General features: G+C 69.7%; 49 protein-coding genes (2 of these 49 cut by a window edge). 20 read left to right on the forward strand and 29 right to left on the reverse strand.

Going from position 1 to position 57,671, the window contains the following annotated elements:
- The 8 genes from BSP109_RS09490 to BSP109_RS09525 all read right to left on the reverse strand — a co-directional run.
- Positions 1–419 carry the beginning of an ABC transporter permease gene (locus BSP109_RS09490; RefSeq protein ID WP_101600231.1) on the reverse strand. Its footprint begins 517 nt before the window's first position, so 419 of the gene's 936 nt are visible here — the first part of the coding sequence; it begins with the start codon at positions 417–419; its stop codon lies beyond the left edge, outside the window.
- A gap of 8 nt (positions 420–427) precedes the next feature.
- Entirely contained in the window at positions 428–1,951 is a 1,524-nt protein-coding gene (locus BSP109_RS09495; RefSeq protein WP_101600233.1) for an ABC transporter substrate-binding protein, read from the reverse strand.
- Positions 1,948–10,128, reverse strand: coding sequence for a type I polyketide synthase (locus tag BSP109_RS09500; protein ID WP_101600234.1), 8,181 nt, complete (start codon positions 10,126–10,128; stop codon positions 1,948–1,950). The genes BSP109_RS09495 and BSP109_RS09500 overlap by 4 nt, the downstream gene beginning before the upstream one ends.
- Positions 10,125–11,183 carry a class I SAM-dependent methyltransferase gene (locus BSP109_RS09505; protein WP_180959683.1) on the reverse strand — a complete coding sequence of 353 codons (1,059 nt, stop codon included), beginning with the start codon at positions 11,181–11,183 and terminating at the stop codon, positions 10,125–10,127. The genes BSP109_RS09500 and BSP109_RS09505 overlap by 4 nt, the downstream gene beginning before the upstream one ends.
- A gap of 196 nt (positions 11,184–11,379) precedes the next feature.
- Positions 11,380–12,018 (reverse strand): 4'-phosphopantetheinyl transferase superfamily protein, encoded by a 639-nt coding sequence (locus BSP109_RS09510; protein ID WP_101600238.1) that lies wholly within the window; start codon positions 12,016–12,018, stop codon positions 11,380–11,382.
- A gap of 74 nt (positions 12,019–12,092) precedes the next feature.
- Positions 12,093–13,856: a urocanate hydratase gene (hutU, locus tag BSP109_RS09515; protein WP_101600239.1), complete on the reverse strand. Its 1,764-nt coding sequence runs from the start codon at positions 13,854–13,856 to the stop codon at positions 12,093–12,095.
- 134 nt (positions 13,857–13,990) lie between these two features.
- Entirely contained in the window at positions 13,991–15,442 is a 1,452-nt protein-coding gene (locus BSP109_RS09520) for a sodium:solute symporter (RefSeq protein WP_101600241.1), read from the reverse strand.
- Positions 15,443–15,591: 149 nt separating this feature from the next.
- Positions 15,592–16,326: a helix-turn-helix transcriptional regulator gene (locus tag BSP109_RS09525; RefSeq protein WP_101600243.1), complete on the reverse strand. Its 735-nt coding sequence runs from the start codon at positions 16,324–16,326 to the stop codon at positions 15,592–15,594.
- 63 nt (positions 16,327–16,389) lie between these two features.
- On the opposite strand from BSP109_RS09525, the gene BSP109_RS09530 reads away from it, so the two are divergent.
- Positions 16,390–16,851, forward strand: a complete 462-nt coding sequence (locus BSP109_RS09530) for an OsmC family protein (protein WP_101600245.1) — start codon at positions 16,390–16,392, stop codon at positions 16,849–16,851.
- A gap of 4 nt (positions 16,852–16,855) precedes the next feature.
- A complete protein-coding gene (locus BSP109_RS09535; protein WP_257944633.1) occupies positions 16,856–17,362 on the forward strand; it encodes a hypothetical protein in 507 nt (168 codons plus the stop codon).
- Between the two features lie 105 nt (positions 17,363–17,467).
- On the opposite strand, the gene BSP109_RS09540 is transcribed toward BSP109_RS09535, so the two are convergent.
- The 4 genes from BSP109_RS09540 to BSP109_RS09555 form a co-directional block, all read right to left on the reverse strand.
- Positions 17,468–18,310 carry a crotonase/enoyl-CoA hydratase family protein gene (locus BSP109_RS09540; RefSeq protein WP_087003333.1) on the reverse strand — a complete coding sequence of 281 codons (843 nt, stop codon included), beginning with the start codon at positions 18,308–18,310 and terminating at the stop codon, positions 17,468–17,470.
- Between the two features lie 69 nt (positions 18,311–18,379).
- Positions 18,380–19,624, reverse strand: coding sequence for a CaiB/BaiF CoA-transferase family protein (locus BSP109_RS09545; protein WP_101600308.1), 1,245 nt, complete (start codon positions 19,622–19,624; stop codon positions 18,380–18,382).
- Positions 19,621–20,703 carry an acyl-CoA dehydrogenase family protein gene (locus tag BSP109_RS09550; protein WP_101600247.1) on the reverse strand — a complete coding sequence of 361 codons (1,083 nt, stop codon included), beginning with the start codon at positions 20,701–20,703 and terminating at the stop codon, positions 19,621–19,623. The genes BSP109_RS09545 and BSP109_RS09550 overlap by 4 nt, the downstream gene beginning before the upstream one ends.
- 14 nt (positions 20,704–20,717) lie before the next feature.
- Positions 20,718–22,016, reverse strand: coding sequence for an acyl-CoA dehydrogenase family protein (locus BSP109_RS09555; protein ID WP_101600248.1), 1,299 nt, complete (start codon positions 22,014–22,016; stop codon positions 20,718–20,720).
- Between the two features lie 159 nt (positions 22,017–22,175).
- Here BSP109_RS09555 and BSP109_RS09560 point away from each other — a divergent pair, with 159 nt between their 5' ends.
- Both BSP109_RS09560 and BSP109_RS09565 read left to right on the forward strand, forming a co-directional pair.
- Positions 22,176–22,928 carry an IclR family transcriptional regulator gene (locus BSP109_RS09560; RefSeq protein ID WP_101600250.1) on the forward strand — a complete coding sequence of 251 codons (753 nt, stop codon included), beginning with the start codon at positions 22,176–22,178 and terminating at the stop codon, positions 22,926–22,928.
- An 85-nt stretch (positions 22,929–23,013) separates the two neighbouring features.
- Complete coding sequence (locus BSP109_RS09565) at positions 23,014–23,787, forward strand: hypothetical protein (protein ID WP_101600252.1); 774 nt, start codon at positions 23,014–23,016, stop codon at positions 23,785–23,787.
- 17 nt (positions 23,788–23,804) lie between these two features.
- On the opposite strand, the gene BSP109_RS09570 is transcribed toward BSP109_RS09565, so the two are convergent.
- A complete protein-coding gene (locus BSP109_RS09570; protein ID WP_257944640.1) occupies positions 23,805–24,434 on the reverse strand; it encodes a class I SAM-dependent methyltransferase in 630 nt (209 codons plus the stop codon).
- 12 nt (positions 24,435–24,446) lie between these two features.
- Complete coding sequence (locus BSP109_RS09575) at positions 24,447–24,773, reverse strand: hypothetical protein (protein WP_101600254.1); 327 nt, start codon at positions 24,771–24,773, stop codon at positions 24,447–24,449.
- 177 nt (positions 24,774–24,950) lie between these two features.
- Between BSP109_RS09575 and BSP109_RS09580 the strand changes: the two genes are divergently transcribed.
- From BSP109_RS09580 to BSP109_RS09600, 5 genes are all read left to right on the forward strand, one after another.
- Entirely contained in the window at positions 24,951–26,399 is a 1,449-nt protein-coding gene (locus tag BSP109_RS09580; RefSeq protein WP_101600256.1) for a TM2 domain-containing protein, read from the forward strand.
- Between the two features lie 301 nt (positions 26,400–26,700).
- On the forward strand, positions 26,701–27,246 hold the full coding sequence (locus BSP109_RS09585) for a MaoC family dehydratase (RefSeq protein WP_101600311.1): 546 nt from the start codon (positions 26,701–26,703) through the stop codon (positions 27,244–27,246).
- A gap of 197 nt (positions 27,247–27,443) precedes the next feature.
- Positions 27,444–28,442, forward strand: a complete 999-nt coding sequence (locus BSP109_RS09590; protein ID WP_101600257.1) for a tripartite tricarboxylate transporter substrate binding protein — start codon at positions 27,444–27,446, stop codon at positions 28,440–28,442.
- Positions 28,439–29,026: a tripartite tricarboxylate transporter TctB family protein gene (locus BSP109_RS09595; protein ID WP_101600259.1), complete on the forward strand. Its 588-nt coding sequence runs from the start codon at positions 28,439–28,441 to the stop codon at positions 29,024–29,026. Before BSP109_RS09590 ends, BSP109_RS09595 begins: the two co-directional genes overlap by 4 nt.
- Before the next feature lies 1 nt (position 29,027).
- The gene (locus BSP109_RS09600; protein ID WP_101600261.1) at positions 29,028–30,557 is read left to right on the forward strand and encodes a tripartite tricarboxylate transporter permease; all 1,530 of its coding nucleotides are present in this window, start codon (positions 29,028–29,030) and stop codon (positions 30,555–30,557) included.
- A 71-nt stretch (positions 30,558–30,628) separates the two neighbouring features.
- Here BSP109_RS09600 and BSP109_RS09605 read toward each other — a convergent pair whose 3' ends face one another.
- From BSP109_RS09605 to BSP109_RS09620, 4 genes are all read right to left on the reverse strand, one after another.
- Positions 30,629–31,432, reverse strand: coding sequence for an anti-sigma factor domain-containing protein (locus BSP109_RS09605; RefSeq protein ID WP_101600263.1), 804 nt, complete (start codon positions 31,430–31,432; stop codon positions 30,629–30,631).
- Positions 31,429–32,121 carry a sigma-70 family RNA polymerase sigma factor gene (locus tag BSP109_RS09610; RefSeq protein ID WP_257944634.1) on the reverse strand — a complete coding sequence of 231 codons (693 nt, stop codon included), beginning with the start codon at positions 32,119–32,121 and terminating at the stop codon, positions 31,429–31,431. Before BSP109_RS09610 ends, BSP109_RS09605 begins: the two co-directional genes overlap by 4 nt.
- Positions 32,122–32,312: 191 nt before the next feature.
- Positions 32,313–33,029, reverse strand: a complete 717-nt coding sequence (locus BSP109_RS09615) for a fasciclin domain-containing protein (protein ID WP_101600265.1) — start codon at positions 33,027–33,029, stop codon at positions 32,313–32,315.
- A gap of 179 nt (positions 33,030–33,208) precedes the next feature.
- On the reverse strand, positions 33,209–34,789 hold the full coding sequence (locus tag BSP109_RS09620; RefSeq protein WP_257944635.1) for a molybdopterin-dependent oxidoreductase: 1,581 nt from the start codon (positions 34,787–34,789) through the stop codon (positions 33,209–33,211).
- Between the two features lie 259 nt (positions 34,790–35,048).
- On the opposite strand from BSP109_RS09620, the gene BSP109_RS09625 reads away from it, so the two are divergent.
- Complete coding sequence (locus tag BSP109_RS09625; RefSeq protein ID WP_101600267.1) at positions 35,049–36,497, forward strand: lipase family protein; 1,449 nt, start codon at positions 35,049–35,051, stop codon at positions 36,495–36,497.
- A 123-nt stretch (positions 36,498–36,620) separates the two neighbouring features.
- Positions 36,621–38,249, forward strand: coding sequence for a nuclease-related domain-containing DEAD/DEAH box helicase (locus BSP109_RS09630; protein ID WP_087004235.1), 1,629 nt, complete (start codon positions 36,621–36,623; stop codon positions 38,247–38,249).
- Positions 38,250–38,372: 123 nt separating this feature from the next.
- Here the strand turns inward: BSP109_RS09630 and BSP109_RS09635 are convergent, their stop codons facing one another.
- Positions 38,373–40,280: a gamma-glutamyltransferase family protein gene (locus tag BSP109_RS09635; RefSeq protein ID WP_101600269.1), complete on the reverse strand. Its 1,908-nt coding sequence runs from the start codon at positions 40,278–40,280 to the stop codon at positions 38,373–38,375.
- A gap of 186 nt (positions 40,281–40,466) precedes the next feature.
- Here BSP109_RS09635 and BSP109_RS09640 point away from each other — a divergent pair, with 186 nt between their 5' ends.
- Positions 40,467–41,165: a DNA alkylation repair protein gene (locus tag BSP109_RS09640; RefSeq protein WP_101600271.1), complete on the forward strand. Its 699-nt coding sequence runs from the start codon at positions 40,467–40,469 to the stop codon at positions 41,163–41,165.
- Between the two features lie 62 nt (positions 41,166–41,227).
- Here BSP109_RS09640 and BSP109_RS09645 read toward each other — a convergent pair whose 3' ends face one another.
- The 3 genes from BSP109_RS09645 to BSP109_RS09655 all read right to left on the reverse strand — a co-directional run bounded on the left by BSP109_RS09645 (position 41,228) and on the right by BSP109_RS09655 (position 44,032).
- A complete protein-coding gene (locus BSP109_RS09645) occupies positions 41,228–41,680 on the reverse strand; it encodes a DUF2871 domain-containing protein (protein WP_087003372.1) in 453 nt (150 codons plus the stop codon).
- Between the two features lie 256 nt (positions 41,681–41,936).
- Entirely contained in the window at positions 41,937–42,839 is a 903-nt protein-coding gene (locus BSP109_RS09650; protein WP_101600273.1) for a hydroxymethylglutaryl-CoA lyase, read from the reverse strand.
- The gene (locus BSP109_RS09655) at positions 42,836–44,032 is read right to left on the reverse strand and encodes a CaiB/BaiF CoA-transferase family protein (protein ID WP_180959684.1); all 1,197 of its coding nucleotides are present in this window, start codon (positions 44,030–44,032) and stop codon (positions 42,836–42,838) included. The genes BSP109_RS09650 and BSP109_RS09655 overlap by 4 nt, the downstream gene beginning before the upstream one ends.
- A 263-nt stretch (positions 44,033–44,295) precedes the next feature.
- Here BSP109_RS09655 and BSP109_RS09660 point away from each other — a divergent pair, with 263 nt between their 5' ends.
- Entirely contained in the window at positions 44,296–44,616 is a 321-nt protein-coding gene (locus BSP109_RS09660; RefSeq protein WP_101600276.1) for a putative quinol monooxygenase, read from the forward strand.
- 51 nt (positions 44,617–44,667) lie between these two features.
- On the opposite strand, the gene BSP109_RS09665 is transcribed toward BSP109_RS09660, so the two are convergent.
- The 6 genes from BSP109_RS09665 to BSP109_RS09690 form a co-directional block, all read right to left on the reverse strand.
- Complete coding sequence (locus tag BSP109_RS09665) at positions 44,668–45,387, reverse strand: VOC family protein (RefSeq protein ID WP_101600278.1); 720 nt, start codon at positions 45,385–45,387, stop codon at positions 44,668–44,670.
- A 1-nt stretch (position 45,388) separates the two neighbouring features.
- Positions 45,389–46,051 (reverse strand): VOC family protein, encoded by a 663-nt coding sequence (locus BSP109_RS09670; protein WP_101600279.1) that lies wholly within the window; start codon positions 46,049–46,051, stop codon positions 45,389–45,391.
- Positions 46,052–46,113: 62 nt separating this feature from the next.
- Positions 46,114–46,359, reverse strand: a complete 246-nt coding sequence (locus tag BSP109_RS09675; RefSeq protein ID WP_101600281.1) for a hypothetical protein — start codon at positions 46,357–46,359, stop codon at positions 46,114–46,116.
- Entirely contained in the window at positions 46,325–47,716 is a 1,392-nt protein-coding gene (locus BSP109_RS09680) for a peptidoglycan recognition protein (RefSeq protein ID WP_101600283.1), read from the reverse strand. Before BSP109_RS09680 ends, BSP109_RS09675 begins: the two co-directional genes overlap by 35 nt.
- A 185-nt stretch (positions 47,717–47,901) precedes the next feature.
- Positions 47,902–48,354: a hypothetical protein gene (locus BSP109_RS09685; RefSeq protein WP_146001116.1), complete on the reverse strand. Its 453-nt coding sequence runs from the start codon at positions 48,352–48,354 to the stop codon at positions 47,902–47,904.
- Between the two features lie 136 nt (positions 48,355–48,490).
- Complete coding sequence (locus BSP109_RS09690; protein ID WP_101600286.1) at positions 48,491–48,982, reverse strand: hypothetical protein; 492 nt, start codon at positions 48,980–48,982, stop codon at positions 48,491–48,493.
- A 323-nt stretch (positions 48,983–49,305) separates the two neighbouring features.
- On the opposite strand from BSP109_RS09690, the gene BSP109_RS09695 reads away from it, so the two are divergent.
- The 4 genes from BSP109_RS09695 to BSP109_RS09710 are packed head-to-tail and all read left to right on the forward strand — an operon-like array spanning position 49,306 to position 55,326.
- Positions 49,306–51,162 (forward strand): TIGR04028 family ABC transporter substrate-binding protein, encoded by a 1,857-nt coding sequence (locus BSP109_RS09695; protein ID WP_257944636.1) that lies wholly within the window; start codon positions 49,306–49,308, stop codon positions 51,160–51,162.
- Between the two features lie 2 nt (positions 51,163–51,164).
- A complete protein-coding gene (locus tag BSP109_RS09700; RefSeq protein ID WP_257944637.1) occupies positions 51,165–52,349 on the forward strand; it encodes an ABC transporter permease in 1,185 nt (394 codons plus the stop codon).
- A complete protein-coding gene (locus BSP109_RS09705) occupies positions 52,346–53,233 on the forward strand; it encodes an ABC transporter permease (RefSeq protein ID WP_087003431.1) in 888 nt (295 codons plus the stop codon). Before BSP109_RS09700 ends, BSP109_RS09705 begins: the two co-directional genes overlap by 4 nt.
- Positions 53,230–55,326, forward strand: coding sequence for an ABC transporter ATP-binding protein (locus tag BSP109_RS09710; RefSeq protein ID WP_101600288.1), 2,097 nt, complete (start codon positions 53,230–53,232; stop codon positions 55,324–55,326). Before BSP109_RS09705 ends, BSP109_RS09710 begins: the two co-directional genes overlap by 4 nt.
- A 111-nt stretch (positions 55,327–55,437) precedes the next feature.
- Here the strand turns inward: BSP109_RS09710 and BSP109_RS09715 are convergent, their stop codons facing one another.
- A complete protein-coding gene (locus tag BSP109_RS09715) occupies positions 55,438–55,860 on the reverse strand; it encodes an organic hydroperoxide resistance protein (RefSeq protein ID WP_087003441.1) in 423 nt (140 codons plus the stop codon).
- A 168-nt stretch (positions 55,861–56,028) separates the two neighbouring features.
- Here BSP109_RS09715 and BSP109_RS09720 point away from each other — a divergent pair, with 168 nt between their 5' ends.
- From BSP109_RS09720 to BSP109_RS09730, 3 genes are all read left to right on the forward strand, one after another.
- Positions 56,029–56,874 carry an SDR family NAD(P)-dependent oxidoreductase gene (locus BSP109_RS09720; RefSeq protein ID WP_101600289.1) on the forward strand — a complete coding sequence of 282 codons (846 nt, stop codon included), beginning with the start codon at positions 56,029–56,031 and terminating at the stop codon, positions 56,872–56,874.
- Positions 56,875–56,939: 65 nt separating this feature from the next.
- A complete protein-coding gene (locus tag BSP109_RS09725) occupies positions 56,940–57,248 on the forward strand; it encodes a YrhK family protein (RefSeq protein ID WP_101600291.1) in 309 nt (102 codons plus the stop codon).
- A gap of 266 nt (positions 57,249–57,514) precedes the next feature.
- Positions 57,515–57,671: the start of a MetQ/NlpA family ABC transporter substrate-binding protein gene (locus tag BSP109_RS09730; RefSeq protein ID WP_101600293.1), read on the forward strand. 767 nt of this gene lie beyond the right edge of the window; 157 of the gene's 924 nt are visible here — the first part of the coding sequence; the start codon lies at positions 57,515–57,517; its stop codon lies beyond the right edge, outside the window.

Consider the following 57,671-nt stretch of genomic DNA (forward strand, 5'->3'; position numbering starts at 1 on the left):
TCGGGGATCCCGCAGACTGCCACGGTCACGGCAGACACCCACCGGGGCCGGCCGAGAGCGGCGATCCCTGCGATCCATGTCCCGACGACGACGGAGATCACCCAGGCCGGCAGTGCGATGAGGAAGGAGTTGGCCACTCGTGCACTCAGCGTGTCGATGACGGGACGACCGGTCATCAGCGACGTGCCGAGGTCTCCGACCAGCGCGCTGCTCGCCCATTCCCACCATGCGACTGGCGCGGGCCGGTCCAGGCCCATCTGCGCGCGCAGGTCGTCCACCGCTTCGGGGTCCGCCGCGGGTCCGGCGATCACCGATGCCGCATCTCCGGGCAGCAGCGCCACCAGGACGTGCACCAGCAGGGAGACGGCCACGAGACCGCCGACGACGCGGCCCAGGACCCGCATCGCAGTGCGGATCATGGGCACACTCAGCGCGTCACCCCGACCAGCCGCACGCGCGCCATCCCTGCCGCGTCGGAGACGCCCTCCACTCCGTCGCGCACGATCGACAGTCCGTCTCCGTGGCCCCATGCCACAAGACCGCCCTCCTCTGCGAACCGTGTCTGCAGCTCACCCAGGATCTCGTTGCGCTCGGCCTCGTCGACCGTCGCCAGCGCACGGGCGAAGTCCTCATCGAACAGCTCGTCCTGCCAGCCGGTCTCGTTGAATGCCGACGTGCTCAGGGCCGTCTGCCTGGCCCACACGGGGTAGGGCATGTATGCGTTGTAGCCGATGCTGAACGGAACCTGCGTGTAGGTCTCCGACCAGTACGTCTGCGGATCGTGCTCGACCACCTCGACGGAGAGGCCGATCTCGCCGAGCTGCTCGGCGATCGCCTCCGCGGCGACAGGCATCGACGGGTAGGCGGACGTCGTGTGCAGATCGACGGTGGTGTCCTCGTCCACGCCCGCCCCCGCGAGCAGGTCCCGGGCCCTGTCCACGTCGCGCTCGGGGGCCTGGAGATCGGGCGCGGAGGGATCGGCTGGCTGCGGCAGGTCCGCCCCCACCGTGCCGTAGCCCAGGTGCACCGTCTCCACGAGCTCCTCGCGGTCCAGCCCGATCTTCACGGCCTCACGGACCTCAGGTGAGTCGAAGGGCTCCTCGTCGAGGCGCATGAGCAGCGGGGTGGTCGTCTCGTTCTCCCTCTGCACGACGGTGAACTCCTCCGCCGCAGCCGCGGCGGTCGTCGGATCCACGCCCATGGCGATGTCGATCTCCGCGGATTCGATCGCAGAGCTCATCGCCTGGGGGCTCTCGAACCCACGGATCTCCAGGGCATCGACGCGCTCCTCGGAGCCCCACCATTCGCCGTTCCGCTCGAGCTCCGCGCCCTGATCGGCCCTCGCCGTCAGATTGAAGGGACCGGAGCCGATCGGATCGGAGAAGTCCTCGGTGCCGTCGGGGACGATGAAGGCGGATCCCGCGAGGGTGCGCGGCAGGTCGGCGTCGGGCATCGTCGTGGACAGGACGACGGTGTGGTCATCCGGAGCGGAGCTCTCCCCGACGGACACAGTGCCCAGACGCTGTCCGTTCTCCGCCGACAGAGCATCCATCCGCTCGAGGGAGTGCATGACATCCGCGGAGGTCACAGGGACGCCGTCGGAGAACACCGCATCGTCGCGCAGAGTGAGAGTCCAGGTCGTGGCGTCGTCCGAAGCCGTCCACTCCTCTGCGATTCCGGGTGCGGGGTCACCGGCCGTGTCCACCCCGATGAGCGTGTCGTACAGTGCGCTGAGGCGCAGCCAGTCGGACTCGTTGAAGAGCGAGCCGTGGGGGTCGTCGACTGTCTGACCCGCAGCTTCGACCGCACCGACGCGGAGCGGTTCGCCGGTGTCGGAGCCGTGCGCTGCTGCGCCGCCCTCCCCGTCGACGGCGCATCCGGTGGTCAGCAGTGCCAGAGCCGTCGCGATGCCGGTCAGCGGCATCGCCCTCGAGGTGCTCGTCCTGTTCATCGGTGTGTCCCTTCATCGGTGAGAAAACTGCTGAGCGCATCTGCGATGCGCACTGCGGAACGTCCGCGCAGGACGCTGTAGTGGTGGCCGGGGATCCGCTCGACCGTGACCGGCCCGTCGATGTACGGCTCCCAGCCGAGCAGCGGCTGCTCGGCGCCGTCGTCGACGCCCATGCCCTCTCCGCTGTTGACCGGCGCCCGGTCGTCGGCGATGAGCAGGAGCACCGGCACGGACGAATCGAGACGCGCCGCCCGGTGTTCGGACAGCCCGTTCAAGTGGCGGTCGAACACCGCGCAGCGATCCTCGAAGGACTCCCGGGACTCGAAGGCTCCAGCCTCGACGAACCTGTCGCGCAGCTGCGAGACGTCCTCGCAGTCACGGCTCAGCCCCAGGTCCAGGAAGCTGTCGACCGTCAGCGCGAATCGACGGCGCGGGTCTGCCTCACCGACGGTCCCCGGGCGCACGTCGATCAGTTCCGGGCAGGTCGAATCGATCATCGCGAGGCCGTCGATGCTCCGTCCCCATGAGCGGAGCTGTCGGGCGACCTCGTGGGCGAGGGTTCCGCCCATCGACCATCCGCCGATGCGGACCGGGCCGTCGGGAAAGCGTCTGTCGATCTCCGCCGCGTACCGTGCGCACACCTCCCGCAGGTCCTGCGGCCAGTGATGGCCGAGGATCCCGGGATCGGAGATCGACACGATCGGACCGGTCGACCGCAGGTGCCGGACGATCTCCGCGCACGCCAGACCATCTCCCCCCGACGGGTGGATGAGGACCAGCGGCGTACCCGCACCGCGCCGCAGCGTGTGCACCGATTCCGCTGGCACTCCGATGGGAGCGGCGGGGTGCACCTCCCAGCCGCTGCCGGTCCTCAGCGCGTGCACCGTGGTGAGGAAGTGCGCCATGAGCGCGTCGAGATCCGACTCGTCCAGCACTCCGGCGACCGCGCTCAGGTCAGCTCGGAGCGACCCCTCCACCTCGTAGACCCGCATCTCGCACTCCACATGGGGCGTGCGCACGTCCTGGCGGTGGCTCTCCACCTCGACGACGCCCAGCGGACCCGCTGCAGCGGGCCGGCTCGCGCCCATCCCGAGCGTCGACTGGAAGACGAACGGCGAGGGATTGGTGTGATCGCTGTGGCCGCCCACGGCGCGCGCCACGTCGGCCGCGCTGACGCCCGGGTGCTCCGCGGCTCCGGACAGCCGACGGCCAGTCTCCTCCGCAGTGCGCAGGAGAGACCGTCCCGCTGGCGCGGCCATCGGGATGAGGGCCGTGGTCGAGAGGGACCCGACAACGGTCTCTGCGCCCGGGACGGATCCTGGGCGCCCCGCCAGCAGGACGGTGAGGAGCACCTCGTCCTGCCCCGTGCGGCTGCAGATCGAGTGCGCCCACGTCGCCAGCAGCGCTGCGCTGGGGGTGATCCCGCGAGCGGCGCACTCGCGCTTGAGTGCGCGCGCTCCCTCCGGATCGAGGGCCGCGGTTCGGCGCAGCACGCGCGTGATGCTCCTGGGTGTGGGCCCCTTCCGGAGAGCAGGGGGGTCGGGCAGACGAGTGATCTCCTCGCGCCACCACTCCGCATCCGCTGCGGCGCGCTCGTCGCGGGCGGCGAGCACGCCCGCAGGGGTCGCGGTGACGGGGGGCAGATCCGCTGCCGGGTCGGCCAGGAGCTGCAGCAGCTCCCATTCGACGATCCCGATCGACCACCCGTCCACGGCCAGCAGGGAGAAGGCGGTGATGAGCGTGCCCCGTCCTTCCGGCTGGAGGCACAGGCGCAGCTTCCAGGGCCTGCCTCGGGCCGCGTCAGCGCCCTGCAGCAGCATCTCCCGATGAGCGGCCTCGGCCTCCCGCTCGGCCTCGAGGGATGTGAGCGAGCGGAGGTCGACGACGTCGACCGGTTCCCCGCCTGCGGCAGGGGTCGGATCGATGTGGGGTGCCCCATCGTCGTCCACCCTCAGCCTCAGCATGGGGTGGCGCCTGCACAGCGCGAGGACCGCGGAGCGCAGCTGCTGCTCCGGGTCGTCGGAGCGTCTGCGGAGCGGGACTGATGTGACGACCTGCGCAGCATCCACGGATAAGTCCCACACGCCCTGCTGGCCGACGAAGTACGACCGTTGGAGAGCGGTCAGCTCGCCCGCAGCGACGTGCTGCTCCGCTTCCGGACCAGTGCTGGACGCGGTGGTCGGGTCCTCGCCGTCGGAAGCCGGCGCGTCCGCAGGCTCGTCATCCGCCTGCTGCAGCAGCATCTGGATGTCCTCGACTGTCATGTCGGCGCGGATCGCGCCCAGCGGGACCGTACGTCCGAACGCGTCTCGCAGCAGTGCCGCCGTGCGGACTGCCAGCAGCGAATCGCCGCCCAGCTCGACGAACCGCACGCCGGGCTCGATTCGCTCGACCGGGACGGAGAGCACCTGCGACCAGACCGCCCTGATGCCGTCGGCCGGCACCTCTGGTGACGAATCCGCGGCCCGTGACCGGGCCTCGGCATCGCCGAATGCCAGGATTGCGCGCTGCTCGGCCTCGAACGCCGCGCGGGCGTCCTCGAGATCGACGACGGTCGTGTTCACGTCCCACTGCAGGATGAGGTCATCACGGTGCTCGAAGGCCTGATGATCGAGCCAGACCTGCGGCGTCTGGCTCACTCCGCCCACGACGGGGCCCAGCCATGCATGGTCGTGGCGGCTCCCGTCGGAGCGCTGGTCGAGTCCGAACATGCTGGTGAACACCACAGGGATGCCGCCGAAGTCCGTCCCGACCCCACGGCGCGACGCGATCTCCAGCGCGGAGACGGTCCGATGGTCGTAGTCCTCGAGGAGCCGGCGGTGCATGGACCGGGCACGATGCGCGGCTGTCGGCCCCGGACCCTCGCGCTCGGTGAGGAGCAGCGTGGAGAACTCACCCACCACCTCGGCGACATCGGGGAGGTCCGGACGGTCGAATACCGTCGTGGTCACGCAGAAGCGCTCCTCGCCCGACCACTGCGCGAGCGCATCGGTGTAGGAGGCGAGCACGGCCGCCGTGGAGGTGATCCGCTCCTGCGCCGCAGCCCTGCGCACCTGCTGCCAGCGGGCTGCGGGGATGCGCGCGGAGAGCCGCACGAATCGTGACGGACCGCTCGGCTCCTCCGCTGCGATGGGTGGGGGGCCCGGGAGGTTCGGGAGCCGGCCCTCCCAGTACGCGAGGTCCTCGGCTCGGACGTCCGCGTCCGCGGACTGCTCCAGCATCGCGACGCAGTCGCGGAACGTGCTGCCCGGCAGGGCCAGATCCACGTCCGGGTCCTCGTAGAAGCGGGAGATCTCGCGGTCGACGATCATCCAGCTCGCGGAATCGCAGACGAGCACGTCGACCGAGATCAGCAGCCGTGAGCCGCCGTCCGGCAGGAGCACCGCCACAGGCTGCACCATCGGCCCGGTGTGGGGGTCGACGATGCGTGCGGACAGCGCCGAGCGCAGTTCCTCCAGTCGCAGCTCGGCCTCGGCCGCCGGCAGCCCGCGCACGTCCTCGACGACGAGCTCAGGGCCTCGTCCCACGGGCAGCGGGAGGTTCCGGCCCACGTCGTCGATGACCGTCCGCAGCATCGCGTGGCGCGCCACCACGCGCCGGAACGCCTGCGCATAGCGATCGACGTCGAGATCCTCCGGCTCGATCTCCAGGAAGAAGTGGCACGCCACGCCGCCCAACGGGTATTCCGGTCGACGTCCCAGGAGGTACGCGTTCTGCACACGTGTGAGGGGGAATGCTCCGTCCGATCGCGTGTTCGAGGCGGGTGGTCGAGGTGCGGGCGGACTGGACTCGGATCGGGCGGCCGACGGCGCTGTGGCGGGCGTGGACTCCTCGGCGTCGACGGTCGAGTCAGTACGTGACCCGCTGGCGCGGCGAGCGGACAGCTCCGCCGCCAGCCCTCCCACAGTGGGGGCGTTGAGCAGAGTGCGGAGCCGCAGCCTCACACCCGTGTGCTCGGCCAGCAGGGCGAGCACACGGGTCGCCAGCAGAGAATGACCGCCCAATGCGAAGAAGTCATCGTCGGCGCTCTCCACAGGAAGCCCCAGCACGTCCGACCAGCTGCGCGCGACAGTGCGCTCGTCCTCGGACCCGAGGTCGGAGCCGCCGAGGTCCCCGCTCCTGCCCCGCGATCGGGTCTCGAGTTCGATCGAACGGGCCTCGAGCGAGCCTGGAGAGACTGCGACCTGGGGAAGCAGAGTGCCCCCGTGGTCGATGAGCCGGTCCAGCGCCGCCAGCGCGTCATCGATGTCCATCGCGTAGCGCATCGTGAGTTCGGAGACCGCGTCCGCCTCCGCCTGCGTGCCCAAGCGGAAGCGGTCCCAGTCCACGCTCACCCAGCCCGGCAGCCTCCGCGCACACGCGTCGAGGTAGCGGCTGGCGACCACGTAGGAGAGGAGGCCGAACCCGCCGATGGTCCCTGCCGCCGACGACATGAGGACGACGCGACGCGGGCGGGCGCCCTCATCCAACCTCTCGCAGGCCCGGGCCAGGGCATCCGTCCCGGCGACCTTGGCGCGGAGGCTCTTCGCGATCGCTCCTTCCTCGAGCTCGTGGAGAGGCGCGAGGTCCAGGTCCACGGGAGCGTGGACGACGAGGTCGAGCGGTCCGTGGAGAGCGGCGAGGTCACCGATCAGGTCGCCGACCGCGGCCTCGTCCGCCACATCCAGGCCCCGCACCTCGACAGCCTGACCCATCGCCCTCACGGCATCGCGGACCTCGGGCGGCAGGGAATCGGGGTCGCTGCCGCTGCGCGAGGCGAGCACGACGCGGGCTCCACGGGCGGAGATCCAGTGAGCGGCCGCCGCACGCCCCACAGCGCCCAACCCGCCCGTGATGAGAATCGTCGGACGACGACCGGAGGCGCCGCCTGGTTCTCCCGCGCGCTCGGGCCGATGCACAGGGGCCGGCGTCCAGTGCCGCCACCGGCGGACTGTCCGCACGCCTGGACCCAGTCGCATCTCCCATGCAGTGCGCCCTGTCCGGACGAGGTCGGCGAGCTCGTCCGCGATCAGTCGCGGGGCATCGGCGGAGTCGTCGACCTCCGCCAGTCGCCACACGAGTCCCGGGACTTCCTGGGCGAGGACCCGCACGGCTCCGGTCAGCGCCTCCCGGGCCGGGTCGTCACGATCTCTCGTCAGCACCGCCAGCACTGCCAGAGGTGCGTCATCGGTGCGCTCTGGGGAGCCGCCGGAGGAGTGGGCGCGCAGCACGTCCGATGCATCCCGCAGAGACAGGAGCGCCTGGGTGATCCGTTCGGTCGAGCTTCCGGCGTCCGGCGGGTCGATGCACAGCACGCAGCCCGTCAGCAGTCCGTCGGGCGCACGTCCATCGGGCGCACGTCCATCGGGACCGATTCCCTTCGCAGCGGCCGTGAAGTCGGGGCATCCGATGCCGCGCAGGCGCCGAGCGATCCGCCCTGCACCGAGCACTGGAGCGAGGATCGAGCCCGCTGGGTCCGGCGGAGGAAGCTCCTCCCACAGCGGGAGCTGGAAGGGCTCCCTCCGCGTGATGTCATGGGTCCGACCAGCCCCGGACCTCTCCGCCGGCGGCGCGCTGAGCTCGCGCCGCTCATAGGGGTAGCCGGGCAGGGGGACCCTCCGCGGGGGTCGGGCGTTCGGCTCCTCATCCACGGAGCCGGACGGGCCCTGAGGACGGATCGGCAGCAGCGGATCGATGCCGAGCCCCGTGCAGAACAGCCGGGCGAGCGCTTCACCGAATGCGGGGTCCTGCTCCTCTGCCCCGGCGTGCGTGGGGACGGTGAGCGCGAGCCGCGCCGAGCCGACGGCACGCGCCGTGTACTCGGGCGTTGACCCCGGTCCGCACACGACCAGCGCAGAAGGGCCGTCGCCCAGCGCGGCGTCCACCGCCTCGTCGAACCTCACGGTGCTGCGGAGGTGGCGGACCCAGTGCTGAGGATCCGTGATCTCCGCGTCCGTCACCCGCCGTCCGTGCAGGGTGGAGAACATCGGTGTCTGCGGGGGGCCGGGCCGCAGGATCGCACACCGCCGCGTGAGGATCGGCGCCACGGAGTCGACCATCCGGGAATGGGCCGCGACATCGACGGCGACGCGCGAGCAGCGCACACCGGAGTCGGTGAGCAGAGCGACGAGCTGAGCGCACGCATCGCTCGGGCCCGCGATCACATGCGACCGCGGACCGTTGACGACAGCGAGATCGAGGTCGGGATGGCTGACCAGCAGGTCCTCGACACCGTCCCGGTCGAGGTCGACGACGAGCATCGAGCCGCTCTCCGTCCTGCTCATCGCCTCCGACCGAGCGACCACCAGGGCGGCGGCTTCGTCCACCGTGAGCACGCCGGACATCACCGCGGCAGCGTATTCTCCGGCGCTGTGGCCCACGGTGGCGTCGGGTGCGAGGCCCAGTTCCACCAGGCGCAGCGCCGTCGCCAGAGAGCAGGCGAAGAGGGCCGGCAGTCCGACGGCCGGGTCCTCCACGTCCTGCCCGCAGTCCGCATCGAGCAGGACGTCGGTGAGAGCGGGGCCTCCGGCTGCGGCGACCGAGTCGATGACGCGGGTGAGATGGGGCTTCATCCCTGGGTCGGTCGCGAGCGCATCCGCGGCCATCCCGCAATGCTGGGCGCCGGCGCCCGGGAAGGCCAGGACGGTGCGAAGCTCCTGTCGGCGCGCAAGGGCCCGGCCGTGCGCAATCCCATCCTGGTCGATCAGCACAGCGGCGCGCACAGGCCCGTCAGCCCGACCGCTCAGCGCGGTGTGGACGATGTCCTCGAGGGCAGCGACCGGTGCGACACGCGATCCGTTCCGCTCCGCGCGCGGATCGAGCACCGACAGATAGGAGTCGAGCAGCGTCTCTGCGGCAGCCTCGCTGTGTGCTGCGGCGGCGAGCAGCCGAGGAGTGCGTCCGTGTGCGGGAGAGCTGCTCTTCGGAGTCGGGGGGGTCGAATCCTGTTCGTGGTCTGGTGAGGATGCCAGCACGACGTGGGCATTGGTGCCGCCGATGCCGAACGAGCTCACTCCGGCTCTGCGCACAGAGTCGCTCCATGAGCGGGCCCGGGTCGGGAGATTGAACGGGGAGGAATCGAGGTCGTCCACGGGGTCGGCGTGCAGTGAGGGCACGAGGATCCCGTCGCGCACGCACAGAACGGCCTTGAGGAACCCGGCGATGCCGGCTGCGGACCCGGTATGGCCGATGTTCGTCTTCACCGATCCGAGAGCGATGCCCTCCCCTGTCCGCTGGTCTCCGAAGATCCGCTTGAGGGCCGCGATCTCGATCCGGTCGCCCAGCGCAGTGGCAGTGCCGTGCCCCTCGATCATCCCCAGATCGCTGGGACTGCAGTCTGCCATCGCGAGCGCCTGGGCGATCGTCGCGGCCTGCCCTGACTCGCTGGGAGCAGTGAAGCCGATCCGGTCGGCACCGTCGTTGGAGACGGCGCTGCCGAGCACGACGGCGTGGATCGTGTCGCCCGCGGCGACCGCGTCGTCCAGGCGCCTGAGCACGGCGACCCCGGCGCCGTCGGTGAACACAGTCCCGTCGCCGCGCTGCGAGTACGCGCGGGTGACACCGTCCGAGCTGAATGGTCCGTCGGGGACACTCACATAGCCGTGGGACTCCGGGATGGTGACGGTGACTCCCCCGGCGACAGCGGTATCGCACTCTCCGGCCAGCAGCGACTGAACCGCCTGGTGCACAGCGACGAGCGACGTGGCGCAGGTTGCGCCGATCGATACGGCGGGGCCGTCGAGGTCGAGTGCGTGCGCGGCTCTCAGAGGCATGTACTCCGCGACGTTCGCGGAGTGCAGCGCCAGATTGGAAACAGGGTCGTCACCTCCGGTCGGGTCGAAGCGATCCCCGAAACGGCTGGTGAGGTAGCTGGAGAGGCCTGTACCCGCGTACACGCCGACCGCTCCCCGTGCGCCCGGACGCCCGTGCCCGGCGTGATCGAGGCCGTCCGCGACGCACTCCAGGAAGATCCGGTGCTGGGGATCGAGCATGCGTGCTTCTGCGTCGCCCAGGCCGAAGGGTGCGGGGTCGAATGCGAGCGCGCTGTCGAGAGTGCCGACGACACCCACCCGGCCGGGCGCCGTCTCGACGGTGCGCAGGCCGGAGCGGCCGTCGCGCAGCAGCGAGAAGTAGGAGTCTGCGTCTGCGGCTCCCGGGAATCGGCAGGCGAAGCCGACGACTGCGATCTCATCATTCATGTGATGTCATCCTTCCGATGGCCACGGCGCGCAACGAGGACGAACTGCGCCGAGGGACTGAGCGAGTGATCGTCGCCGGGAGCGCGAGCGAGAACCTGTGCGCCTGCTCGTTCGAACGCGCGCTCCCATTCGTCCGCACGGAGGAGCATCCTCGCGTCGTGGCGACGCTGGTCCCGGATCCGGGACTCCGGCTGTTCGACGGACTGCGACATGAGGAACGCCATCGACAGCAGCAGGGGGCGGTGCTCGCGCCCGGTCTCGATCATGACGATGTGACCGCCGTCCTCCACGAGGTCCACGCACGCGGCTGCAGCGTCGTCGATGTCCCACGCATTGTGGAGGACGTTCCCGGCCACCACTGCCTGGTACGGGGGAAGCTGCTCCGATCGATTGATGTCCATGAGGCGAGTGCGTACCTCGACGCGATCGGACAGCTGTGCAGCGCTGTCGAAGAAATAGGGGGTCACATCCGTGAAGAGGTACTCCGCCCCGTCCGGCAGGGCGTTCAGGATCGATCGGGTCGTGGCTCCGGTGCCGGCGCCCACCTCGATCACTCGAGTAGGAGCGATCTGCTGGATGGCCGCTGCCGCGGCGGCATTGGTCCCCCGGGAGACGGCGTTCGTCCGATAGATCCCGTCGAGCACGTCCTCCCGCTGGAACAGCAGCGGCTGGACGGTCAGCTCGTCGCGCATCAGCTCCGGCAGCCGGTCGGCGCAGTCTCGATAGAAGTCCCACAGCGAGTCGCCGCAGATGGGGCCGGGATGCACGGAGCGCTCCAGCTGATCCGACGGCGGGAGCGGCGTACCCACTCCCCATGTCCGCGCGTCGGGATCGAAGAGGAGAGCTCCGCGGGCGGTGAGGACGTCCAGCCACCTCCGCAGCAACCATCGGTGGCGCGGGTGGGCGGACAGTGCCTGAGCGAATTCTTCGAGGCTCCACCGACTGGGAGAGGAGAAGGACGCTTCGATGCGGAGCGTGTGGAAGAGGACGGATTCCGCCCATTCATCGAGGGCATCGAGGTCCTTGCGAATACGTCGATGGTCGTCGTTTCCCACTTCCCTTTCCAGGGCATTCAACACACCATCCAGCATTCTCTTCCCGACCCTTCCGTGGCGCCGTATTCGGCATGGAAAGACTAGGAGAGTTCGCGCACAGAATATAATGATCGATTGCGCATATCTATATATCCGCATATGCATTTTCCGGGGCGCCGCACCACTGCCCCGCCCCTCTGCGATGTCCGGCGAGGGATCAGCTGTACGCCACGGCTCCGACCAGCCCTCCTGGCCACTGCAGATCGCGAACGGTCAAGCCGCCGTAGGGGTGAGCCGGAGACTCAGGCCAGTCGAGAGCCGCGGCGAGCGCGGAGTCGAGGTCCATCGCGCCGACTTTGACGAGAGCCTCCGCCCGGACGAAGTGGCGACCGGTGACCGTCGACCCGACGGCGATCGGCATCCACGGTTCCAGGTGATCGATGTCCACACCGACTCGATCACCGCGGTGGGCCGCCGCCACCACCCAGCCACGGGCGTGCGCCCAGGACACCGACAGGCGCATGCCCGGGACCTCGGGCCGGCCGTGTGCGCCTCCGCATTCATCGCAGCGCTGCCGGAAGTGCAGCGGCGTCCTCAGCGCGTCCGCCTCGGGGCACAGCCGTCGCACGACGGAGTCCGCGGCGATCCGCGCCGCGAGGAAGTCGTCCCGGTCCTGGGCGCGCAGCAGACGCGACCACCGCACGTACTGGTCACGATCCAGCCAGCGCTCGGCCATCGTCCGGTCTGCGCCGCCAGCGCCGTCAGCAGCGCCGGCGTCAGGGGGTGCCGGGACGTCCGCGGCGGCAAGGAGATCGACGCTGGCAGCTGCGAGTACGACGGGTTCCTCGACGGTCACCGTTCCGAGTGTGCCATGCGCGGGACCGCGATGATCAGGGGAGCGTCTTGAACGGACGCAGCAGGGATGCCGCGTCAGGGCCGGAGCTGATCCAGCGTCGGGTCGCTCGGCACCCAGGCGCCGCGCTCCTGTGCGACCTCGCGCGCCCGGTCGTAGCCCGCGTCCACATGCCGCAGCACGCCCATGCCGGGATCGTTCGTCAGCAGGCGCTCCAGCTTCCGCGCGGCCAGATCCGTCCCGTCGGCCACGGAGACCTGTCCCGCGTGGATGGACCTGCCCATGCCGACTCCGCCGCCGTGGTGCAGCGACACCCACGTCGCCCCCGATGAGGTGTTGACCAGCGCATTGAGCAGCGGCCAGTCCGCCACCGCGTCGCTGCCGTCGGCCATCTCCTCCGTCTCCCGGTAAGGCGAGGCCACGGATCCGGAGTCCAGGTGGTCGCGCCCGATGACGATGGGTGCGGACACCTTCCCCTCGGCCACCAGGCGGTTGAAGAGGAGACCCGCCTGGTGGCGCTCTTTGTAGCCCAGCCAGCAGATGCGGGCCGGCAGCCCCTCGAACTCGACGAACTCGTTCGCCGCATCGAGCCACGTGTGCAGGTGCTCGTTGTCCGGGAACAGATCCTTGAGGGCCGCGTCCGTCACGGCGATGTCCTGCGGGTCCCCGGACAGCGCCACCCAGCGGAAGGGGCCCATCCCCTCGCAGAACAGCGGGCGGATGTAGGCGGGAACGAAGCCGGGGAACGCGAACGCACGGTCGTAGCCGGCGGTGCGGGCCTCGTCGCGGATCGAGTTCCCGTAGTCGAACACCTCTGCACCGCGGTCCTGGAACTCGACCATCGCACGGACGTGACCCGCCATGGATTCCTGCGCCCGCAGGGTGAACTTCTCCGAATCCTGTGCGGCTTCCTCGTGCCAGTCGTCCAGGCTCACACCCACCGGCAGGTAGGACAGGGGGTCGTGCGCGGACGTCTGGTCGGTGACGATGTCCACCTGCGCGGACTCGGGACGGTCCAGCAGGGCGGGCAGGACCTCGGCGGCGTTGCCCACGAGTCCCACGGACAGCGGACGCCTCTCCGCCTTCGCAGCCAGCACCTTCGCGAGTGCCGCGTCCAGGTCCGTCTCGACCTCATCGAGGTAGCGCTTGGACCGGCGGCGGCGCAGGCACGACTCGTTCACATCGATGATGAGGCAGGCGCCGCCGTTGAGTGTGACGGACAGCGGCTGCGCGCCGCCCATCCCGCCGCAGCCGGCGGTGACGGTCAGAGTGCCGGCGAGCGTCCCGCCGAAGCGCTTGTCCGCGACCGCGCCGAACGTCTCGTACGTGCCCTGCAGGATCCCCTGCGTCGCGATGTAGATCCAGGACCCGGCGGTCATCTGGCCGTACATCATGAGGCCCTCCGCCTCGAGCTCGCGGAAGTGTTCCCAGTTCGCCCAGTCGCCCACGAGGTTCGAGTTGGCCAGCAGGACGCGCGGGGCCCACTCGTGGGTGCGCAGGACGCCGACGGGCTTGCCGGACTGGACGAGCAGAGTCTCGTCGTCCTCGAGCTCGTCGAGGGTGCGGACGATCGCGTCGTACGCCTCCCACGACCGAGCGGCCCGGCCCGTGCCGCCGTAGACGACGAGGTCTTCGGGGCGCTCCGCGACCTCGGGGTCGAGGTTGTTCATGAGCATCCGCTTGGGCGCCTCGGTCTGCCAGGACTTGGCGGTGATCGTCGTGCCGCGTGGGGCGCGGATCGTGCGGGAGGGGTCGTGGGTGGTGCGGGTGGGAGTGGTGCTGGTGGTGCGGGGGCGGGGCGCAGAGTTGGTCGGCTGCGCAGAGTTGGTCGGCTGTGACATGGGAACTCCTCCGGTGCGGACGGCGGCGAACACGATCGGATGCGTTGTTCACCATCGTGAGGCCCGCAGCCTCGGCGGAGAAGGGGTCAGCACGCTCCCGCTGTCCGAGATCTCGGACTCGGAGGAGCGGAGCCTCAGGCCTCGGTGGCCCTCTTCTGGCGTCCGTCCGCATGCTCCGCGGCAGTGTCGGGTCTCGTGAGCAGGGAGAACACGACGAAGGCGATGAGCGATGCCACGCCCCCGACCACGACCTCGGGGACGGCGCCGTAGTCGAACAGGCCGAACACCCCCGCGAGTCCGCCAACGGACCCGGCGATGATCGCTGCGAGGGCTCCGGCGCGGGTTGCACGCCGCCAGAGCAGACCGCCGATCACGGGCACGAAGACACCGGAGGCGTACATCGTGTAGGCGAGGGAGAGGACGGTGATGATCCCCGGCACGCTGAGTGCGAACACCAGCGCACCGACCCCCAGGATGAGGGTCCAGACGCGAGCGACGGCGAGCGTCCGCGGGCTGTCGTCCTCCGGATCGCGCCCCATGATCTCGCGGTAGAAGTCGTTCGTGATGTGCGTGCTGCCGGCGATCAGCAGCGAATCCGCGGTGGACATGACGGCCGCGAGGATCGCGGCGACGATGACGGCGGCGACGCCGATGGGAAGTACCTCGGAGATGAGGGTCGGCAGGGCCGACGACGAGTGCTCCAGGTCTCCGAACAGCGCACGCGCGCTCATGCCGCCGATGACCGGGAAGATCGCGAAGACCAGGAGGAGCAGGCCGGCGGAGATCGCGGAGATCCGCGCGACGGCCGCACTGCGCGCGGAGAAGAGGCGCTGGTAGAAGTCCTGACCGATGAGGTCGTACATGATCACCGGAGTGATGATGCCGAGCATCGCCATGACGCCCATGCCGACCGGGGAGAAGTAGTCGGCGCTCACGATGTCTCCGCTGGTCTCCGCGAACGTCCGCAGCCCGTCGAGTCCGCCTGCCGCACGCAGACCGGCGATCGCGGCGATGGGCACTCCGATGACGACGATGATGACCTGCACGGCGTCAGTGAGCGCCACGCCCCACATTCCCGCGAAGACCGTGTAGGCGATGAACAGCAGCACTGCGACGATGGCGCCGATCGTCGGATCGATGCCCAGGATGGCCAAGGCTCCGCCGGCGGCGTTGACCTGGGCGGCCACGATGCCGGTCACGGCGATGATGGAGAGGCCCGAGGCCAGACCGCGCACCATCTTCGAGTTGTAGCGAAGCGCGAGGTAGTCGGTGATGGTCCGCAGGGAGAGACTCCGCAGCCTCTCCGCTGACAGCACGCCCAGCAGGATGAGGCCCAGTGCGGTGCCGACGCTGTACGCGACGCCGCTGACGCCGTAGACGTAGCTGTCCTCGCTCACCCCCATGACCGCGCCGCCGCCGATGTGGGTGGCGGTCAGGCCCGCGATCACCATGAAGGGACCGAGCTTGCGGCCCGCCAGCATGAAGTCGTCCGAGCCCTTGATGAGCTTGGTCCCTGCGAGTCCGATCACCGCGACGATCACCAGGTACGCGATGATGATGAGGGTCATGATCGTCGTATCAGTCATTCCCGTTCCCCGTTCCGCAGGCATGGACCGACAGCAGGGAGATGAGACCTCTCCGTGGTGCCTCTCAGAGAGTACTGGGCCGCACGGAGCGAAGATCCACCGGGTGGGAAGCGCGATCCGGCCTCATCCCGTGCACGCAGAGGGCGATGCTATGCGGAGAGGCCGACGCCCCACTGGCGGCGGAAGACTGCCGCTCCCGTATCGGTCACCCGGACACCTCGACTGCCGGGTCGCCGCACGACCCACTCCGACTCGACGCACAGTGCGGCGACGGCGGCGCCGAGTGCCCCTGCCAGATGCGGCCGTCGCTCGGTCCAGTCCAGGCAGGCCCGCGTGGTGGGTCGACGCAGCGCGTCGAGACCGATGACGTCCACACCCAGATCGGCGAACCCGTCGCGTCCGGCTGAGGTGAGCTGCAGGTGGTCGGGGTCGTCGAGCCACCCGGCGGCGACCCACCCCCTGGTGAGCCCGACTCCGAGGCGGCCGGCCAGATGGTCGTAGCAGAAGCGACCCGAGGCCAGTCTCTCAGCGGCACGCACCCCCGTGTATCCGGTGGCGGGCGCAGCGGGCGCGATGTGCCCCAGCGTCTCGAGTGCGTGAGCCACCTCTGGGCCCCTCAGCCGGTAGTAGCGGCCTCGGCCCCGTGCCGTGCACGTGACGAGCCTGGCGTCGACGAGGACGGAGAGATGTTCGGATGCCGTCGAGGCGGACACCCCGGCTGCCCGCGCCAGTTCCCCGGCGGGTCTCACCGTGCCGTCCATGAGGAGCGACAGCATGACGGAGCGAGTGGGTGAGGCCAAGGCCTTCCCGAGCCCGGAGAAATCGCGATCCCGCCGGCGGGATCCGGACTCCGTGGTGCTCGGGTCCAGACTGCGGCTGTCCATGGTCCCAGGCTACGCCCAGATACTTCGGCCATCGCCGAACGATCGCCCGCGCACACTGGGACCATGGCTTCGCACTCGTATGAGACACACACCCGATGGAGCGGTACCACTGCTGGAGGCATCCGCTCCTACTCACGCAACCATGTCATCGCGTCGCCGCCGGCCGCGGTGGACCTCGACCTCAGCGCCGATCCGTCGTTCCGCGGCGACCCCGCCAGATGGAACCCCGAACAGCTCATCGTGGCGGCCGCCGCCTCGTGCCAGATGCTCTCCTTCCTCGGGGCTGCGGCCCGGGCCGGGGTGACGATCCTCGGGTACGAGGACACAGCGGCTTCGCGTCTGCTGCTCGAGGCAGAGCCGGCTCGACTCGACACCGTGTCGCTCGACGTCATCGTCACAGTCCCCGCTGGGACGGATCACGGGGAGATCGAGCAGCTCGCGCATACCGCCCATGAGCACTGCTACGTCGCGAACTCACTGGCAGTTCCCGTCGAGGTGACGACCACCGTCGTCGACGAGGAGTGACGGCATGCAGGAGGAGACGGTCGGTCTGCGAGAACGGCCGGGTTCAGCACAGGAGCGGCTGATTCCGACGCTGAAGGATCGGGCCGCTGCCGATGACGCCTCGCCGACGCCTCAGGACCTCGAGGTCCAGGTTCCGAGCACCCCTCACGCACTCGCGGATCTGGCCCGAGCGATCGGGGACGCAGGTGTGAGTCTCGAAGGAGGCGGGATGTTCGCTCCTGGCACGGCGCACTACCTTGTCTCGGTGCCCGACGCTTCTGCAAGCGCTTCAGTCATCGACGCCGTCCGCCGTGCGGGGGCGCGATCGGTGCGGATGAACCGCGTGGTCCTCGCGCCCCTGGATCAGGAGACGCCGGGACAGCTGGGGGCCCTCCTCACACGCCTTGCCGATGCGGGAGTGTGGGTGCGCACGCAGTACAGCGACCATGCAGGTGCTCTCGTGCTCGTCGTCGATGCCGCGGACTTCGATGCGGCGCACTCGATCGTGGCGTCGTGGGAGTCGCTGCGCTGACGGGCCACCCCTCACCGTCGTCGAGTGAGTGCAACCTGGTCCAGGAATCGTCGCGAAGGACCAGGTTGCACTCACTCGATGACAGGGAAAGAGGGTGAGCTCGCCTCACTCCCCCGTGAAGGTCGCGTCCCGCTTGTCGAGGAACGCCCCGATCGCCTCTGCGTGGTCCGGTGCGCTGTGGGCCAGCGGCTGCATCGCGGCGGACAGCTCCAGCAGCGACGACAGGTTCGACCCGTCCGACTCCTTCAGCAGCTTCTTCGCCATACGCACGGCGTGCGGCGGGTTGACCGCGACGCGATCGGCCAGCGCACGCGCCTCCGACATGAGGTCCTCCGGCGCCACGACGCGGCTGACCAGACCCCACTCCAGCGCCGTCTTCGCGTCGACCCGGTCACCGGTGAGCGTCATCTCCGCAGCGCGCGCCGGCCCCACGAGGCGGGGCAGGAACCATGCGCCGCCGTCGCCGGGGATGATGCCGAGCTTCACGAAGGACTCTGCGAACCACGCCGTCTCCGACGCGATGCGCATGTCCGCCATCGCGGTGAGATCGCAGCCGGCGCCCACTGCCGGCCCGTTGACCGCGGCGATGAGCGGCACGTCGAGGCGCTGCAGCGCCAGCGGGATCTGCTGGATGCCGTAGCGGTAGCCGTTGCGCATCTGGTGCGGGTGCCCGCCGAACATGCCGGACTGGTCCCGCATCTTCTTCACGTCGCCGCCGGCGGAGAACGCCTTGCCCGCACCGGTGAGGATGACGACGCGGACCTCGGGGTTCGCATTCGCGGCATCGACCGCGTCGACAATCGCCGCGACCATGTCGTCGTCGGAGATCGGGTTGCGGCTGTCGGGGCGGTTCAGCGTCCACGTCTCCACGTGCCCGTCCAGCTCGACCAGCAGCGCGACGTCGTTCCCGCCGTCCTGCGGTGTCGTATCCTGCGATGTCTCTGTCATGGTGTGCTCCTCATTCGTCAGTGTGCTGCGTCGTGTGCGGACATCAGGTCCGGATACGAACCGGATCAGTCAGCGGGCGTCGGCACCCGCGGGCTCCCCCGCCGTGACGACGGTGCCGTCGGCCTCGAACCCGGCGATCCGCTGGTCGTCGAAGCCGTGCCGCTCGAGGACCGCACGCGTGTCGGCTCCCTTCGCCCGAGGTGCCCACCGGTACCCGGCAGGCGTCCGTCCCAGCTTCACCGGGTTGGCGATCCCGCGGTAGTCACCGTCCTCGAGCACCATGCCGCGGTGGCGAACCTGCGGATCGGCGAGAGCCTGCGACATCGTGTGGACCGGCCCACCGGGGACTCCGCGTGCCAGCAGGGACGCTCCGAGTGCCTCGCGCGCGAACCCTGCCAGGGCCTCGGCGAGTACGGCGCGCAGCTGAGGATAGTTCGTCACCCGGTCGCCGTTCGTGGCGAACCGGGGGTCGTCGACGAGCTCAGGCAGGCCGATCACCTCAGCGAACGAGCGGAACTGCCGGTCATTGCCGACGGCCAGGAAGAACTGCCCGTCGGCGACGTCGAACACGTCGTAGGGGGCGACGTTGCTGTGAGCGGATCCCATGCGCACCGGCTCGTCCCCGCCGTTGAGCAGGTTCGCCGAATGGGGGTGGAGCATCGCGATCGCGGAATCCAGCAGAGCAGCATCGACCAGCTGGCCGCGCCCCGACGCGTCGCGCTCCCGCAGCGCCAGCAGGATCCCGGAGAACGACAGGTAGCCCGTCATCATGTCCACGATCGGCACGCCGACCCGGGTGGGCGGCCCGCCGGCCTCGCCGTTGATGCTCATCACAGCGCCATAGGCCTGCAGCACCGCGTCGTACCCGGGCGCTCCGCCCATCGGTCCGTCGGTTCCGAAGCCGGTGATCCGGCAGTGGATCAGCCGCGGATAGCGCTGCGCGATCGTATCGTCCGACAGTCCCCACTTCTCCAGGGTGCCTGCCTTGAAGTTCTCGATGACGACGTCCGCGTCCGCGAGCAGGCGGTCGAGCACCTCCATCCCGGCCTCGGTACGGAGGTCCAGCGCGATGTTGTGCTTGTTCCGGTTGAGCCCGGTGAAGTACGCACCGGTGCCGTCGGGCAGGAACGGCGGGCCCCAGGTGCGCGTGTCGTCGCCCGCGGGCGGCTCCACCTTGATGACCTCGGCACCGTGGTCCGCGAGCATCTGCCCGCACAGCGGTCCCGCGAGCACGCGCGACAGATCGACGACCGTCACTCCGTCCAAGGGGCGCGCCGCACCCTCGACCCCGTTCGGGTGGTCGGCCCCGCTCATGCCGTCACCAGCTCCCACAGGTCCGCGTCACCGTCGAGGACCAGCTCCTCGATCCGCGTCTCCCATTCCGCCGTGGAGCCGAACTCGCGGCGCCACCCCATGACGGGGCGCGTGCGCCGCTGCAGAGAGTGCTCGAGCGTCGTGCCGATCGCCCCGTGGATCTGGTGGGCGTTGCGCACGATCGTCTCCGCCGCTCCCCCGGCGCACGCCTTCGCGGCGGCGACGAAGAAGCGGGACCGGGCGTCCTGCATGCCGTGCTCCGCGACGGTCAGCACCGCGCGATCCACGATGGTCCGCGTGAGTGCCGCCTCGCTCGCGACGTCCGTGACCAGCTGCTGCACGGCCTGGAACTTCCCGATCGGTCGGCCGAACTGCACGCGGGTCGTCACGTGCTCCACGCACAGCTGGGAGATCGCCTCGCCGGCTCCCGCCATCTGCACCGCGCGGCCCAGCGCCCCGCGGTACCGGAACTCGTCGGCGACCTCCGCGGAGACCTCGACCGCGCCGGCGACTCCCGTCGGCAGCACGACGACGGCCTGCGGCTCGCCGCTCACGGAGGTGCGCTCGTCGAACACGAGGTCGCTCGCCGCGATCTCGTAGACCTGCGGACGCTCGCCGCTCGAGTCGAGCACCACGACCGAGGCCGCAGCCGGCAGCCACGGCACCGTCACCGGACGGCCGGTCGCCACTGCCTCGGCGGCGGTGGAGATGGCCGGAGTGCTCCCGGCGGCATCGGCCGGCGAACCGGTCGGGGCCTCGGCAGAAGCGGGCGGCCCAGCCGCATCGCGCAGCCAGCCGGCCAGCAGATCGTGCTCGAGCAGGGGCAGCGGCACGCCCGCGGAGGCGGCCTCGCCGAGCACGGCGGCGGCCTCGAGCCAGCCGGCATCGCTGCCGCCGGAGTCCTCGGAGCCGGTGAGGCGGGCGAGCCCGGTCTCCTCGAGCGTCGCCCACACCTGGGCGTCGAGGGTGCGGGCGACGGTGTCCGCGAGTCGGTCCGCCGCGTCCGTGAAGATGTCGGCGGCGACTGTGCGGAGTTCGGCTGCGACCTCGGCCGCGTCGGTGAGCTGTTCGTTCGTCATCGTGTGTTCCTCTCTCACCGCAGGCCCAGGCTGCGCGCGACCACGCCGCGGAGCACTTCGTTCGTCCCGCCGCGCAGGGTGAAGCCGGGACGCTGCGCGATCGCGGCGTCGACCAGGTCCTGCAGGCGGGGTTTGTCTGCGGCGACGTCGCCGACCAGCCGATCGACGGTCTCCGCGATGTCGCCTTCCTCAGTGGTGCCGAGCACCTTGACCAGCGCGGCGGCGGTGTCCGCGTTCTCGCCGGCCTGCAGGCTGGAGGCGACCGACAGCGACATGTGGTGCAGCGCGGTCACGCGCGCGACGTGGCGGCCCAGCGCTCCGCCGGTGGCGGGGCTGCCGCTCCCGGGAACGGCTGGCGCCGCGGCCGAGGCGGTGGTCGCGGTCGAGGACAGCGATCCGACCGAGGCCGACCGGGCTGGAGGCTGCGGGCCGCCGCTGGCGGTGCCGCCGGCCTCGGGCGCGGTCTCGAGGGGTGCCTGTGTGCGAGTCGCGCGCAGGTGACCGAAGGCCTCCTCGAGCAGGGCGAAGGTCGACAGGAAGCGCTCCGGGCCGCTGCGCTCGAAGGCGAGTTCGGATGTGACCTGGTGCCACCCCTCCCCCGGCTCGCCGAGCACGCGGTCGTCCGGGATGAAGACGTCGTCGAGGGTGACCTCGTTGAAGTGGTGGCCGCCGTTCATCGAGACGATCGGGTCGATGCTCACGCCGTCGGCGCGCAGATCGACGATGAACTGCGAGAGCCCCGCGTGGCGGTGGGCGGGGTCGAGCGGCTCCGTGCGGACGAGCGCGAAGAAGCCGTCCGCCACATGACCGCCGGACGTCCACGTCTTGCGGCCGGTGATGCGCCAGCCGCCCTCGACGCGGCGTCCCTTCGTCTGGACGCTCGCGAGGTCGGAGCCGGATTCGGGTTCGGACATGCCGATGCCGAAGCACAGGTCCCCGGAGGCGATCTTGGGCAGGAAGGCCTGCTTCTGCTCCTCCGTGCCGAACCGCAGCAGCGACGGGGCGATCTGGCGGTCCGCCACCCACTGCGCGGCGACGGGGGCGCCCATGGCTAGCAGCTCCTCCGTCACCGCGAAGCGCTCGAGGAACGTCCGCCCGTGTCCGCCGTACTCCGTGGGGATCGTCATGCCGACCCAGCCGCGGGCGGCGAGCTTCCTCGTGAAGTCGTTGTCCCAGCGGGTCAGCCACGTGTCGACCCACGGGGTGAAGGTGCCGGCTGCGGCCTCCCGGCGGAGGAAGCTGCGGACCTCCAGTCTCAGTGCGCGGGTCTGCTCGTCCTCTGTGACGAGCTGCGGGACGAGTTGTCCGCCCATCCGGGTGTCACCTCAATCGTCGTCGGAGCCGCGGGACTGTCTGTGCACCGCGACTGACCTCACACATTAATACGTGATCCTGTACTTGTCTACTTAATTGCGGTGGACGATGGGACGAATCTACACTGTGGCGAAGACCGCTGACCCTCTGGAGACCCCGTGCACACTCCCCCCTCGCCCGACGGGGCGAAGCCGCGACCGCGCCACCGGATGATCGACCGGGTCGCGGAGATCCTCGACCTCGTGGCCAGGCGCCCTCATGGGGCGAGCCTCACGGAGCTGGCGCGGATCCTCGACGCGCCGCTGAGCTCTGTCCAGGGGCTGGCGAACGGTCTGGTCGCGACCGGGTACCTGGAGGAGCGCGACAGGCTCTACACCCTGGGACCGGCTCCCCACTTCCTCACGCGGCTGGCCGGCACGCCGGATTCGGACGTCGTGACGCATGAGGACCTCGAGGAGATCTACGAGCAGACCGGCATGACGACCGTGCTGGGGATCATCGTGGGATCCGATCTCTACTACGTCGACCACGCCTCGACCAGCCCGACGTACGGCTATCTGGCGGAGAACTACGTGAAGCGATCGCTGCTGCGGTGCTCGAGCGGCTGGGTGCTGCTCGCAGGCATGGAGCGGCGCGACCTGTGGGCTCGGCTCAGCACAGCGCGAGAGCAGGACCAGCCCTTGGTCGAGCGCTTCCTCCAAGAGCTGCCCGCCATCGAGCGCGACGGGTTCGTGGTGACACCGGACGTGTCCGAGGTGGAGATCGAGGGGATCGCGACCGCTGTGACGGTGGACGAACGGACCGTCGCGGCAGTCGCCTGCATCGGCGACCATGCCGAGGTGACCACGCGCGCGGACGCCATCGTCGACTTCCTGCGGGGCAAGCGGGAGAGGTGGGGCGCGGGACGGTGAGGGGGCCGCGGGGCCGGATCACCGTCGGTTGCGATGCGGAGCAGTGGCAGAATAGCGGGGCACGTTCGCCCGATCGAAGGAATCCATGTCCTCCACGTACCGCTCCCGTCTCCTCACCGCGATCCGCACCTCCGCCGCCGTCGGTGCGACCGCCTCACTCCTCGTCGTGGCGGGCTGCTCGAGCTCGACGGATGCCGGGACGAGTGACGGCGACGCGTCGCGCGACGACGGAGCGAGCGGTGCGGGCGAGGACGAGCAGGCGGGAAGCGGCACCGAGGACGACGCCGCGGACACCGCGGCCGGCGATTCCGCGACCAGCGCCGAATGGGCCGCCGCGGAGTACGGCGAGTTCGAGACGTTCACCGCCTCCGGCAGCGGGGAGGAGGTCGTCGACGTGCCGGAGGGGATCGACTCCGGCATCATCACGGTCTCTCAGACGGAGATGATCCCGGCCTCCCCCGACGTCCTGGACGGCGCCGGGGAATCGATCTACGCGATCGACGTGGACCACCAGTCAGGGGACATGGAGCACGTCGCCGTCTACATGACCGACGGCGACGATTCGCGCGTCGCGTCGATCGAGATGTCCGACGACGCAGGCTGGACGGTGACGATCGAGCCGGTGTCAGCCCTGCCGGAGCTGCCCGAGGCGAACGAGACGGCGGGTGCGTTCTTCTTCGACGGACCCGCGGGCGACTACACGTTCGACGGCGACATGGACGTACTCTCCGTCAGGCAGACGGTGCCCGGGGACACCCTGGTGGTGTCCGACGAACCCGGCGTCCCCGGCCCGCTGGCGGACGGCCCGTCGATCGTCCGGGTGGTCGCGGATGCACCGTGGACGGCATCCCCGGCCTGAGCCGACCGGATCAGCCGTCAGCGACGGGAGAGGACCGCCACCACGAAGTCGTCCGACGCCGGCTTCATATCCCACGTGCCCAGTCGCAGGTCGAGGGTGAGCCCCGCGGCCTCGGCGTCTGCGAAGAACTCGTCGAACGAGTACCCGCGACCTGCTCCGAAACCGCAGACGAAGCGGCTGTCCGGGTACATGTGGTCGGCGATGCGCTCGAGCACCAGGCGGCGTTCGTCCGACGCGACGAACGTCATGACGTTGCCCGCCATGACGACCAGGTCGAACCGGATGCGGTCGCCGTACGGCTGGCGCAGATCCATCTGCCCCAGATCAGCAGCGTGCCATTCGGCGTCCGGATGATCGGTCTGCGCGACCTCGATCAGATAGGGGTCCAGGTCGACCCCGACCACGGTGTGTCCGCGCTGGGCGAGCCAGCCTCCCAGCCTGCCGGTGCCGCAGCCCGCGTCGAGGATCCGCGCGCCCCGCTCCGCCATCGCGTCGATGAGTCGGGCTTCGCCGTAGACGTCCTGGCCGGACGCCTCGATGCGCCGCCAGCGCTCCGCGTAGTTCTTCGAGTGCTCCGGATTGCGTTCGAGCGCTTCGGTCCACAGGTTCCCGCGGCGCTCAGGCTGCGCGGCACCGCCGATGGTCAGTCCTGCCACGCTTCAGTCCCGATCGACCAGCAGGTACGAGGCACCCGCTGCGACAGCCGTGACCGACAGGACCGCCGGCCACGGGCCGATCTTCTTGGCAAGCGGATGGGAGAGCCCGAAGCCCAGGAGGTATGCGGCGGACAGTCCGACGGTCGTCCCCGCTCCCCGCTTCTTCAGCCAGGTGCGTCCCGCATACGCTCCCGCAGCGGCCAGCACAGCGCCGCCCAGAGGACGGATCATCGTCTCCCGTGCTGTGAGGTAGCCGCCCAGCAGACCCAGTGCGACAACGGGTGCGGTCGAGACCTCGTGCGCGTCCTTGAAGATCGGTTCGTTGCTCATGTCTCGGAGTCTACGCACGGGCGCTGACACGCGCGCATGGCGATCCTGTTACACGGCGGATCCGCCGGAGGAGCGCGGACGTGTCAGACTTGTCACGACCCCACCTCGGGCGGGCCGCGCGGCATGCCGCGCGCATCCATGCATCGGTCCGCCCCCGCAGTCGAAGAGGAAGACCCCATGTCGCAACCGCCCTACGGAGCCTCCGGTTCCGGTTCCGCCGACAACGGCGAGCCCCAGTACAACCCGAACACGGGCCTGCCCCTGTCGTCCTACGGATCCCAAGACGACTACCGCGGCGACCAGAGCCAGTTCGCCGGTCAGTACGGCGGCGGACAGGACGGTGGCGGACAGTACGCTTCGCAGCCCGGCCACTACGGCGAGGACGCCGGACAGTACGGCGGCGCAGCACCCTACGGCGCCCAGCCCGACCAGTACGGCGGGCACTACGGCTCCCCTCCCGGTCAGTACGGCGCGGCTCCCGACCAGTTCTCGTCCGGACAGTACGGATCCGACCAGTACAGCAGCGGTCAGTACGGCACCGACCAGTACGGGTCGGAGCAGTCGGCCTTCGGCGGCTACGGAGCAGGCCCGGCACAGGGCGAATCGGACAAGTCCTTCGTCGTCACGTGGCTGCTGGGCTGGTTGTTGGGCGGCCTCGGTGCCGACCGCTTCTACCTGGGCAAGATCGGCACCGCGATCGCGAAGCTCGTGACCGCCGGCGGCTTCGGCATCTGGGCCCTCATCGACCTCATCATGCACCTGGTGGGCGCGTCCCGGGACAAGGAGGGGCGCCGCCTGGCCGGCTACGACCAGCACAAGAAGAAGGCGTGGATCATCACGATCGGCGTCTGGCTGCTCCAGCTGGTCATCGGCATCATCATCGCGGTCATCATCGCCTTCACCGGCGGCTTCTCCGTCAGCGGCGGCGTGTCGACCGGATCCGGGCAGCAGCCCACCGATTCGTCGTCGCAGCCCGGTGACGACACTGGCGATAACCAGGGCGGCGACACCGGTGGCGACACGGGCGACCAGGGTGGCGACACCGGCCAGCAGGCCTCCGGCGACGCCAGGGCCTGGGCCGAGTCCACCTTCGGCACGTTCGACCCGGTCACCGTCCACGGCAACGGCGACGAGATCGTCCCGATGCCCGACGGCGTCGATGCCGCGTGGGTCACCCTCCAGGTGGTGGGCGATCGCGCACGCGCCACCCCGGTCGACGACGCGGGGGAGCTCGCGGGCAGCATGTACCTCTCGGGGCAGAGCAGTGACGTTCTGCAGGGCGATGTCGGCATCGACGACTACAAGGAGACCGCCGGGATCGACGTCTCGGGCTCGGGCAACTGGATGCTCACGTTCGCACCGATCTCGTCTGCTCCGCCCTTGCGGGAGTCCGACAGTGACTCGCGCATCCTCCTGTACGACGGAGACGGCGGACCCGTCACCTTCGACTACGTCGGCGATTCGAACTTCATCGTCCACCAGCTGGGCGACGGCGGCACCGTTCTCCTGGCCAACGAGATCGGCAGCTGGTCCGGTGATGCGGAGATGGTGCCCGGCCCCTCGATCGTCCGCGTCCAGGCATCCGGCAACTGGACGATCACGCCCGCTGATCGCGGCCTCGGCTGACGGCCGGCGGGCTGGCAGCCGGCGCTGGCAATCACCCGGCTGACGGCCTCGGCGGGTGATCGCACGAGGTGACCACGGCCCGGGGCGGCAGAATCACGATGATTCCGCCGCCCCGGGCCGTTGCTGTTCCCGCCCGCGCTGCCACACTGGTTCCCGCCCGCGCTCCCTCACGCCGACCGGTTCACCGTGCGGACCGTCGTCTGCCATACGGGCCTCAGCGCCTCCAGCACTCCGTCCTCCGTACGATGGTCCCGATCACATCGCGCACCGTGTGCGCACCCCCGCGACGAAGGAACTGATCATGACGACGCACTTCGGATGGAACGGCCGCTACTTCGAGGACTTCGTCGTGGGCGACCGCTTCGAGCACCCGCTGGGCCGCACTGTGACCACCACGGACAACTCCTGGTTCACACTGCTGACCCAGAACACCGCACCGCTGCACTTCGACCACGAGTACGCCGCGAACACGGAGTTCGGCCAGCCGCTCGTGAACTCCACGTTCACGCTGGCGCTGGTGACCGGCCAGACCGTCACGGACATCTCGCAGAACGTGTTCGCGAACCTCGCGTGGGAGAACATCAGCCTCCCGAAGCCCGTGTTCGAGGGCGACACGATCCGCTCCCGCTCCGAGGTCCTGGGCGTCCGCGAGTCGAAGTCGCGCCCCACGATGGGCATGGTGACCGTCCGCACGGAGGGCTACAACCAGCGCGATGAGGTCGTCTGCTCCTTCGAGCGCACGGCGATGGTCTACAAGACGGGCCACGGCCCCAACGCGGAGCGCATCGCGAAGCTCGAGGAGAAGTACGCGGCGAAGGACGCCGAGGCCGCCGGCACCGAGGGCTGACACCTCCCCGTCCCGCTTCGGCAGGCCCGGGCCCCTGAGGGGCTCGGGCCTGCCTCGTCTTCTTGAACAGGGGATCGTCCGCTGCCTCACCGATCACGCTGAAGTGATCCGAGCTCACAGCCGCACGCAGCCATCGCAGTGCGCTGGCGTGGCCGATCGGTCAGAAGAATTTCCGCAAGGTAGAGGAAAAACCCCCTATGAAGACGTCATCAGGCGTCCGGCGCACCGTGCTCGCCGTCTACGCGATCATCACTGATGTGGTGGTCGTGGCGGCGATGACGGTCTCCGTCAAGAAGGCGACGGCAGCGCCGGACATCACCGCCAACCTCACACTCATCGCACCGGCAGGCCCCGGCGGCGGGTGGGACGGGTTCGTCCGCGAACAGCAGCAGGCCATGCGCTCCGCCGGACTCGTCGGCAACGCCCAGGTCGTGAATATCCCCGGCGCCGGCGGCACGATCGGTCTGGGCCGCTTCACGACGATGGGCGACAGGTCCGACACCCTGCTCGCGACCGGCTCCGCGATGACCGGCGGCATCCTCATCAATGACTCCCCCGTGGGCTACGAGGACGTGCGGCCCATCGCGAAGATCGCAGAGGACTACGACGTCGTCATCGTTCCCGCGGATTCGCCCGTCGAATCGATCGACGACCTGCTCGCGGAATGGTCTGAGGATCCGAAGGGCCACCCGTGGACAGGCGGCTCCGCGGGATCGCTCGACCACCTCGTCGTGGCGGAGCTCGCGCTGGCGGGCGGCCTGGATGCCAGCGAGATCACCTTCATCCCCAAGTCGGGCGGTGGCGAAGCCATCCAGGCGCTCCTCAACGGCACCGCGGACTACGCTGCGACCGGCTACAACGAGGTCTCCGACCAGATCGAGGCCGGTCGCGTCCGTGCGGTCGGCGTGACGGGGCCGGAGCGGATCGAGGGCACCGACATCCCGACGATCATCGAGCAGGGGCACGACGTCGAGCTCTCGAACTGGCGCGGCATGCTCGCCACGGGAGACGTGCCTGAGGAGGAGTTCCAGCAGCAGCTCGACCTCCTCACCCAGATGCGGGAGACCCCCGAATGGCAGGACGCACTGGAGCGCAATGCGTGGGCCGATGCATGGGAGACGGGTGACGATCTGGACCGGTTCCTCGATGAGGACCGGGAGCAGACGGAGATGCTGCTCGAGGAGCTGGGACTGTGAACGAGGAACTGCAGGAAGTCGCCCCGGGTCAGTCGATCGACCCGGAGGTCGTCGGCACCGAACAGGTGAAGGAGCGCGGCTGGTGGACCGGCCGCGCGGGTCTCGCGATCCCGCTGCTCATGGTGGGCATCGCGACGTACATGCTCATCAACCAGTTCACGATGGAGGTCGCCCCGGATGCGGAGGGCCCCGGCCCCCGGTTCTTCCCCGGCGTCCTCATCGTCGCGCTGTTCGTCATCGCGATCGCACTGGCCGTGGACATCATCCGCAAGCCGCAGCCGCCGGAGATGGCAGTGCTCACCGACCCGGACAAGGTGGGCACGGTCCACGCCTGGTACACCGACTGGCCCCGGCTCGCCTGGGCGGTGGGCGGGATGGTCGTGTTCATCGCGCTGCTGCTGCCGCTGGGCTGGATCATCTCCGCCGCCGTGCTCTTCTGGTGCGTCGCCCGCTCGATGGGGTCGAAGCGCCCCGTCTTCGACATCTCCCTGGCGCTGCTGTTCGCGAGCGCCATCTATCTGATCTTCGGAGTTGCGCTGTCAGTCGATCTGCCCAGCGGTCTCATCTTCGGGGGAGGACGCTGATATGGATTCCCTGCTCTCACTGATGGACGGGTTCGGCTCTGCGCTGACCCCCATGAACATGCTGTGGGTCCTGGTCGGCTGCCTCCTGGGCACCGCCGTCGGCGTCCTGCCGGGCCTCGGCTCCTCGATGGCCGTGGCGCTGCTGCTGCCCATGACGTTCGCCCTCGACCCCACCGGCGCGTTCATCATGTTCGCCGGCGTCTACTTCGGCGGTCTGTTCGGCGATTCGACGATGGCGATCCTCATGAACACCCCTGGCCAGGGGTCCGCGATCGCGTCCACATTCGAAGGCCACAAGATGGCCCGTGCCGGACGAGCGCCCCAGGCCCTCGCTACTGCGGCGATCGGCGCGTTCACCGGTGGCATGATCTCCTCGATCGTCGTCGTCTTCCTGGCACCTGCCCTCGCCTCGCTGTCTGCAGTGTTCGGTCCCGCCGAGTACTTCGCGCTGGCCCTCTTCGCGTTCGTCGCGACGTCGTCCGTCGTCTCCGACTCCGTCCTCAAGGGCCTGGCATCGCTGGTGCTGGGCCTCGCCATCGCGGTCGTCGGCATCGACTCCGTCACCGGCACGGAGCGCTTCACCTCCGGTGTGCCGGAGCTGTTCGACGGCATCTCGCTGGTCACCGTCACGGTCGCGGTCCTCGCCCTGGGCGAGGTCTTCCGGGTCGCGTCGCGCCTGCGCCGGGATCCCGAGGCCATGGTCATGGTCTCGTCCGGCCGCCCCTTCCTGTCCGGCAGGGAGTTCCGCGAGGCGATCCCCGCATGGCTGCGCGGCGCCGGCATCGGTCTGCCGTTCGGCGTCGTCCCCGTAGGCGGCTCCGAGGTGCCCACGTTCATGGCCTACGGCCTGGAGCGCCGCCTCGACAAGCGGAGCGGTCGCAACAAGTTCGGCAAGGGCGCCATCCGCGGCCTCGCCGCACCGGAGGCCGCGGGCAACGCCACGACCGGCACCGCCATGGCGTCCCTGCTGGCACTGGGACTGCCGGTGTCCGCGACCGCGGCGATCATGCTGGCGGCCTTCCAGCAGTACGGTCTGCAGCCGGGACCTCTGCTGTTCGACCGCGCACCGGATCTGGTGTGGGGTCTGCTGGCCAGCTTCTTCATCGCGATGGTCGTGCTGCTGATCCTCAACCTGCCGTTCGCGCCGCTGTGGGCGAAGCTGCTGCTCATCCCCAAGCCGTACCTGTACGCGGGCATCACGGTGTTCTGTGCGCTGGGCATCTACGCCACGTCGAACAACATCTTCGACCTGGGGATGCTGCTGGGGATCGGGATCGTCGGCTTCATGATGCGCCGCTTCGACATCCCGCTGGCGCCGCTCATGATCGGCATGGTCCTGGGTCCGCTCGCGGAATCGAGCCTGCGCGATGCTCTGCTGAGCTCCAACGGGGACTACTCCATCCTGGTCAGCAGCTGGATCACGTCGATCCTCTACGTCGTGCTCGCAGGCGTCGTCTTCCTGTCGCTGTACGGGAAGCTCGCGCAGCGTCGCAAGGACCGCGGCAGCGCGATGACCGACGTCGACAGCTGAGGTCTCCCGACGCGGGGCCCTCCGGGCCCCGCGCAGCCGGGGGCGCTGTCACCGCGCGAGGATGTTCCCTGTCAGAGTTCGACGACCCCCAGCGGGTCCGAGGTCGGCTGCTCCGACCCTCCGGCCGGCTCCTCGGTCACGCCCACCAGCGCACCGTCAGCGAACTCGGACCCGTCGACCGTCACCGCACCATCGGCGAGGAAGCCGACGCTATGGGCTCCGGTATCATCGATGAGCCACAGCTGCATGACGCGGTCATCGGGCACCTCCGGTGTGCCGTGCGCACGGACCTGGAACACCTGCTCGGACATCGACGACACCACGGTCATACCTGCGTCGTCGCCCATGTCCACGGTGTCCGTGCGGACGTCCGGAGCAGCCAGCAGCTGCTCGGCGCGGTCCAGCTGCTCCTGGGACTGCGCGAGCGATTCGTCGAGCTCCCGCTGCTCCCCCGTCACGTGGAGAAGGGCGCCGCCGAGGCCCGCCACTGCCACGATGACCGCGGCGGCTGCCGCTCCCGCGACCACCCGCCACGTCCTCCGGGACGCGCGAAGATCACTCAGGGACACGGGCTCTTCCACAGGAGCCTCTGATCGAGAGCCGCTCGAGGAATCAGGGGCAGGCGCAGTGGCCGCAGCCGGCGCGTCGTCCGCACGCGGGATGGCGAGGATCGCGGCCTCCGCCTCGGCGCTCGGTGTGAGCGGCTCATCGGTCTCCGCCAGGCCCGCGAGCGAATCCTCGTACTCGGCGACCTCGCGGCGGAAGGACAGATCGGTCTCGAGGAGGCCGGACGCGACGGCGAGATCATCGTCGGAGAGGCCGCCCAGCGCATAGCCTGCGGCCAGGTAGTCGCGGTCGTCGCGGTCCATGCTCATCGCCCTCCCTCCATCATCGTCCTCAACCTCGTCATACCATCCCTGATGCGGGATTTCACGGTTCCCAGCGGGACGTCCATCTGCTGGGAGATCTGCGCGTGCGACATGTCCTGGAAGTAGGCGAGCGCGATGGTCGACGCGTGCGGCTCGCCCAGGTCCCGCAGTGCGGTCACCGTCCTCAGCGCTTCGTCCCGGGCCACCGCGGTGTCCTCCGCAGGCTCCCCGACGGCGGTCAGCTGGCCCACCCCCTGAGTCCAGTCCCTGTCACGCTGCGCCTGCACGGCCCGCACCCGGTCGATGGCCCGCCGCCTGCACAGCGTGATGACCCAGCCTCGCCCCGTTCCGCGGGACACGTCGAACGACGATGCCCGCCTCCAGATCTCCGTGAAGCAGTCCTGGAGGATCTCCTCCCCCAGCGACCGGTCCCTCACGATCCGGACGATCGCTGCGAGCATCACCGCGCCGTACTCACGGAAGAGGAGTTCGAAGGCCGCCTCGTCCGCCGTGCTGATGCGCCCCAGCAGACCGGCGCAGCGATCGCCGTCTCCGTCCCGCCCCGGCAGCGCCCCTCCGCGCACGGAGGCGGACCCGTTCTCGGAGGTACCGGGGACCTCGGGCGTGGCGGGCGTCATCCGCCCAGCTTCGCACGGGTGCTCCTCCCCCGCGTCCGTGACGCGCGGGCCGTCCATCTCCGGCGAACCTGCCCGTCCAAGTGCGGTTGCCGAGCCAGACGGACCGGCCCCTCCGGCGAAGTCGGGCAGATCGGGCTTACCTGCCAACCCTGGCGGGACTGCGCTGGCGCGACCGCGGGGCGGCCCGACCGAATCGTCGTCGGCCGGACCGCCCCGGGATCGTGCAGATGGGGAGGAGCGCTCCATCGTCACATCTGCGGCATGAGCACGCTGTCGACCATGTAGACCGTCGCGTTGGACGTCGTCACGCCACCGCACACCAGGCCGGCGTCGTCGAACATCATGTCCTCGCCCTCACCCTCGATGGTGACGGTGTCGCCCTGCACCGTCTCGTGCTCACCGACGATCTCGTCCGGGCTCAGCTGGCCGGGGATCACGTGGTAGGTCAGGACGTCCGTGAGCATGTCGGAATCTTCCGCCAGCGCACTGAGATCCTCCTCCGGCACTGCCTCGAACGCATCGTCGACCGGTGCGATCACCGTGAACTCGTCGCCGTTGAGCGTGTCGACCAGGTCCACGTCGGGGTTGAGCTCGCCGGACACGGCCGAGGTCAGCGTCGTGAGCATCGGGTTGTTCGACGCGGCCGTGGCGACCGGGTCCTGCGCCATGCCCTCGACGGAGCCGTCACCCTCCGGCACCTGCTCCGCGTAGGCCTCGCAGCCCGCGCCCACCAGGTCCATCGAGCCTCCCGATGAGCCTTCCTCCATGCCTTCTTCCGATGAGCCCTCGTCCATGGCCTCTTCGGACGAGCCGCCCTCTTCCATGCCGCCTGCCTCCTGCGACTGCTCGGCGCCGGATCCTTCGGACCCCTCGTCCATGGAGCCGCCGCATGCGCTCAGTCCCAGCAGACCGATCGCCGCAATGCCGACTGCGGCTGATGCCCTTGTTGCGATTGACGTCTTCATCGTCGTTCTCCTTCACGTCGTCCAGCGGGCGGGCGATGCACTGCACCGTGTGGTGGGCCACCGTCTCGCGGTCTGCGATGTCCCGCTGTGTACCCCTGGTTCGGAGCGGATCTGTCAGTGGATGGGTCGGATCGAAAGTTTTTCTGACGGATGCTCCCGCGGTCTTCGCACCGCGCGCTTCATTCCGCCCGGAACTCGACGCGGTGGTGGCCGGTCGCCGCATTGGGGATCGGATCGCGGCGCTCCTCCGTCTGCACCGTGCCGTCATGATCGACCGCCCGCACGGTGACCGAGTGGCGGCCCGCCTCCACATCCGGCAGCGCCGCCCTCCACTGCCGCCACGTGTCTGCGTTGGCCTCGGTCCCCAGGTCCGCGTCGATCCACTCCCCGTCGTCCAGCCTGACCTGCACCGCCGCGACGCCGGCCTGCTGGGCCCAGGCGGATCCGGCGACCACGACCTCGCCGGCGGGCACGGAGTCGAGCCCCCGCGGCACATCGATCCGCGAGGCGACGAGAATGGGCGCCTCCGCGTCCCACCCGCGCTGCGTCCAGTAGGCCTCCGCCTGGTCGAACCGTGTGACCTCGATGCGGGTCACCCATTTCGTCGCGGAGACGAAGCCGTAGAGCCCCGGAACGATGAGGCGCACCGGGTACCCGTGCTCCGGGGTGAGCGGCTCGCCGTTCATGCCGACGGCGACCAGCGACGCACGCTCGTCCGTCATCGCCTCCAGCGGCGTCGACGCGGTGAACCCGTCGATGGAGTGAGACAGGACCATGTCCGCCTCGGGCAGCGGTTTCGCCCGGGCCAGCAGCGTGCGCACGGGTACGCCGGTCCAGGTGCCGGTGCCCAGCAGGTCTCCGCCCACCGGGTTGGACACGCAGGTGAGTGTGATGCGGTGCTCCTCGAGCCGCATCGCCAGCAGCTCGTCGAACGTCAGTGTGAACGGCTCCTCCACGAGGCCGTCCACGCGCAGCTCCCACGCATCCGGGTCGACCGAGGGCGGCACCAGCGCCGTGTCGATCCGGTAGAGGTCCGCCTGCGCCGTGGTGAAGGGGGCGACTCCGTCGACTCCCACCTCGGCGCCCTCCGGGACGGCAGGTGCGCGCACGGCAGGGGTCGGGAGCACGAACCGGCGAGCGGCCTCCGCGGCACCGCGCCCCACGGCGACGACGGTCCGACCGGCGGCGATGCCCACGGCGCCCACCACCGCCGAGGCCCCCGCGAGCAGGAAGAACCCTCGCCTGCCGAGGCTGGGAGCGTCACCGCGACCGGAGGGTGTGCTGTCTGTCCCGTCCCCGGTCCGGCCGGGCACCCGGACGGCCCCCAGGAGCAGCGCGAACGCGAGCGCGCCCAGGACGGAACCGGCCAGAGCGGCGACGAAGTCCAGCGTCCCGGCCTCGGGACGGAGGCCCACGAGCAGGAGGAGGACGGCCTCGGCGGCGGTGAAGGTGAGCAGGGCGATCCGGGGCCGGGTGCATAGGATGCCGCCGATGAGACCGCCGATCGCCAGACCGGCGACGCCGACGGTGAGGATGAGGACGATCTTGTCGGCCTCCCCGAAGAGTGCGATCGCGAGCTTCACGAGTTCCGTGGGGAGGACGCGGATGACCAGCAGGCCGACCGCGGTGAGTGGGGAGGTCGACGCGCCCAGCAGCCGGGCGAGCGCGTCCGCGCTCCCGAGCAGGAGGAGGGTGGCGGCGACTCCGGCGAGGGCGCCGCGCGTGCGCAGCCCGGGCATGGTGCGGTTGAGGTGTCCCATACGGAGGGTTCGGAGCCGAGCGTCGATCGGATGGCACCGAGGCCCCATCGCCCGTGCACGCACCGCAGCGATACGCAGTGGGCCCCGACAGGTTACCGGCAGGTACTACTGTCGAGTAGGGTTCACGGAGTCGGCCCACCAGGCCACTTCATCTCCCGAGGACGCGCGATGACGACACCCTCGTCCGACCACTCCGCGACACCACCCTGTGCGCTCACTCTCACTGACGAGACGACCGACAGAACAGGAACACAGAGCAATGAGAACTCCCTCCACCACGCGCACCCGGCATCTGAGCAGGGCGACTGCCGCCGGCGCGGCCGCCTTCACCGGCCTCGTCCTGGCATTCGCCACGACCGCGGGCCCCGCGCAGGCCGTCAACGCCATCCCCGCGACCGATGCGGAGGCCAAGCAGTTCGTCGAGGACCGTCAGGCCGAGGACTCGTCCGCCCTCTCCGCGGACGAGGTGCCGAAGAGCGTGAGCCTCGACGAGGCCCGCGACGTCGTCGACGAGAGCGATGAGATCACGTCAGCGGACATCGAGTACGCCGCGGCGCTCGAGGACCTCCCCGAGGACGGATCCGCAGAGGACTTCTACGCGTCCCCCGCGCAGCTGCCCGAGGAGGACGGCGCACTCATCAAGCAGAAGTCCGCCTCCTTCTACCTCGACCCGGTCAAGCTCATCCGCCACGATGCGGAGACGACGACGTTCATGTATCGCACGACCGACGAGCACGGCGAGGCCCGTGCGGCGACGGCCACCCTCCTCACGCCCTCGGACAAGGTCGGCGAGCATGCGGAGAACGTGGTCGTCCACGCTCCGGGCACCCAGGGCATCGACGACTCGTGCGCTCCCAGCCGTCAGCTGGGCATGGGCACGGAGTACGAGGGCATCTCCGTGGCATCGGCTCTGGCCGCGGGGCACTCCGTGGTGATCGCCGATTACGTGGGACTGGGGACCGAGGGCCCCCACAGCTACCTCAACAGCACCGAGGAGGGCCGCTCGGTGCTCGACGCGGCGCGCGCGGCGCAGCAGGTCGAGGGAGGCGGCATCGACGAGGAGAGCCGGCTGCAGCTGCGTGGCTACTCGCAGGGCGGGCACACGACCACCGCTGCGCTGGAGATCGCCGATGAGTGGGCGCCGGAGCTCAACATCGTCTCCGCCTCCGCCGGAGCGGTTCCCACTGACCTGGAGGAAGTGGTCACCGGCGTCTCCGCCATGCAGACCGGCCTGCTGGTCCTGGGCCTGTCGTCCTTCGCGGAGCAGGCAGAGGTGGACCTGTCCGAACTCCTGAACGAGGAGGGCCTCGAGACGGTCGAGCGGACGTCCGGCCAGTGCACGATCGCCGCGCTGCTCTCCAATGCGTTCTCAGACACGACGGAGCTGACGAAGGACGGACGGTCCTTCGCCGAACTCGTGGGCGACGAGCGGTTCGCGGAGGTCCTGCGCGAGCAGAAGCTGGGCGACGGCCCCACCCCGGATGTGCCGGTGCTGGTCAACCACAGCCGCCTCGACGACGTCGTGCCCTTCGAGATGGGCCGTGGCTTGGCGGCGACCTGGTGCCGTGACGGCGCGGACGTCGCGTTCGAGGACAACATCGCGCCCACGCACATCGGCGGCTACATCGGCGCACTGCCGCGCGTGGAGATCTTCACCGCGCGGACGTTCGACGGCAAGAGGCCGCTGAACAGCTGCTGGAGGCTATGAGCGGGAACCCGTCTGAGTCTGCTCACGCTCGGGTCCTCCGCGATCCGAGCGTGAGCAGCTCGCGCGTGAGCGGTCCGAGCGTGAGCGACCTCGGAACCGGTGTTCGGCCGCTACGCTGAGCACATGCCCGTGTGCATTCCGGAAGACCCGGACTTCGCAGAGTCCCGCGCTGAGAAGGCGGTCTGGGACGCGCTCGTCGAGCAGCTGCCGGACAGCGCCGTCCTGCTGCACGGCCAGCGCCTGACCGACGACCGCGACGACATCGAACTGGACCTCCTCGTGCTGTGGCCGGGGTTGGGCGCCGCAGTCCTGGAGGTGAAGGGCGGCAGGGTCGGCATCACCGACGGTCGCTGGCACACGGACGGCGGGGGCCGCAGCAGCACGCTGCGGCGCTCACCCCTCGAACAGGCGATGGTCGGCAAGCACACCCTCTACAGGTACCTGCAGAAGCGGCTGTCCGTCGTGCTGACTCCGCTCGTGGATTCCGCGGTGCTCCCCTACACGATCCTCCCGGACGACTGGGACGTGCCCGATGCGCCGCGGGAGAAACTGCTGGACGGCGAGGACCTCCCCCGTCTGGCGGACCGGATCGCAGGTCTCCTCCGGCGGGCGCACGACCCGGACCGCGACGACCCGTTCGTCCCGCTGGAACCCACGCTGCGCATCCTGCGGCGCACCCACCAGGCACTGGAGAACGTGCGCCTGTGGGCCCGGCAGATCGAGGACAGCGGGAACGCGATGACGGTGGAGCAGGAGAAGCTTCTGCGCATCCTCCGTCACCAGCAGCGCGCTCAGATCAGCGGCGGGGCGGGCACCGGCAAGACGCACCTGGCGCTCATGAAGGCCAGGGCGCTCGTCCGGGAGGGCAGGAAGGTGGCGCTCATGTGCTACTCGCGCGGCCTCGGGCGCTACCTGCAGCTGGCGGTGGCGCAGTGGCCGGAGGAGGAGCGGCCGGCGTACACCGGCCTCTTCCACGACCTCGCCTTCGCGTGGGGCGCGGAACCCGGCGCGGACGACGACTCCGACTTCTGGGAGGAGCGGCTGCCGCGGGAGCTGAAGTCACTCGCCGATGATCGCCCTCGCCGTGAGCTCTTCGATGCGATCGTCATCGACGAGGCCCAGGACTTCTCCTCGCTGTGGTGGGAGGCGGTCCAGTCGGTGCTGCGCAATCAGGTGAAGGACACCCTCTACGCGTTCACGGACGAGCAGCAGCGCCTGTTCCCCCGCGACGGCACCGCTCCGATCACCATGAGCCCGTTCCAGCTGGACGAGAACCTGCGGAACTCCGCGCAGATCGCGGAGGTGCTGGGTCACCTGTCCACCGACCAGGCGATCGTGCGCAACGACCCGGCGTTCGACGTCGAATGGATCGAGTCCCCCGCAGACGACGCTGTCGCCACCGCAGATGAGGTCGTGGAGCGCCTCATGGACGAGGGGTGGAATCCGGGCGACATCGCGCTGCTCACGACCGGCCGGCGCCACCCCGTGCACAAGGAGCACGTCGACGAGTACGGCTGGGACGACTACTGGGAGCAGTGCTTCGCGGAGGAGGACGTGTTCTACGGTCACGTCCTGGGCTTCAAGGGGCTCGAGCGACCGGCCGTCGTCCTCAGCGTCAACGGGATCCGCGACGCCGCCCGCGCGCCGAAGATGCTCTACACCGGAATGTCACGCGCGACGACCCGGCTGGTCGTCGTGGGTGACCTGGAGAGGATCAGGGACCTGGGGCGGGACGCGCGGGCCGAGGGCTGACCGGAATTCCAGTCACGGAGTTCCAGACCTACCAGCTTTCATCGGACCGCACAGCTTCTTTCCTATGCGGTCTGATGAAAGCTGGTGGCTCGATCACCGGACGTCGATCACCGGACGCCGTGGTCACCGACCCACCGCGTAGCCCTGCGCACCGCGCGGATTCGCTCCCGCCGTCATGAGCCCGGTCGCCGGATCGCGAGTCACGGCGGACAGTCGGCCCAGCGCCCAGTCCCCCGCGCGCGTGACCACGTGGCCACGTGCTTCGAGCCCTGCGATGACGTCATCGCCCAGTCGGTCCTCGACGACCACGCCGGCAGGCGTCCACGTCCGCGGCCAGAACGACCCCGCCATCGCCGTCGTGTGCAGCGCCGGCGCATCGATCGCCTGCTGCGGCTCGTATCCGCCCACCAGCAGCCGGAGGACGAGCGCCAGCTGCCACTGGTCCTGCTGGTCGCCGCCGGGAGTGCCGAGCGCGATGACGGGCCTGCCGTCCTTGAGGATCAGGGTGGGCGACAGGGTCGTACGCGGGCGGCGCCCCGGCGTGAGCGGCTGGCCCGATGCCTCGTCCAGCCACGTCATCTGCAGGCGAGTGCCCAGGCTGAAGCCCAGGCCGGGGATCGTCGGCGACGACTGCAGCCAGCCGCCGGACGGCGTCGCGGAGATCATGTTCCCCCACCGATCCACGACGTCGATGTGGCACGTGTCCCCGCGGACGGCGCCGCTGCCATCGGCACCCGCCTCCGCCTCGGTGACGGCGAACATGTGGCCGGAGCCGCCGGCGAACGCCTTCGCGACGGAGGCAGCCCCGCCCGAGGCCCCGGGCACCGTGGGCTCCCCGCCGCCGGACGCCGTCGTGTCGCCGCCGAACTTCGCCGCGAACTCCTCCGCGGTGACCAGCGGCGGCAGGTGGCCCTCGCGTCCGCCCGGCGCCCCCGGTCGGAACTCCGCGGACGCGGTATCGCCGATGAGCGCACGGCGCTGCGCGATGTACTCATCGGACAGGAGGTCTGCGAGGTCGAGGTCGTTGTCGCCGAAGTGCACGTCGCGGTCCGCCATCGCAAGCTTGAGCGCTTCGATGATGGTGTGCGCACCGATCTCCGTCGAGGGATCGAGGCGCTCGTCGTCGAAGCCGTCGAGGATGCGCAGCGCCTCGAGGAGGATCGGACCCTGGCTCCATGCACCGACCTTCGCGATCGTGTACCCGCGGAACTCGATCGTCGCGGCCTCGTCGAACCGTGCGGACGACCCGGCGAAGTCCTCCTCCGTCATGACGCCCGCGTAGTCGCCGCCGTCGGAATGGCGGTGCGGCATGCGGATGAACTCCGCAGCGAGGCGAGCGACCCGACCGGTCCGCCACTCGTGCCGTGCCGCCTCGATCCGCTCCTCCCGAGTGGAGTCCGCGCCGCCGGCCGCCACGAGGTCACGCAGCACCTGCGCGTACTCGGGGTTGCGGATGAGCTCGCCGGGCTCCGGCACTCGCCCGTCCGGCATCCAGAGTTCCGCGCTGGTCGGCCAGTGCTCCACGAAGAGACCCTTGACCGCCTTGATCTGGCCGACCGTCCGCGCGAGGACCGGGTGGCCCGCTTCCGCGTAGTGGATCGCGAAGTCCAGCACATCGGCCAGCTCCCACGTACCGTGCTCCTGCAGGAGCAGCAGCCACGCGTCGACGGCGGCGGGGATCGCAGCGGCGAGCGCGCCGGCGCCGGGCACCAGCTCCAGGCCCAGGGAGGCGAAGTGCTCGATCGTCGCGCCTGCGGGTGCCGCCCCCTGCCCCATCATGACGACGGGGGTGCTCGGGTCCTCGGCTGTGGCGAAGAGTCCGGTCATGTCACCCGCGGGGCCGTTGAGGTGCGGTTCGACGACGTGCAGTACGAACGCGCTCGCGGTCGCCGCGTCGAAGGCGTTGCCCCCGCGCTCCAGCACCGCCTGCGATGTGGCCGTTGCGATCCAGTGGGTCGAGGCGGACATCCCGAAGGTGCCCTCGAGGGTCGGACGGGTCGTGAACTCTTCGGGTGCGACGAAAGCGGTCATCGATGATCTCCTTCTGCGGTGGAGCACGTGCGGCGGGTTCTGCGGCGCCAGGTTCAGCTGCAGATCCCAGGGGGCTGCCGGTGTATACGTTACTGACCCTTGCGAGGCCGCACACTCCAGCTGCGATGTCACCGGGACCGTCGACGAGTCCGGACATAGGATTCAGAACAGACGAAAGGGGCCCCGATGACCCGGACTGAGCAGTCCACCGCAGACACACCCACCACGACCGAGGTCCTGGCTGAGCTCTCCGACCTCGCCGACCCCCGCATCCTCGCGGTCAATGCACGCCGTGGCGACGACCACGCGGTGAACCTCACGAAGCTCCGGGCCGTCGCGAAGCGGCTGAAGACCCAGCACGACCTCGCGCGGGACCTCTGGTCGACCGGGGATACCGCCGCGAGGCTGCTCGCCCTGCTGGTGTGCCGCCCCAAGGCGTTCGATCGCGATGAGCTCGACACGATGATCCGGCAGGCCCGCACTCCCAAGGTCCACGACTGGTGCGTGAACTACGCCGTGAAGAAGAGCGCGCACGCTGAGGAGCTCCGCCGGATGTGGCACACCGATGCCGATCCGCTCGTCGAGACAGCCGGGTGGGCACTCACCGCAGACCGCGTCGCCAAGAAGCCGGACGGCCTGGACCTGTCCGCACTCCTCGATGAGATCGAAGAGCGGATGACCAGCGCCCCGGACCGCCTGCAGTGGGCGATGAACACGTGCCTCGCCCAGATCGGCATCAGTCACCCGGACCAGCGCGAGCGCGCGGTGCGGATCGGCGAGCGGCTCGAGGTCCTCAAGGACTATCCGACTCCTCCGCACTGCACGTCGCCGTACGCGCCGGAGTGGATCGCAGAGATGGTGCGACGGCAGGAGGCGCGGGGCTGATCCTCCGCCCTCGCGCCTCCCACAGGTCTTCCTCACGCCGCAGCAGGGCCCTCAGCCCTTGCTTACGCAGCAACCAGTTCGCGCTCCTCCTCGGTCCGCACATTCGCCGCAGCCATGACACCGGGGCGAAGAGCGAGGAACAGCAGGATCGTGCCCGCGGTGAGGAAGATATGGCCAAGGCCCGCGATGCCGGAGATCATCGCACCCGCTTCCTCGCCGAGCACCGTGAGCGTGCCGTGCCAGACCAGCAGGCCGGTGGTCACGACGACGCCTGCGTTGTAGAGCCAGAAGAACCACGGGAAGAGGCGTGAGCGCGACAGGCCGAACGCCTTGTCGAGCACCAGTGCGAGCAGCATCACGATGAAGCCGAGCACCAGCAGGTGGGTGTGAGCGACGCTCAGCTGCGTGTCGCCTCCGGATTCGAAGGCGGTGCCCTTCGTGAGCTCGCGGTAGTAGAGGCCCGCGAGGAGACCGGCGATCAGGTAGGCGAATGCGGCGTAGAACATCTTCTTCATGGAGACTCCTCATCAGGTGATCGGGATGTCTCCATTCCACCGTCTCCGCGGGCCCGTCACATCAGCGCGGAGGCTGACTCTCCGCTCATCCGATCGATGGATACGGACATGGTCCTCACGGTCAGCGCCACCCTGTTCACCACCACCCACAACCTTTCATCAGACCGCACACCTTCTTACCTGTGCGGTCTGATGAAAGTTGGTAGGTATGGCGGGAGCTGTGAGGGCGGGAGCTGCAGCGGGGACCGGTGTCTGGTCAGCGTCCGGCTGGGAAGGGTCCTGCGGCTGCGATTCCGGAGCCCGGCTCCTTGCCCAGGATCCCCGTGATCCAGCGGCCGGTGTCCAGGGCGGATTCCAGGTCGATGCCCGTCGTGCAGCCGTCACGCTCGAGCGCCCACACGAGGTCCTCCGTCGCCACATTGCCCGCGGCTCCGGGGGCGAACGGGCAACCGCCCAGACCGGCCACACTGCTGTCGAAACGCCTCACGCCAGCCGCACGAGCCGCCGCCACGTTGGCGATCGCGGTCCGCCGGGTGTCGTGGAAGTGGGCACGCAGAGGCACGTCGCTCAGCGCCCCCACCTGCTCGAAGAGGTTCTGCGCCTGGCCCGGGACGCCGCAGCCGATCGTGTCCGCGATCGCCAGCTCGTCCAGCGGCGCAGCGTCGAGCAGGGTGCCCGCGATGCGCACGACGTCGGCGATCGGCACCTCGCCCTGGTACGGGCAGCCGAACGCGACGGCCAGCGTCACGCTGAGCTTCTTGCCCGATCCCTCGAGGTCCGGCAGGGCGGTCTCGAGCTCTGCCAGCAGGCTGCCGGTCGACCCGCCCTGGTTCGCCTCGGCGAAGGCGTCCGTGATGGGGAGGACGAAGTTCACCTCGTCGACGGAGGTCTCCAGAGCGCGCAGGATCCCGCGGGTGTTGAGCGCCAGGCCGATGTAGGACACGTCCTCGCGCACCGGGACGCGATCCATCACCGCTTCCGCATCGGCCATCGTCGGGACACGGCGCGGGTGGACGAAGCTCACGGCCTCGATCCGGCGGGCGCCGGCGTCCGCGAGCCGGGTGATGAGCTCGACCTTGTCCTCGGTGGACACGACCTGCTTCTCGATCTGCAGACCGTCGCGCGGGGTGACGTCGATGATGTCGATGGCAGTGCTCATGATGTGCTCTCCTCTGTCTGTCCAGCGTCTGCAGGCCCTCCCCGTGCGGGCCCCACCTCTGCTGGCCCGTTCCAGCGGATGGAGCCCGGCGTCCGGGTGAGGCGGGGGACGATGCCGGGGTGCGTGACGGTGTCCTCGTCGTCGCTCACCTCGACGAGCATGTCGCGCTCGCGGAACAGCGGATCCTCGAAGACGTCCGCGATGTCGTTGACCTTCGAGGTCGGCACGCCGTGCTCCTCGAGGATCCGGCCGATCTCATCCGCGTCGCGTGCGGCGGCCCATTCTGCGATGAGGTCGTCCAGCTCGTCCTGGTGGGCGCCTCGGGCGAAGTGGTCGCGGAAGCGGGGGTCGTCCGCGAACTCGGGACGTCCCATCGCCCCCGCGAGCCTGCGGAACACCGTGTCCTGGTTCGCCGCGATGACGACCCACTTCCCCTCGCTGCTCTGGTAGATGTTCGACGGCGCGATGCCCTTCAGCCGCGATCCGCTGGGGCCGGGCACCACCTGACTGTGGGCGTACTCCGCGGTGGCTCCCTCGAGCAGGGAGAACGACGATTCGACGAGCGACACGTCGACGACCTGTCCTGTGCCGCCGCCGGCCGCATCCCGCCAGTAGAGCGCCATCATGACGCCCTGCACGGCGTAGAGCGACGCGACCGAATCGCCCAGGGAGATGCCGGTGCGCGGAGGCGGCTGATCCGGGTACCCATTCATGTGGCGGAGCCCGCTCGCGGCCTCGGCCACTGCCGCGTACCCGGCCTTGTGCGCCTTGCTGCCCGTCTGGCCGTAGCCCGACACCCGCGCGATCACGAGGCCGGGGTTCGTCCTCCACAGCTCGTCCGGGCCGAAGCCCAGCCGCTCCAGCGTGCCGGGCCGGAAGTTCTCGATGAGCACGTCCGCCTCGTCGAGCAGCTCGCGCAGGCGAGCGCTGCCCTCCTCCGACTTCAGGTCGAGGCCCACGCTCGTCTTGTTCCGCGATTGGACCGCCCACCACAGCGAGCGCCGCGCGCCCTGGACGCGCCCCCACGTGCGCATGGGGTCGGGGCTCGACGGGTTCTCGACCTTGATGACCGTCGCCCCGAAGTCCGCCATGATCCGGCCCGCGAAGGGCCCCGCGATCAGAGTCCCGAGCTCGACGACACGCACTCCGTCCAGAGCGTGGGGAGTCGGCCCGCCCGTCGTTCCGTGCTGCATGTGTGCGCCCTCCTCAGAGCCGTGATCACGTGTCGATCCGCGTGCTTCGCATGTGACGGATACTCTCCTGCATCGCGCCGCGGCAGGACAAGCGGGCTGCCCGGTTCTGAGACCGCCTGCGCTCGTCTGATCGACGACCGCATCCACCAGCTGCTCCACCACGTGTCCGCGCCGCACTCCCCACTGCATCCCGAGCACCCGTGACACGCAGTCGGTGAGAGGATGGTCGGAACACCATGTGAGTCGATCCCGCAGGAGGAACCGTGTACTTCATCGTCGTTCGTTTCGAGGTCAAGCCGGAGAGCGTCGAGGGCTTCCCGGAGGCAGTCCGCGCCTTCACCGAGGCCACCCGGGCTGAAGAGGGCAACCTCTTCTTCGACTGGTCCAAGAGCCTGGAGAACGACAACGAGTACGTACTCGTCGAGGGCTTCACCGATGAGGGTGCCGGCCCGCACGTCAGCAGCGACCACTTCAAGGCGGGCCTCGAGTCGATCCGCCCGCACCTCGCGAGGACTCCGCGCATCATCTCCCGTCAGGTCGACGGAAACGGGTGGGAGGAGATGGGCGAGCTGAAGCTCGACTGATCTCGTCCCCGCGGGGACGTCGTGCGGCAGAAACGTCCCCGCGGGGACGCCTCAGGTCTGGCCGGGTGAACTGATGACGAACTCCCCGCGCGGACCGCTGAGCACCGCTCGGAACCCAGATTCCATTGCGAGATCGGCCTTGACCCGTTCCCCTGTCAGGCCGTCGATCGCCCCGGCCAGACCGTCCGGGTCCGGTCCGAAGAACTCCTGACGCTCCAGCACGAGGACGACCTCGTCCGAGGCACCCTCCCGCAGGGTGTCTCCCGGGTGCGGGGACGTGCCCCAGTCGATGAGGAACGGCTGCGCACCGCCGTACGCCAGCGGCGCCCGGCGGGTGAGCCTCCACTCGAGGCGGCCGCCGTCCGGCGTCGAGCGCGCCATGTCGAAGACGCTCCCGTAGTCGACGCCTGCCGCGTCCGCCGCCTCGACCGTGCCGTCGAAATCGTCCGGGTGCACCGCCCACCGCTGGGCGCAGATCCCGGTCACCCCCGGCAGGGAGCGCGCGGCGAGCGCGGGGTCCTGCTCCGGATCGGGCCCCAGGATCTCCAGGTACGTCAGCGAGTCAGCACCCCATCCGCGGGGCACCATCGGCACGAGGTGGTTGGCCGTGCCGCGGCCGGGATGGCTGCCGCCGGGGATCGAGCGGACACCGGTCAGCTCCTCGAACTCGGCGACGCCCGCCGCGAGGTCCGGCACCGCGACGACGAGGTGGTCGAACGTGCGCGGCACGCCTGCGACAGCCTCGCCCACGAAGGCCTGGTCTGCCCCCATCTCAGAGTGTGACAGTGCCGTTGGGGGTGCCCAGCTGTGCGCTCATGCCCACTTCGGTGCCCTGGTCGACATCTGTGCCGTCGGCGCCGAGGATGCCCAGCGGCGGCCGCACCGCCGTCGCGTCCGAGTGGGTGAGGGTGAGCGACTCGAGGGTGAGGACGGGCATGTCCTTCGACGCCGGGTGCGGTGAGTCGCCCCAGTCGATGAGGAACGGCTGCAGTCCGCCGAACGGCAGCGCGCCGCGCACCGTGAGGCGCCATTCCAGGAGCTCGCCCTCCGGAGTGCGGCGCGACAGGTCCTGCACCTCCCCGAAGTCGACGCCCTCCTGCTGCGCGCGGGCGACGACCGCGTCGAAGCCGGCCGGGTGGATCGCCCACGTCTGCAGCCGCGGGGCATCGACCTCGTCGACGCCCAACGGACGCACCGCGCCCTCCTCGAGGTCCTGCTCCGGATCCGGCCCCAGGATCTCGAGGTAGGTGAGCGGACGCGGCTCCTCCGCCCAACCGGCCGGCTGCAGCCGCACGAGATAGTTGGCGGTCCCGCGCCCCTCGTGCGCACCGCCGAAGACGGGCTGCACACCGGTGGCCTCGGCAAAGTCCGCGACTCCGGCCTCCAGGTCGGGAACGACGTAGACGAGATGGTCGAGAGTCTGTGTGATCGTCATGTTCAGACCCTATCGACTCAGCCTGCACATGGGAGGTGGGTCAGCCCTCCCGCGGCAGGACGTCAGTCCTGCGCGACCCCGGGCGACAGCTGCTCGACACCGGCGCCGAGGCCGTCGTCGGAGCCCTTGTCGCCAGACTTCTCGTCCTTGTCCTTCTTGTCCTTGTCCTTCTTGTCCTTCTTGTCCTTGGACTCACCGTCGGACTTCTTCTTGTCCGACTTCTTGTCCTCGGACTTCTTCTTGTCCTTGTCGGCCTGCGCGTCGACGCTGCGCTCACCCTCCTGCATCGCGACGGCGGTGGAGCGCACGTCCCCCCAGCGCGGAGTAGAACGCGTCACCCGGGCAACTGGTCGTGCCCACGTCGCGGTGGCCGATCACGGTGCGCATCCGCTCGCCCGCCACGGTCGTCTTCGCGTCCGCCGAGGTGCCGCTGAGCGAAAGCTTCCACGCGATCGCACCACTCACCGCGTCCAGGGTCTTCTGCGGTGGCGCCTTCGACTCGTACGTCCCCAGCACGGAGATGCCGAACGTCCCGGTGTTGTAGCCCCCGGCGTGCGCTCCGACGACGGCCTTCGACAGTCCGCCTGCACGTCCCTCCCAGAGGCGTCCGTACTTGTCCGCGAACATGTTGTAGCCGACGTCGTCCCAGCCCTGTCCCTCGACGTGGAAGGTGTGGATGCCGCGCAGGATCGCGGGCACGTCCTCGGCGTCGTAGTCATTCGCCCCGGCGGTGTGGTGGACGACTGCCGCCGTCGCCTCGTCGGCGATCGCCGGGTCAGTGCTGCCGATGGATTCGTCGGCGCCCCAGTCGTCACGGCTGCGGATCTTCGGCTTGTCCGTCTTCTTCACCGATTCCGACATGGGCTGCGCGGCGGTGGCATCGCCCGGCACGTACGTCATCTGCCGTGCAGCGGTGCCCGCGGAACCGTCGTCCAGGAGCCCTGGGCTGTCGTCCGACTCCTGCTGCTCAGCCGGCTGCTGCGGTGCGACGGGCACATTGTCCTGCACGGCCTCGGCGTCGGAATCGCGACGTTCGGGGTCGACGAGGAGCACGCGGGTGCCCTCCGGCTCCCATCCGTCGCCCAGGATCCGCACCTGGGCGCTCTGCGCACCGGCCACGTAGTAGGGGTCGGTGCCGGGGCTGCCCTCTTCACCTTCGTCGCTCTGGAGCTCAGACCAGTTCGACCACTGACCGTCCTGCTTCGTGCGGATCTCGAACCGGACGTCGGAGTGCTCGTCGTACACGAGTCCGACGATGCCCAGCCCGTCGTCCGGCATGTCGATCGAGTCCGTGAGGCCGGCGATCGTGATGCCGTCCTCGGTCGTCTGCGAGACGGAGCCGTAGGCGCCGGACATGTTCGTCGCCGTGGCTGATGAGCCCTGAGTCTGCGCACCAGGTGCGGTCTGCGCGCCAGGTGCGCGCAGCAGCGAGGGCAGGTTGGAGACTCGATCCGTGAGGCTCGAACCGTTCGCCTCGAAGGTCGTGGCTGACGAGGCTCGGGCGCCGGGGAGCTCCAGGCCCGCCTGATCGACGTCCGCGAGCTCGGATTCCGTCAGTTCGGGCGCTTCGTCGACCGCAGCGATCGACGGAGCACCATGGGCGGTGGAGAGTATGAAGAGCGCAGCCGTACCAGCGACTGCGGCGACAAGGGGTCGCGCGTGCATGTCAAGAACCTCTGTTCGTGGGGAAGAAGAAGCGCGACCTGCGCGGATGGTCCGCGCACGTCGCACCTGAACTCACAGGGGTGCGTCTGTCCACTCATCATGCTGGCACATCATGAGCCCGATGGGTCGTCGCCACGCACGGCGCGCCACGGTCCGCAAATCCAAGGACCTGCCCCTGAGAGGCGTCAGCGACCGCTCTCCGGGTTGATCGCGCCGGGAGCGTTCTGGGGGTCGCCCACGCTGTCGCCCTTCCGTCCGACCGGCTTGTCCGCCCAGCCGCCCTCCGGACCATCCGCCGGGCTGGGTGCGACCGATTCGACGACGTGCGTGCCGTCCGGGTTGCGGGCGATCCGGTCGCCGTGGGCCTTGCCCTCCGCGTCGAGCACAGCATCGTCCGGCTCCATGTAGATCTCGGCCGCCGAGTAGTCGACCTCCGCGTCACCCAGAACCTGCCGGGCACCCTCGTTCACCTTGTCGACCGGCTTGGAGCCACTCGATTCCCCGTATCCGGATGACACCTTCTGGTTCGCCTCCTCGATGCGCTGCCGGTTGTGATCGGACGCCTCTCCGGTGCCCGTACCCGTGCGGTCCTGCGCGCTGCGTTCCTGCGCATTTCGTTCGCGTGCCTCGTCAGCCACGTCGACCTCCTCTGATGGGCGTGCCATCTGCTGCTTGCGTGTCATCTGGCTCGGTTCAATGCCGTCATGCGGCACTGCATTCCTCTATACCCGCATTCCTTCATACCAGCGCATCGCCGTGCGCTGGCGGATTCCCTCACATCCACACGGGCTTGTCGGGACGGTTCCGCAGGGCTTCGCTGGCTTCCGTGTCGGCCTGGTCATCGGCAGGACTGGGTTCGACGGATTCCACGACGTACGAGCCGTCCTCCTGGCGCGTGATCCGGTCACCGTGGGCTTTGCCGGCCGCGTCGATCGCGCCATCGTCGGGCTCCATGTAGAGCTCTGCGGCGGCGTAGTCGACTTCCGCGTCGCCCAGCACCTGGCGGGCCCCCTCGTTCAGCCGGTCGATCGGTCCGACGCCGCTGCTCTCCGTCGTCGCCGACGGCACCTTCCCCTCCGCCTCCGCGATCCGCTCGCGGTTGTGGTCAGGGACCGGATTCCGGTACTCCTCGTCCCTGCACAGACCGCTCTCCGCGTCCTGGTGCATCGCACTTGCGCGATTGCGGTCGGGGTCCCGGCTCTCCACCGACTTCCGGTGGAGCTGCTCACGGGTGTTCGGGTCGTGCTCTCCATGCGTCTTCGTCATCACTGCCTCCTTGGGCGGTGCGTGCAAGGTATCTTGAGTTTACCGGTCTCCCGCGCACACGGCTATGGGCGCAGCGGAAGTCGCCGCTCCCCTCCCGCCCCCTCCATGGAACGCACGCCGCGCGATCCACCAGGCGACATATCAGTTGACACTTCAAGCGATCGGCGGTTGAATCTCATACGTGATGACACGACCCGACTCCCTGCTGTGCTGGCGCCGCCGGCACATCGACAACATGGTCATCACCACTTCCTCCTGTTGAGCTGAGCCGCACCGACGGCTCTCACGCCCTCCCCGCTCGCTCTTCAGACGAAAAGAACACCGTGTCCCCACACACCCCCCGATCGACCGCACCCAACCCTGCCCTGCATGCGCCGGCCAGCGCGCACCCCGCCGCCGAGGCCGCCCGCAACCCGCGCACCATCCCCCGGCGAGCGCTGCTGGGCGGCGGCCTGGGCCTCGGCGCCCTGCTCACCCTCGCTGCGTGCACGCCCGCGGACACCACCGCAGGCGCCATCCCCGAGCGCCCCGCTCAGGGCGGCGTCCTGCGCTACTTCGAGCCGCAGACCTGGACCACGCTGTTCCCTCCGCAGGCGGGCTTCTACCCCAACGGCGGCATCGTCAACAACATCACCGACCGCCTGCTCTACCAGGACGAGGAGACGCTCGACCTGCACCCGTGGATCGCGGAGGACCTGCCCGAGGTCAACGACGACGCCACCGAGTTCGTCTTCCGCATCCGCGACGGCGTCACCTACTCCGACGGATCAGCGCTGGACGCGGCGAACGTCGCGAAGAACTTCGACCTGTTCGGTCTGGGCGACAACGCACGCGGCCTGCCGATCTCCGAGCAGATCACGAACTACTCAGGCAGCGAGGTCGTCGACGATCGCACGGTCATCTTCCGCTTCGACGCTCCGGCCCCCGGCTTCCCGCAGGCCACGTCGACGATGAACGCGGGGCTGCTGTCGAATGCGACGCTGGACATGGACTCGGAGGGCTTCGGCCCCGGACGCGCGACGGGGATCTCCACCTCCGGCCCGTTCTACATCGCCGAGGAGGTCGTCGGCACCCGCCTGTCCGTCCGCGTCCGCGAGGACTACGACTGGGCACCGCCCCACATCGAGCACCAGGGCCGGGCGCACCTGGATGGGCTCGACTACCTGGTGAACGCGGAGTACTCCGTGCGGATCGGCGCGCTGGTGTCCGGTCAGGCCGACGGGGTGCGCGACGTCCAGGCACCGGACGAGGCCCGCATCGTGGAGAAGGACATCCAGCTCTTCGCCCAGGCCACGAACGGCATCAACAACTGCATGAGCTTCCGCGAGCGCGATCCGATCCTCGCGGACGTCGAGGTCCGCCGGGCGCTCACCGCCGCGATCGACCGCGAGCGCATCGTGAGCAAGCTGTTCACCGACAACTACCCCGTCGCCACGGGCATCCTGGCGACGAACGCCGCCGGCTACGTCGAGGCGCCCGGCGCCTGGGCGTTCGATCCGGAGGAGGCTAAGCGGATCCTCGACGAGGCCGGCTGGGTGCGGCCCGCCGACGGCGGCTACCGCGTGAAGGACGGGACCCAGCTGAGCGTCCGGGTGAATATCGCGCTGCCGCAGCCTCGGTCGCGGGAGGTCCAGAGCCTCGTGCAGGAGGACTTCCGCCGCGTGGGCGCCCGACTCCTGATCAACGAGGGCGACCAGGCGCAGCAGACCATCGACTCCGCCAACCTGGACCGCGTGCAGATCTACCACTCGATGGTGGCGCGCGCGGACTACGACGTCGTCGCCAGCCAGTGGTCGGTGAACAACCGCAATGCGTTCCTCAACCACGATCCGGAGACGGACGAGTGGGGCGACGAGGAGGTCGAGCGGATCCTTGCGAAAGTCACCGGATCCGCCCGCGTGGAGGACCGGGAGGCCGCCGTCGCGGAGCTCCAGGAGCACTTCATCGACCAGGCCCTCGTCGTGCCGCTCTTCGAGGAGCCGCAGGTGTTCGGCTTCCGCCGGACCGTCCAGGGCTTCGGCACGGAGCCGGTGGGCCGCCCCCGCTTCTACGCCGTCTGGCTGGCCGACCCCGACCGGGCCGCTGACGCCGACTCCACCACCGCGTCGAGTGAGTACAACCTGGTCCAGGAATCTCGCGCCGGGGCCGGATCGCACTCACTCGAGAGCCGGGAGGCCTGATCATGTCACTCACATTCCGCTACGTCCTGTCCCGCCTGGGCCAGGCGGTCCTCGTCCTGTTCCTCGCCTTCACACTCGCCGCGCTGCTGCTCATGATCCTGCCGGGCGACGGCGTGCTGGCCCGCTTCGCGAATCCTGCGCTCGGCCTGTCCGCCGATCAGGTGGCGGACATCCGCGACTCCTACGGCGCCGACGCTCCCTGGTACATCCAGTACTGGCAGTCGCTCGTGGGGTTCCTGCAGGGCGACTTCGGCTTCTCCGTGAACTCCGGCGCCGCGGTGTCCACCCTCATCACGGCGGCCCTGCCGTCGACCGCGGTGCTCGCGCTGTGCGGCTTCGTCGCCGCGATCCTGCTGGCACTGATCGTCACGGTCCTAGCGTCCTACGGCAAGCCGGCGTGGCTGGCGAACGTCGTCGATTCCGCGCCCGCACTCTTCGTATCCGTGCCGGTGTTCTGGCTGGGCATCGTGATCATCCAGGTGCTGAGCTTCCAGCTGGGGTGGGTGAACGTCGTGGACCCGGGGCCCGTCGAGGCCCTCATCCTGCCGACCCTCACCCTGGCGATCCCGCTGTCCGCGCCGCTGGCGCAGGTGCTCATCCGGGCGGTCGCCGATGTCCGGACCCAGTCGTTCGTCCACGTGTCCCGCGCGAAGGGCGCGTCCGAGGGCTGGCTGCTGGTGAACACCGTCATCCGCAACGCGACGCTACCGGCCCTCACGATCGCGGGCCTGCTGTTCGGTGAGCTGGTCGCCGGTGCGGTCGTCACGGAGACGGTGTTCGGCCGCAACGGACTGGGCAGCCTCACCGCCCAGGCGGTCGCGAACCGCGACAACCCGGTGCTGCTGGCGATCGTCGTCATCGCGACGATCGGCTTCGTGCTGGTCAACCTGATCGTCGACCTGCTCTACCCGCTCGTCGATCCGCGCCTGCGCCACCGAGGGCGGGTCGGACGTGCGGCGCGGAAGCACCTGGCGAGCAGCACGGCCGGCCCAGCCGGCACCTCGGGCGCGGTGGGTGCCGGCACAGCTGGCGCCCCCGGCAACGGCACCTCCGGAACCCCCGGCACCTCTTCCTCGTCGAGTGAGTACAACCCGGACCAGAATTCTGGTTCCGGGGCCGGATCGCACTCACTCGATCGCACGGCGCGGGGATCCGGCACACAGAGCGCAGAGGAGTCCTCGTCATGAGCACCGTCGAACTCGCGGGCGCCGATTCCCGCTCCGCCGCGCAGCCGCCGGCCCGCGGCCGGAAGGGCTCGAGCCGCTCCACCGCGCGCACGTTCTTCACCCCGGGCACGATCATCGCCTCAGTCCTCCTGGGGATCACGATCATCTGGGCGCTGTTCCCGGGCCTCTTCACCGGCCACGATCCCGTCGACGGCGGGGACACCGCCGCGCTGCTGGCGCCGTCCGCCGAGCACTGGTTCGGCACGGACCAGATCGGCCGCGACGTGTACTCGCGCGTGGTCCACGGAGCGTCCCGGTCGTTGCTGGCAGCTCTCATCGCGGTGGGCGTCGGACTGGTCGTGGGCTCCGCGATCGGTCTGATCGCAGGCTCGCGCGGAGGCTGGGTCGGCGAGGTGCTCATGCGCATCGTCGACGTCCTGCTGTCCATCCCGGCCCTGCTCCTGAGCCTCACGATCGTCATCGTGCTGGGCTTCGGCATCGTGAACGTCGCGGTCGCGGTCGGGATCACGGCGATCGCCCAGTTCGCCCGGCTGTCCCGGTCGCAGGCGGTCACGATCATGCAGGCGGACTACGTGCAGGCGGCCTACGGGTCCGGGGGCACGTACTGGTCCGTCCTCCTGCGGCACGTGGTGCCCAACGCGGTGTCCGCCGTGCTCGCGCTCGCGGTCCTGCAGGTGGGCAGCGCGATCCTGCAGATCTCCACCCTGGGATTCCTGGGCTACGGCGCGCCCGCGCCCACACCGGAATGGGGCCTCATCATCGCGGAGGGTCGCAACTTCGTCGCCACCGCCTGGTGGCTGACCGTCCTGCCCGGCCTCATCGTCATGGCCGTCGTCGTGTCGACGCACCGCCTGGGCACCGCACTGCGAAAGGCAGCGGAATGAGCAGCGAGAACACGAACAGCGAGAACAGCGGACGCGGGGCGGCATCCCGCGCGGCATCCCGCGCGGCGGCCTCTCAGAAGTCGGCGTCCCGCGGGGTCGGCACCGGGACGCCGGAGAAGTACCAGAGCCGCATCGGCATCGACTACTCCATCGAGTACCCGGAATCGTTCGCGCAGGCGGCCGCCGACGCAGGCGCTGTACCGCTCCTGAGCATCCGCGAACTGGGCGTGGCCTATACGACGCGATCGGGTGAGCCGTCAGCGGCGATCCGGGACGTCGACCTGGACGTCCATGCCGGGTCGATGACGGCCGTCGTGGGCGAATCCGGGTCCGGGAAGTCGACGACGGCCGGCGCGGTCATCGGTCTGCTGGCCGCGAACGCACAGGTCACGAGCGGCGAGATCCGACTGAGCGCTCACGGTGATGCCCCGGAGCTGGACCTGCGCGCCCTGTCGCCGCGCGAGTGGCAGAAGGTGCGCGGGGCGCGGATCGGATACATCCCGCAGGATCCGGGCACCTCGCTCAACCCGCTGAAGACGGTGGGGGCGAACGTCGCGGAATCACTGCGGCTGCACACCGGGCTCGGATCGGCGCAGCGGCGAGCGCGTGTCCTCGAGCTGCTGGATCGCGTGGGGATCGACCGGCCGCAGATGCGACTGGAGCAGTACCCGCACGAGCTGTCCGGCGGGATGCGCCAGCGCGCGCTCATCGCCGCAGCGATATCGCTGGATCCGCAGCTGCTCATCGCCGACGAGCCCACCTCCGCGCTGGACGTCACCGTGCAGAAGCGGATCCTCGACCTGCTCGACGAACTCCGTCGCGAGGCCGGCACCGGAATCCTCTTCATCACCCACGATCTGGCGGTCGCGGCGGAGCGGGCAGATGAGCTGGTCGTCGTGCGCGACGGTGTCGTCGAGGAGCGGGGTCCCGCCCGCAGGCTGCTGGGCCGGCCGGAGAGCGCCTACACCCGCAGGCTGCTGGCCGACGCACCCTCGATGCAGACGCTCGTGGGCGCCGTGGGGCCGGTGCGGGCTGCGGAGGCCTCCCCCGCCCCCACGTCGCCGAACGAGCACGACCCGGGCCCGTCCGAGGCGGATCGGACCGATGCGCTCTCACTCGCTCAGGAGAGCTCGCCGTCTCCGAAACCGTCCGGGTCGGCCCCGCCCCTCGTCGAGGTCCGCGGTCTCACCCAGGTGTTCGCCCGAGTGCCGCGGGAGGAGGACACCGCTGACGCCGCAGACGCCGCCACCACCGGCGCACTGGCCGGCACAGCGGTGCACAACACAGCGGTGCACGACGCCGCGGACCCCCGCACCGCGACTGCCCCGTCCAGCCCCGACGCCACCGCGATCATCGGCATCGAGGACGTGGACTTCACTGTTCCCGAGGGCACGACGCTGGGCCTGGTCGGCGAATCCGGTTCGGGCAAGTCGACGATCGGTCGCGCCCTGGCGGGCTTCAGCACACCGCAGTCCGGGTCGATCCGCGTGGGCCGCTACGAGGCGGAGAGCCTGTCCAAGCGGGAACTCAGGGACTTCCGCCGCACGGTCCAGCTGGTGCATCAGAACCCGGCGAGCGCGCTGGACCCCGTCCATTCGGTCGGCGCCTCGATCGCGGAGCCGCTGCGGAACTTCCGGATCGGGTCGAAGGCGGACCGCGCTGACCGTGTCGCGCAGGCGATGGAGCGGGTCGCACTCGATCCGGGCCTCGCATCACGGCGTCCGCGCGAGCTGTCCGGTGGTCAGCTCCAGCGCATCGCGATCGCACGCGCGCTGGTCATCGAGCCGCGGCTGGTGGTGTTCGATGAGGCGGTGTCTGCGCTGGACGTGACGGTGCAGTCGCAGATCCTCGAGCTCATCCAGCGGCTGCAGGAGGAGCTGGGGCTCACGTACGTGTTCATCTCGCACGACCTCGCGGTGGTGCGGCAGGTCGCGCACACCGTCACCGTCCTGTCGCGCGGCCGCCAGGTGGAGACGGGACCGGTCGAGCAGGTCTTCGCCCACCCGGAGGACCCGTACACGCAGCGGCTGCTCGCCGCGATCCCCCGGCCTCTCGACACCCAGGTGCTCGACCTGCAGGCACTGTCGATCTGACGCGAGGGCGGTCCCCACAGTCGCCTCACGAGAGACGGGTGGAGGGTTCGAGGGACGGGTGTGCGCGCCCGTCCGTCGAACCCTCCACCCGTCTCTGGGCGAAGACGCGCCTCAGACTGCGACGACCTCGACCGGGATGTTCCCGCGGGTCGCCTTCGAGTACGGGCACAGCTCGTGGGTGCGTTCGACGAGCTTCTGCGCCTGGTCCTTGTCGACGCCCGGCACGCTGACGGACAGCTTGACGCTCAGGCCGAAGCTCTCGCCCTCCTTGCCGATGCCCACTTCCGCGTTGACGACGGATGCGGACGTGTCGACGCCCAGCTCCTTGCCGGCCAGACCCAGCGCACCCTGGAAGCACGCGCCGTAGCCCACGGCGAAGAGCTGCTCCGGGTTCGTGGCACCGCCCGGGCCGCCCATCTCCTGGGGCGCGCGGAGGTCGACGTCGAGGTTCTTGTCATCGGTGGCACCGTGGCCGTCTCGGCCTCCGGTGACCTCTGCCTTGGCCGTGTATGTGATCTTCTCCGGGGTGTTCATGTCGTCTCCTTTTCGATCGTGAGAATCGGGTGTCGATCGAGGTGCCCCGTGATGCGGCGACCTGTTCTCGACCCTTCCTCACATCGCGACCGCTGTCCACCGGTGCGGCGCTGTTCCACCGCGCACATCACATGCGGCTTCGCATCTTCCTGCGGAACAATGGGACCCATGCCGCATTCTCCGTTCACCCGCTCCGGCGGGCTCGCCCCTGTGCCGTCCAACCTGAACGCCGACGTCCTCGACCTCACGAGCCGGCGGGCGAAGTCGTCTGCACCCGTCGCCGTCGTCACCGGTGGTTCCAGCGGGATTGGGGCTCAGATCGTGCTCGACCTCGCCCGCGACCACATCGTCCTGGCGGTGGGCCGGAACATGGAAAGGCTGCAGAGCATCGTGGAGCAGGCCTCCGGCCCCGCGCCCGAGGCCGCCGCCAGTGCCCACGCCGCCGCACCTCCCAGCAACGGCGGATCGGTCATCCCCGTGTTCGCGGATTTGGGCGATGCGGAGACTGCCGCAGAGATCCTCGCCGAGGAGATCGCTCCGCTGGGCCGCGTCGACGTTCTGGTGCACTGCGCCGCGACGGCGCCGCGCCTGACCGTCGAGGACGCGACGCCAGACGACTGGCGAGATTCGTTCGCGACCAATGTCATCGCGCCGGCGGAGATCTCCAAGACGCTGCTGCCGTGGGTACGCGCAGTGAAGGGGACCGTGATCTTCATCGGGTCCGGGGCTTCGCGGACGTCGGTACCGTTCCACACGGTGTACTCCGCGTCGAAGCATGCGCTGCAGGCTGTAGCCGATGGCCTGCGTCAGCAGGTGGCGGAGGACGGCGTGCGGGTGTCGACGGTGGCGCCGGGTCCCACGCACACGCCGATGGCACAGGAGACCACCGACTACCCCGTGCAGCCGGCGGAGGTCCGTCTGGATCCGAGCACCGTCGCGAAGACCGTGCGCCACGTGGTCGAGGCGCCGGAGGACGCGCTCGTGAGCGAGGTCTGGGTGCGCCCGCGGTACTGAGCCGGAGTCACAATCGGCAGAGCCAGCGCTGCGGAAGCCGCGCCGGCAGTGCGAAGGAGGACACGATGACCGACGCGACTGACCCTCGCGGGGAGCGGGGCAAGAACGACCTGGTGCTCCGGTTCGGCCACGAGGAGCTCGTCATCCGCAAGCGCTACGAGGCGCTGAGCATCGCGAACGACGTCCTCATCGGCCTGTGGTTCCTGGTGGGCAGCTTCCTGTTCTTCTCCGAGACCCTCCAGTTCGCGGGGACCGTCCTCTTCGTGATCGGCAGTCTGGAGATGCTCATGCGTCCGGTGATCCGATTGGCACGTCACGTCCATCTGCAGCGGATGTCCGATCAGCGGCCGTCGGAGGCCACGCTCGACTTCTGAGCTCCTCACACCTCTGTGCACGCTGTCTGACCGAGGGTCCGTGGTCGTGAGCGAGGTAAAGGACCGCCCACGGTACTGACGATCCGGAATGTGACGAATCGCGGCAACCGCCCCGCGAAGCCATCCCTCGATGGCTATCGTCTTCCCACGTCGGAATCATTCAGACCTGCGCACACATCCGAGCGCACGTCCGTCAGACAGCCCGGGCTGCCACTCAGCAGCCGCACACACCTGCTCTGGCACGGCCAGCACAAGGAGACTTCGTCATGCACACATCGCCCCGGAAGAACTCGCACCTTCGGCGCCGCGTCGCCCTTGCGGTCTCGGCCGCCGCCGCACTCTCGCTGACTGCCGGCTGCTCCGTCTTCGGAGGAGGCGCCGAGGCGGATGACGACGTGATCCGCATCGGCGTCACCGCCGAGC

It is taken from the genome of Brevibacterium sp. Mu109, assembly GCF_900169375.1.
Classification (GTDB): Bacteria; Actinomycetota; Actinomycetes; order Actinomycetales; family Brevibacteriaceae; genus Brevibacterium; species Brevibacterium yomogidense_A.

Bases quoted from the DNA above. Each gene is read 5' to 3' on its own strand.
- BSP109_RS09495 (WP_101600233.1), bottom strand. From the start codon at position 1,951: ATGAACAGGACGAGCACCTCGAGGGCGATGCCGCTGACCGGCATCGCG.
- BSP109_RS09500 (WP_101600234.1), bottom strand. From the start codon at position 10,128: ATGAATGATGAGATCGCAGTCGTCGGCTTCGCCTGCCGATTCCCGGGA.
- hutU (WP_101600239.1), bottom strand. From the start codon at position 13,856: ATGTCACAGCCGACCAACTCTGCGCAGCCGACCAACTCTGCGCCCCGC.
- BSP109_RS09520 (WP_101600241.1), bottom strand. From the start codon at position 15,442: ATGACTGATACGACGATCATGACCCTCATCATCATCGCGTACCTGGTG.
- BSP109_RS09525 (WP_101600243.1), bottom strand. From the start codon at position 16,326: ATGGACAGCCGCAGTCTGGACCCGAGCACCACGGAGTCCGGATCCCGC.
- BSP109_RS09530 (WP_101600245.1), top strand. From the start codon at position 16,390: ATGGCTTCGCACTCGTATGAGACACACACCCGATGGAGCGGTACCACT.
- BSP109_RS09535 (WP_257944633.1), top strand. From the start codon at position 16,856: ATGCAGGAGGAGACGGTCGGTCTGCGAGAACGGCCGGGTTCAGCACAG.
- BSP109_RS09540 (WP_087003333.1), bottom strand. From the start codon at position 18,310: ATGACAGAGACATCGCAGGATACGACACCGCAGGACGGCGGGAACGAC.
- BSP109_RS09545 (WP_101600308.1), bottom strand. From the start codon at position 19,624: ATGAGCGGGGCCGACCACCCGAACGGGGTCGAGGGTGCGGCGCGCCCC.
- BSP109_RS09550 (WP_101600247.1), bottom strand. From the start codon at position 20,703: ATGACGAACGAACAGCTCACCGACGCGGCCGAGGTCGCAGCCGAACTC.
- BSP109_RS09555 (WP_101600248.1), bottom strand. From the start codon at position 22,016: ATGGGCGGACAACTCGTCCCGCAGCTCGTCACAGAGGACGAGCAGACC.
- BSP109_RS09565 (WP_101600252.1), top strand. From the start codon at position 23,014: ATGTCCTCCACGTACCGCTCCCGTCTCCTCACCGCGATCCGCACCTCC.
- BSP109_RS09575 (WP_101600254.1), bottom strand. From the start codon at position 24,773: ATGAGCAACGAACCGATCTTCAAGGACGCGCACGAGGTCTCGACCGCA.
- BSP109_RS09580 (WP_101600256.1), top strand. From the start codon at position 24,951: ATGTCGCAACCGCCCTACGGAGCCTCCGGTTCCGGTTCCGCCGACAAC.
- BSP109_RS09585 (WP_101600311.1), top strand. From the start codon at position 26,701: ATGACGACGCACTTCGGATGGAACGGCCGCTACTTCGAGGACTTCGTC.
- BSP109_RS09590 (WP_101600257.1), top strand. From the start codon at position 27,444: ATGAAGACGTCATCAGGCGTCCGGCGCACCGTGCTCGCCGTCTACGCG.
- BSP109_RS09600 (WP_101600261.1), top strand. From the start codon at position 29,028: ATGGATTCCCTGCTCTCACTGATGGACGGGTTCGGCTCTGCGCTGACC.
- BSP109_RS09605 (WP_101600263.1), bottom strand. From the start codon at position 31,432: ATGAGCATGGACCGCGACGACCGCGACTACCTGGCCGCAGGCTATGCG.
- BSP109_RS09610 (WP_257944634.1), bottom strand. From the start codon at position 32,121: ATGGACGGCCCGCGCGTCACGGACGCGGGGGAGGAGCACCCGTGCGAA.
- BSP109_RS09615 (WP_101600265.1), bottom strand. From the start codon at position 33,029: ATGAAGACGTCAATCGCAACAAGGGCATCAGCCGCAGTCGGCATTGCG.
- BSP109_RS09620 (WP_257944635.1), bottom strand. From the start codon at position 34,789: ATGGGACACCTCAACCGCACCATGCCCGGGCTGCGCACGCGCGGCGCC.
- BSP109_RS09625 (WP_101600267.1), top strand. From the start codon at position 35,049: ATGAGAACTCCCTCCACCACGCGCACCCGGCATCTGAGCAGGGCGACT.
- BSP109_RS09630 (WP_087004235.1), top strand. From the start codon at position 36,621: ATGCCCGTGTGCATTCCGGAAGACCCGGACTTCGCAGAGTCCCGCGCT.
- BSP109_RS09635 (WP_101600269.1), bottom strand. From the start codon at position 40,280: ATGACCGCTTTCGTCGCACCCGAAGAGTTCACGACCCGTCCGACCCTC.
- BSP109_RS09640 (WP_101600271.1), top strand. From the start codon at position 40,467: ATGACCCGGACTGAGCAGTCCACCGCAGACACACCCACCACGACCGAG.
- BSP109_RS09645 (WP_087003372.1), bottom strand. From the start codon at position 41,680: ATGAAGAAGATGTTCTACGCCGCATTCGCCTACCTGATCGCCGGTCTC.
- BSP109_RS09650 (WP_101600273.1), bottom strand. From the start codon at position 42,839: ATGAGCACTGCCATCGACATCATCGACGTCACCCCGCGCGACGGTCTG.
- BSP109_RS09655 (WP_180959684.1), bottom strand. From the start codon at position 44,032: ATGCAGCACGGAACGACGGGCGGGCCGACTCCCCACGCTCTGGACGGA.
- BSP109_RS09665 (WP_101600278.1), bottom strand. From the start codon at position 45,387: ATGGGGGCAGACCAGGCCTTCGTGGGCGAGGCTGTCGCAGGCGTGCCG.
- BSP109_RS09670 (WP_101600279.1), bottom strand. From the start codon at position 46,051: ATGACGATCACACAGACTCTCGACCATCTCGTCTACGTCGTTCCCGAC.
- BSP109_RS09680 (WP_101600283.1), bottom strand. From the start codon at position 47,716: ATGCACGCGCGACCCCTTGTCGCCGCAGTCGCTGGTACGGCTGCGCTC.
- BSP109_RS09690 (WP_101600286.1), bottom strand. From the start codon at position 48,982: ATGACGAAGACGCATGGAGAGCACGACCCGAACACCCGTGAGCAGCTC.
- BSP109_RS09700 (WP_257944637.1), top strand. From the start codon at position 51,165: ATGTCACTCACATTCCGCTACGTCCTGTCCCGCCTGGGCCAGGCGGTC.
- BSP109_RS09705 (WP_087003431.1), top strand. From the start codon at position 52,346: ATGAGCACCGTCGAACTCGCGGGCGCCGATTCCCGCTCCGCCGCGCAG.
- BSP109_RS09710 (WP_101600288.1), top strand. From the start codon at position 53,230: ATGAGCAGCGAGAACACGAACAGCGAGAACAGCGGACGCGGGGCGGCA.
- BSP109_RS09715 (WP_087003441.1), bottom strand. From the start codon at position 55,860: ATGAACACCCCGGAGAAGATCACATACACGGCCAAGGCAGAGGTCACC.
- BSP109_RS09720 (WP_101600289.1), top strand. From the start codon at position 56,029: ATGCCGCATTCTCCGTTCACCCGCTCCGGCGGGCTCGCCCCTGTGCCG.
- BSP109_RS09725 (WP_101600291.1), top strand. From the start codon at position 56,940: ATGACCGACGCGACTGACCCTCGCGGGGAGCGGGGCAAGAACGACCTG.